This window comes from Sulfitobacter sp. 1A12157, from assembly GCF_043557345.1.
Taxonomy (GTDB): Bacteria; Pseudomonadota; Alphaproteobacteria; order Rhodobacterales; family Rhodobacteraceae; genus Sulfitobacter.
Genome location: NZ_JBIFFV010000001.1, coordinates 163,591 through 218,214 on the forward strand (window position 1 = coordinate 163,591; position 54,624 = coordinate 218,214).

Sequence of the window (54,624 nt, forward strand, 5' to 3'; positions counted from 1 at the left end):
AGATGCTCGATCTGGGGCTTGAGGGGCTGATTGACCATATCAAGACCATCGGCCTCTACCGTCAGAAGGCCAAGAACGTCATCAAGCTGAGCCAAATCCTTGTGGATGACTATGGCGGCGAGGTGCCGAACTCCCGCGCCGCGCTGCAATCGCTTCCGGGCGTGGGGCGCAAAACGGCGAATGTGGTGCTCAATATGTGGTGGGGCCAGCCCGCGCAGGCGGTGGACACGCATATCTTCCGCGTCGGCAACCGCACCGGGATCGCACCGGGCAAGACGGTCGACGCGGTCGAGCGCGCTATCGAAGACAACATCCCCGCAGACTTCCAGCGCCATGCCCATCACTGGCTGATCCTGCATGGCCGCTATCATTGCAAAGCCCGCAAACCGCTGTGCCGCACCTGTATCATCCGTGACCTGTGCCAATACGAGGACAAGACAGAATGACCCAATACGAAGTGGTTGGCATCGGCAACGCCGTCGTCGACGTGATCTCCCATGCTGATGACAATTTCCTTGCCGAGAACGGCATCGAAAAAGGCATCATGCAGTTGATCGAACGTGACCGCGCCGAAGACCTCTATGCCGCGATGCAAGACCGGGTGCAGACGCCGGGCGGCTCGGTCGCCAATACGGTCGCGGGCGCGGGCGCGCTGGGCCTTAAGACCGCCTTTATCGGGCGGGTGCGCGATGATGAGTTGGGCCAGTTCTATGCCAAGGCGATGACCGATATCGGGATCGACTTCGTCAATGCCCCCGTGGCCGAGGGGGAGAACCCAACCTCGCGCTGCATGATCTTCGTCACCCCCGATGGGGAGCGGTCGCTGAACACCTACCTCGGCATCTCGACCGGGCTGACCTCGGCAGACTTGCCGCAGGCAGTGACGGAGAAGGCCAAGCTGATGTTCCTCGAAGGCTACCTCTTCGACCACGCGGCGGGCAAAACCGCCTTTCGCGAGGCTGCCCGGGCCGCGACGGCAGGCGGCGGCATGGCGGGTATCGCCATCTCGGACCCCTTCTGCGTGGAGCGTCACCGCGACGACTTCCTCGCGCTGATCGAAAACGATCTAGGCTATGTCATCGGCAAAGAAGCCGAGATTCGCGCCCTCTGGGAAACCGACGATACCGAAGCGGCACTGGCCAAAACCGCCGAGATTTGCCCGCTGGTGGTCTGCACCCGGTCAGGCGACGGGGTCACATTGGTCCGGGGCGCGGAACGGGTCGACGTGCCGGTCGAAAAGGTCGTGCCGGTGGATGCCACGGGCGCGGGCGATCAATTCGCGGCGGGCTTCCTCTATGGCCTCGCCACGGGCCGCGATCTTGAGACCTGTGGCCGCATGGGCAACATTTGCGCGGGCGAGGTGATCCGCCACATCGGCCCCCGCCCCCAGACTGACATCATGGCCCTGTTCAAGGCCGAAGGGCTGGTCTGACCATGATTGAGACCGGCTTTCACGATGTCCCCCCCGGCAAACTCGCCGTGGTGGTGACCCATCTTGAGATGGACGCCAAACCCAGCCTGCGGGAGGTGCCCCTGCCTGAGGGTGTCGCCTTTCGGAAGGTCACACCGACGCCCGGCTGGTTCCGCGACATTTTCCGGCGCGTCGGGATGGATTGGCTCTGGTACGGGCGGCTCAAGCTGGATGACGCAGCCCTTACCGCGCTGCTGCAAGACCCGGCGCGGGACTTCTATACGCTGACCCGCGATGGCAAGGATGAGGCGCTGCTCGAGTTGAACTTTGCCGAAGACGGCAGCTGCGAGCTGGCCTATTTCGGGCTAACCTCTGCGCTGATCGGCAGCGGCGCGGGGCGGTATCTGATGAACCAAGCGATCACGCTGGCATGGGAAAAACCAATCACCCGGTTGCACCTGCACACTTGCACCAACGACAGCCCGCAGGCGCTTGGCTTTTATGTGCGGTCAGGTTTCACCCCAGTGCGCCGTCAGGTCGAGATTGACGACGATCCGCGCCTAACGGGGTTGTTGCCGCGCGACGCGGCACCGCAAGTGCCGCTTATCGAGGCATAAGACTGCCGCCGGATCACCGAACCGGCGTGCACTCCGCCCCTTGGAAACAGGCGATCACCTTATCCACCACGGCAGGCTTCGGAGAGCCGAAGAGGTCGCCCCCGCAGGGGTTGCTTTCCAGCGCATAGGCCCCATCCGGCTTGCGTTCGAGGAAGGCCAAAACATCCCCCTCTTCGGCAGAGCCGCACCACGGGCCGAAACACTGAACGTTGAGCGTCAAAGGCTGGTCAAAGGGCACGTCAAAGCCCCCTTCCGACAGTGCCTTGCCACTGATCTGTGCCCGGATCGGCGTCTCTTCGGGTGGGTTGATCCCAATGGTGCCACCCTTTGGCAGGGCGCTGGCATCAAAGGTCAGACGCCCCTGCACCACGACATAGCTTTCCTCGGCCTTGGCCGCGCGCTGATAGGTCGCCTCGACCGAATGGGGCAGGCAACTGAGCGCAAGCGCGGGCAGCGGGGCCAATGTGGCGAGGGCGCAGGCGATGATCCGTGTCATAACTTCTCCTCAAACTCTTCAAGAACCGCCGCATAGACCGCGCGTTTGAACGGCACGATATTCGCAACCAGTTGATCTGCGGGCATCCAGCGCCATTCCGAGAATTCAGGTTCGGCCGTCTGGATATTGACCTGATCGTCCTGCCCCAGAAAACGCATGAGGAACCATTTCTGTTCCTGCCCCCGGTAGCGGCCCCTCCAGATGTTGGGCACCAGATCATGGGGCAGATCATAGGGCAGCCAGCTTGTCGTCTCGGCTTCGATCCGCACCAGATCGCGCGGGATGCCGGTTTCCTCCTCCAACTCGCGCAGGGCCGCATCGCGCGCGGCCTCGCCCTTGTCGACCCCGCCTTGGGGCATCTGCCACGCGTCCTGATCCCGGTCGCGCCGCTGGCCGACAAAGACCTCCCCCTCGGCATTCACCAGCATCACGCCGACGCAGGGGCGGTAGGGCAGTTTGGCAATCTCTTCGGGGGTCATGAAGGCTGGTCTCCTAAGTGGTGTTCATGACGGAGTTAGCACGACCACGGGGCGGCTCAAAGCGATCACATTGCGGCTTTGACGTTTCGGCAGCCGCATCCTTGACGCGGCGTTTCGCGTGACTTGCCCTGCCGTTTCCGGTGGTGTCACAGTGACCCAGCCCACCCAGAAAGGTAAAGCCATGTCCGACTATCCCCACCTGCTTGCCCCGCTCGATCTGGGTTTCACCACGCTGAAGAACCGGCTTTTGATGGGCTCGATGCACACCGGGTTGGAGGAGACCGGCGACTGGAACCGCGTGGCCGAGTTCTACGCAGCACGGGCGCGGGGCGATGTGGGGCTGATGGTCACGGGCGGCATCGGGCCGAACCGCGAGGGCGCCGTGGCGCATGGCGCAGCGATGATGGTCAGCCAGAAGGACGTGGACAACCACAGCATCATCACCCAGCGGGTGCATGAGGCGGGCGGCAAGATTGCCATGCAGATCCTGCACGCGGGCCGCTACGCCTTCACCCCCGAATGCGTGGCCCCGAGCGCGGTAAAATCCCCGATCTCCATGTTCGCGCCCAAGGAGCTGGACGAGGAAGGCATCGAGAAACAGATCAGCGACATCGCCGCCTGCGCCCTGCGCGCCCGCGAGGCGGGCTATGACGGGGTCGAGATCATGGGCTCAGAGGGCTATTTCCTGAACCAGTTCCTCGTCACCCATACCAACAAACGCGAGGACCGCTGGGGCGGATCTTACGAGAACCGCATGCGCCTGCCGCTCGAGGTGGTGCGCCGGGTGCGCGAAACGGTGGGCGAGGATTTCATCCTGATCTACCGCCTGTCGATGATCGACCTCGTGCCCAACGGCTCGACCTTCGAAGAGGTCGTGCAACTGGCCCAAGAGGTCGAAAAAGCAGGCGCCAATATCATCAACACCGGCATCGGCTGGCACGAGGCGCGCATCCCCACGATCGCCACCTCGGTCCCGCGAGCGGCCTTTGCTTGGGTCACGAAAAAGCTGATGGGCAAGGTGGGCATCCCGCTCATCACCTCGAACCGGATCAACACGCCGCAAGTGGCCGAAGAAGTGCTTGCGACGGGCTGCGCCGACATGGTGAGCCTCGCCCGCCCGATGCTGGCCGATGCCGATTTCCTCGCCAAGGCGAAGGCGGGCAAAGCCGACCAGATCGCCCCCTGCATCGCCTGCAACCAAGCCTGCCTCGACCACACCTTCGGTGGCAAGATCTCGACCTGCCTTGTCAACCCGCGCGCCTGTTACGAAACGGAGCTGCGGATCGAACCCGCCGCGAGCCCCAAATCCATCGCCGTTGTCGGCGCCGGGCCTGCCGGTCTCTCGGCAGCCATTACGGCGGCGGAGCGCGGCCACAAGGTCACCCTCATGGACCGCGCGAGCGAGATCGGCGGTCAGCTCAACCTCGCCAAACAGGTGGCGGGGAAAGAGGAGTTCTGGGGTCTGGTCGATTGGTACCGCACCATGCTCGACGTGCATGGCGTGACCGTGCAGCTTGAGACCGAAGCAACGGCCGAGGCGCTGTCGGGTTTCGACGAGGTCATCATCGCCACCGGCGTCATGCCGCGCGATCCGCAGATTCCCGGTCAGGACCGCGACAACGTGGTCAGCTACATCGACGTGCTGAACGGCTCGGCGAAGGTCGGCCAGCGGGTCGCGGTGATCGGCGCGGGCGGGATCGGCTTCGACGTCTCCGAACATCTGGTCCACGACGGCGAGAGCAGCACGCTGAACCTGCCCGAGTGGATGCGCGAATGGGGTGTCACGGACCCGGGCGAGCACCGCAGCGGCCTCGCCCCCGAAGGGCCGCAACCCCCGGCGCCCGCGCGGCAGATCACCATGCTGCAACGCAAGACCAGTAAGCCCGGCAAGGGTCTGGGCAAGACCACGGGCTGGATTCACCGCGCCTCGCTCACCATGCGCAACGTCAAGATGATCGCGGGTGTGAACTACGAACAGATCGACGACGCGGGCCTGCATATCTCCTTTGGCGAAGCGCGCGAGAACCCCACGCTGGTCGAGGCCGACACCATCGTGCTTTGCGCCGGGCAATTGTCCGAACGCAGCCTTGCCGATGCGCTGGAAGCGCGGGGGCAGACCTGCCACGTGATCGGCGGCGCGGATGTGGCGGCGGAACTCGACGCGAAACGCGCGATCAATCAGGGCACACGTCTGGCCGCGACCCTCTAACCTTCGCTCTGCGCGCGCCCTTGCACCCGGCCCGCGCAACCCGCAAAATCACCTGACCGCTTTGCCAGCCGATAGGTGACCATGCCCCTCTGCGTCTTTGACATATTCGATGACGGCACAACCACGGTGCCCGAAGATACCCAGCTTACCGGGCCTGCGCGCTACCGTTGGTGGCATTTCGACATGGCCGACCCGGCGCTGGAACCATGGCTTGCCGAACATCTGCCCGAGATCCCGGCGGGCGCATTACTCCAACCCGAAACCCGCCCGCGCTGCGACGAATATGACGACGGGCTGATCCTGAACCTGCGAGGCATCAACCTCAACGAGGGGCAACAGGCCGACCAGATGGTCTCGGTCCGGATGTGGGTGACGGATGCGGTGGTGATCACCGTGCGGATGCGCCGGGTCTTTGCCATAGATGAGCTGCGCGCGCTGGCCGCCGAAAGCAACGCGCCGTCCCGGCCTTCGGCCTTTGTCGAGGCGCTGGTCTCTCGGCTGACCGCGCGGGTGCAGATCGAAGTGGCGCGGCTGGCGGACCGGACGGCCTTTTACGAGGCCGATCTGGAGGACCATAGCACTCCGCCCCCCAAAGACCTGCCCGTCACCCGCCGCAGTGCGATCCGGCTGGAACGCTACCTCGCCCCGCAGCGCCATGCGCTTGAGCGGCTGGCCACGCTGGACCTGCCGCTGGTGCCGGACGTGGACGCGATGAAGCTGCGCGAACTGGCCAACCGCACCGCCATCGTGGTCGAGGAATTGGACGCCCTGCAAGAACGCATCGTCACCGTACAGGACGAACACGACAACCAAGTCGCGCAGCGACAGGCGCGGCATGGCTACGTATTGTCCATCGCTGCCGCCGTGTTCCTGCCGCTCGGGTTCTTAACGGGGCTCTTCGGCGTGAACGTGGGCGGGATGCCGGGGGTGGACGACCCGCGCGCCTTCGCGATCCTGTGCCTTGCCATGGTCGGCCTCGCCGCCATCATGCTGGCCGTGTTGAAATGGCTGCGCTGGCTGTGACGGGCGGGGAAACGGATTGTTCTGCCGTTTCCATGCCATGAACGATCCCCGCAAAGACCACGGGACTGTCTTGCCTCCGCCCCGATCCTGCCCGAATTGCCGCCCATACCTGACCGCAACAAGATCAATGCGAAGGGACAGGCAATGGACCGCCTTACGGAAATGGAAGCGTTTGCCACTGTGGTGGATCAAGGCGGCTTTACCGATGCTGCCAAGAAGATGGGGATCTCGAAATCCGCCGTCTCAAAGCATGTCTCCTCGCTTGAGGCGCGCTTGGGCGCGCGGCTGCTGAACCGCACCACCCGCCGCGTCTCGCCCACCGAGATTGGCCTCGCCTATTACGACCGCGCCCGCCGGGTGCTGAACGACGCAGGCGAAGCGGATGCGCTGGTCACCTCGATGCAATCCGCGCCTTCGGGACTGCTGCGCATTTCGGTGGCGACGGATTTCGGGGTCAATCACCTCTCGCCCGCGCTGTCGGACTTTTTGCAGGACTTCCCGGATATCACCGTGAACATGGTGCTGAACAACCGCTACGTCGAGTTGATCTCCGAAGGCTTCGACATGGCCGTGCGGATCGGGGAGCTGGAAGACAGCACCCTGCGCGCGCGCAAGCTGACCGAGACCACCAAACGTATGATCGCCAGCCCGAAGTATTTCGAGCAATACGGGCGGCCGGAAAAGATCGACGATCTGAACAATCACAAGCTGCTGCATTACTCGAACCAGTCGTCGGGCAACGTGTGGAAACTGACCGCCCCCTCGGGTGAAAAGCGGCAGGTGCGCACGGCGGGCTGGCTGTCGGTCAATGACGGGCAGAGCCTTTTGAACGCCGCGATTTCGGGGCTGGGGATCGCCTATCTGCCAAGCTTCCTCTACGCCGATGCGATGGAGAAAGGGTTGGTCGAGGACGCGATCCCCGATCTGCCGCTGGAAACGCAGGGCATTTACGCCGTCTATCCGCCGGGCCGGTTCACCCAGCCCAAGGTGCGGGCATTTATCGACTTTCTAGTGCATGAGTTCGCCGAGAAGGGGCCTGCAGCCTGGTAAGGGTAGCGCGTGCCACCCGGCCGGAACGAGTAGCAGGCGCCGGGCCATCACATGCCTGCCCCCCGGCCGATATTGCCACCCGGCCCGAAATCAAGCCGCAGGCGCCGGGCCATCGCCTGCCTGCCCGTCACGCCAGAGGCGTGCCAGAATATGCTGGGCGCACCTTTGGTGCGACCGGGTAGGCGTTTGGGTGAGGCCGGGTCTGCCTTCGCGAGCGCAGATCACGGTTGCACCATAAAGTGGCCCCCCGCACCGCCTGATCGCCAACCCGCGGGCAGGCGATGGCCCTCTCACAAGACCACCTTTCCTCTCCCCCACCAGCACGCTATCTCTCCCGCCATGAGCAACATGCGCGAAACCTATGCCCGGCTTGTCGCCGAGGGCAAACTACAGGCCGACCCGGCCCAAGAAACCGTCATGGCCGAGTTCGACCGCATCCGCGATGCGCTGGCCAACCCGCCGAAGAAAAGCTTTTTCCGCAAGGCCCCAGAGCCGCCCAAGGGCCTGTACCTATGGGGCGGTGTCGGGCGCGGCAAATCCATGCTGATGGACATGTTCGTGGCGCATCTGCCCGACGTGCCCGCGCGCCGCGTGCATTTCCACGCCTTCATGCAGGAAATCCACAACGCCATGCATGAAGTCCGCAAGACCGGCGTTGACGATGCCATCGCGCCCGTGGCCCGGGACGTGGCGGAAAGCGTGCGCCTGCTTGCTTTCGACGAAATGCAGATTACCGACATCACCGATGCGATGATCGTGGGCCGCCTGTTCGAAGCGCTCTTCGCCGCGGGCGTCGTGGTGGTCACCACCTCGAACCGCCTGCCCGATGACCTCTATAAAAACGGCATCAACCGCGAGGTTTTTGTGCCCTTCATCGACCTTATCAAAGAGCGGATGGTGGTGCATGAACTGGCCAGCCCGACCGACTACCGCCAGGACCGGCTGGCAGGGTCGCAGGTCTATTTCACCCCCGTCAACGCCGAAAGCCACGCCGCGATGGACGCGGTCTGGGACGATCTTGCAGGCGTCGAGGGCGAACCGCTGACCTTACACGTCAAGGGCCGCGAAGTGACCATTCCGCAGTATCACAACGGCATGGCCCGCGCGGGTTTTCACGCGCTCTGCGGCCAGCCCTTGGGCGCGGCGGACTACCTCGCGCTGGCGCAGGCCGTGCGGGTGCTGCTGCTGGACAACATCCCCACCCTTGGCCGGTCGAACTTTAACGAGGCCAAGCGTTTCGTCACCCTGATCGACGCCCTTTACGAGGCAAAGGTGCGGCTGATCTGTTCCGCCGCCGCCGCGCCGGAAATGCTCTACCTCGAAGGTGAAGGCACCTTTGAATTCGAGCGTACAGCCTCCCGCCTGCGAGAGATGCAGGGGGAAGACTGGGGACGCTGACCGCCCCCTCCTGCCCGATCAGGAATCACTGACCGGCTGCATATGCAGGTCATTGCCCTGCAGGAAAGGGTGGTAGGGCCGTTCGACCTCATAAAGCCACCACAGGCCGCCCGCGATAATGGCGAGACCTACGGCCATGAAGATAAATTGAAATTTCCGTGCATCGTCCTGATCGTGACGCGCGGACCGGCTGAAATTGCGCATGGGGACACCTCGGTCAAATTCGAAAGGGGAGACTTCCGTGGACCAAGATACACCACATCTGCACCTCGCAGCAGCGGCACACCCAAATATGGTTAATTAGACGTTTTCACGCAACACGCTACCGGCAAGGTAGAGCGAGCCACAGATCAGCACACGCGCATGGGGTTCGCGGGCGATGATCGCCTTAAGCGCCGCCGTGACGGTCTCGGCCTCTGCCGTCTCAAACCCCACATCGCGCGCCGCTTTCGCCGTCGCCTCGGCGGGCAGGGTCGCCGCCTCGCCGGGGATCGAAACGGCGGTAAGGCTAGCCGCCTCTGCCGCCAACGGGCGCAGGTATCCGGCGATGTCCTTGATGTTCAACATGCCGCATATCAGATGCGTGGGGCGCTTCGGCAGGGTGGCCAGTGTGGCCGCCAAAGCCGCCCCCGCCGCGGGGTTGTGGCCGCCGTCGAGCCACAATTCACCCTCGGGCGCCATACGGGCAAGCGGGCCGTCTGACAGCAGTTGCATCCGCGCGGGCCACTGCGCCTGCGTCACGGCAGCCTCACAGGCCTCTGCGTCGACGCCAAGCTGGCGCAGCGCGGCCAGGGCGGCTCCGGCGTTCATGATCTGGTGGTCACCGGGCAGATTGGGGCGCGGCAGATCAAGCAGGCCGCGCTCATCCTGATAGACCATGCGCCCGGCTTCGGGTGCGACATGCCACTGCTGACCATAGGCCAAGAGCGGTGCGCCAAGTTTCGCAGCGCGGTCTTCCATCACCTCAAGCGCGGGGTCTTCCTGCGGGCCGACCACACAGGGCACGCGGCGCTTGATAATGCCCGCCTTTTCGCCCGCGATTTCGGCCAGAGTTTCCCCAAGATACTGCTGGTGATCGACCGACACCGGGGTGATCACGGTCAGGGCGGGATCGACCACATTCGTCGCGTCGAGCCGCCCGCCAAGACCCACCTCAAGAAGCGTGTAATCGGCAGGCACCCGCGAAAAGGCAAGGATCGCGGCGCAGGTCGTGATCTCGAAATAGGTGATCTCTTTGCCGCCATTGGCCGCGTGACATTCGTCCAGCACGGCGGCGAGGTCGGGCTCCGAGATCAATGCCCCTGCGACCCGGATACGCTCATGAAACCGCGCGAGGTGCGGCGAGGTATAGGCGTGCACCGTCTTTCCCGCCGCCTCCAGACCTGCGCGGATCATCGCTTGGGTCGAGCCTTTGCCATTGGTGCCCGCGATATGGATCACCGGCGGCAGGTCATTCTGCGGATTGCCCAGAGCATCAAGCAGCCGCCACATCCGGTCAAGCGTCAGGTCGATGATCTTGGGGTGCAGCGCCATCATCCGTTCAAGGATGACATCGGATGAAGGCGTGCTCATTTCTTCTTGGGCGTCTCGGCGGGCAGGTCCGCTGCGGCCTGAACGGCGGCGGCGGCTTCGGCCACCTCAAGCTCTTCGGGGGCGGGCAGGTCGCCGCGCACGACAGGCGGCAGGCCCATCAGCATGCGGATGATGGTGATCAACTCATCGCGCATCTCGGTCCGTTTGGTCACCCGGTCGAGCATCCCGTGGTCGAGTAGATATTCCGCCCGCTGGAACCCCTCGGGCAGTTTCTCACGGATGGTCTGTTCGATCACGCGCGGCCCGGCAAAGCAGATCAGCGCATTCGGCTCGGCGATCTGCACGTCGCCCAGCATCGCATAGGACGCGGTGACGCCCCCGGTGGTGGGATGGGTCAGCACGACGATATAAGGAAGCCCCGCCTCTTTCAGCATCTGCACGGCGACCGTGGTGCGCGGCATCTGCATCAGGCTGAGGATGCCCTCCTGCATCCGCGCGCCACCGGCGGCAGAGAACAGCACCAGCGGGCGTTTCAGCTTCACCGCCTCTTCGGCGGCGGCAATGATCGCATTGCCGACATACATGCCCATCGACCCGCCCATGAAGGAGAAGTCCTGCGCGCAGGCGACGACCGGCGTGCGGCCGATATCGCCGGTGACGACCAGCATCGCCTCATGCTCGCCGGTCTGCTTCTGCGCGGCCTTCATCCTGTCGGGGTAGCGCTTCTGGTCTTTGAAGTGCAGCGGGTCGGGCGTGGGCGCCGGAACCTTTACCTCGGTAAAGATGCCACCGTCGAACAGCGCCTTGAAGCGGGCGCGGGGGCTGATGTGCATGTGGTGGCCGCAGTTGGTGCAGACGTTCAAATTGTCCGCCAACTCGCGGTGAAACAGCATGGTGCCGCATTCGTTACACTTGGTCCACAGATTGTCCGGCGTCTCGCGGCGCGAGAAGATCGAGTTGATTCGCGGGCGGACGTAGTTCGTGATCCAGTTCATTGGCAGGCCTCTGCTGTGGTTCCGTCCCAGATAATCCCCGCATGGGGAAATTGCAATCAGCGGCGTATCGCCAGCCGTGCCGCCAGCCATGAGACCAGCATCAAGGCGAAGTCCACCGGCAACCATGAGCGCAACGCCGCGGCGTCATCCATCGAAAAGGGCGTAAGATAGAGCGCCAGCCCCGAGAGATCATCCGGCAGAGAGACAATGAGAATGGCCGAGACATTGTTCCACAGATGCACCGCGATGGCCGGCCCAAGCGAGCCGGAGCGCGCGGTAAGGTCCGCCATCAGGATGCCGAAGACCCCGGCCCAAAGCGCCACCATCAGCGCATTCTCTCCCGCCTCGGCGGGCAGGTAATGGCCCGCCGCGAACAGCGCCGACGGCAGCACCATCCAGACCAGCGGCGAGTTGAACCGCGCCGCCAGTTGCTGCTGCACATAGCCGCGAAAGACGATCTCTTCGGCGCTGACCTGCACCAGCACGGCCAGCAGCGACAGCGGCAAAAGCAGCAACCAGCGGCTTAGGGGCAGGTTCGGCGCCAACTCGCCCCCCATGTCCCAGGGCGGCAGGACCGCCAGCGCGACGCCCAGCAGCAACATGGCCCCGGAGACCGCGCGAAAGCTGGGCCAGAGCCGCCCCGGGAGACCAAAAAGGCTCCCTGCGCTGCGCCGGTGCACGATCCGCAGGGTCACGGCAACGGCCATCGCCATGGTGCCAAAGCTGAACAACAGCAGATACATGGCCTGCGGCGTAGCGCCTTTCAGCAGGTTGCCATGCAGCGAGGGGGCCGCCGCCCCCGCCAGCGCATAGACCGTCTGAAAGTAAAGCTCGTTCAGCGCGACATAGGCCACCACCGCCACGAAAAGCCCCAGCAAAAAACGCCACAGTGCCGAGGCGCTCCGCGCAGGCGCGACAAAGGCTGCGTGAGCGCTGTAATCGGGCCGCCAGTTCATCAGCGACGCCGTTCAGATCGGGGGTGGTGCTTGCAGAGCATATGCTGGGCCTTCACGCTTGCCAGAAGGTCAGAACCTATGCCCTAACACGCTGCAATACAACAGTTCCCCCGCCTCATACGCGCCAAAGCCTTGCAGCATAGCCGCCGCCCCTCTATTCCATTCGAGACGTTTCAAGGAGCCCACCGATGTCCACCACGCCCCGCTTCGACAAATCCCGGCTGCCCAGCCGCCATGTGACCGAAGGCCCGGCCCGCGCGCCGCACCGGTCCTACTACTATGCCATGGGCATGACCGAGGAAGAGATTCACCAGCCGCTGGTGGGCGTCGCCACCTGCTGGAACGAAGCTGCCCCCTGCAACATCGCGCTGAACCGTCAGGCGCAGGCGGTGAAGGTCGGTGTACATTCCGAACAGGGCACCCCGCGCGAGTTCACCACCATCACCGTCACCGACGGCATCGCGATGGGGCACGAGGGCATGCGCTCTTCGCTGGCCTCGCGTGAGGCGATTGCCGACACGGTGGAACTGACCATGCGCGGCCATTGCTATGACGCCATCGTCGGGCTGGCGGGCTGCGACAAGTCGCTGCCGGGGATGATGATGGCGATGCTGCGGCTGAACGTGCCGTCGGTCTTCCTCTATGGCGGCTCGATCCTGCCGGGCAAGGCGCCCGCCGGTGCCGACGTGCCGGAAGATTTCGCCTCTCGCGATCTTACGGTGCAGGACATGTTCGAAGCCGTGGGCCGCTTCCAGAACGGCTCCATGTCGCAGGCAGCACTCGATGTGCTGGAACGCGTCGCCTGCCCCTCCGCCGGGGCCTGCGGTGGCCAGTTCACCGCCAACACCATGGCCTGCGTGTCCGAGGCGATCGGCCTCGCGCTGCCGAACTCCTCCGGCATGCCCGCGCCCTACGAGAGCCGCGACGCCTATGCCGAGGCTTCGGGTGCCGCGGTGATGAACCTGATCGAGAAGAACATCCGCGCCCGCGACATCTGCACCCGCGAAGCCTTTGAAAACGCGGCGCGCATCGTCGCCTGCACCGGTGGCTCGACCAACGCGGGCCTGCACCTGCCGGCGATGGCCCATGAGGCCGGGATCGACTTCTTCCTCGAAGACGTTTGCGAGATCTTCCGCGACACGCCTTACTTCGTCGACATGAAGCCGGGCGGCCAATACGTGGCCAAGGATCTTTACGACGCCGGCGGCGTGCCGGTGGTGATGAAGGAACTGCGCAAGGCGGGGCTTTTGCACACCGACTGTCTGACCGCCACCGGTCGCTCCATCGGCGAAGAACTGGACCGCATCGACCGCGAGGCCGACGGCAAGGTGATCCACTCGGTCGCCGCCCCGATCAGCAAGACCGGCGGCGTCGTGGGCCTGAAGGGCAACCTCGCCCCCGAAGGCGCCATCGTGAAGATCGCGGGCATGGCCGAGGAAGACATCGTCTTCACCGGCCCCGCGCTGGTCTTCGAGTGCGAGCAGGACGCCTTCGAGGCGGTGCAGAACCGCGCCTATTCCGAAGGCGATGTCTTCGTGATCCGCAACGAAGGCCCGGCAGGCGGCCCCGGCATGCGCGAGATGCTGGCGACCACCGCAGCCCTTTCGGGTCAGGGCATGGGCAAGAAGGTGGCGCTGATCACCGACGGGCGCTTCTCGGGCGCGACGCGTGGCTTCTGTGTCGGCCATGTCGGCCCCGAGGCGGCCCATGGCGGCCCCATCGCGCTGCTGAAGAACGGCGACATGATCACCCTCGACGCGGTCAAGGGCAGCATCACCGTGAGCCTCACGGACGAGGAACTGGCCGAGCGCCGCAAGGCGTGGACCGGGCCGCGCGCGACCAATTACGAAAGCGGCGCGCTGTGGAAATACGCGAAACTCGTCGGCCCCACCTACCTTGGCGCGGTAACACATCCCGGCGCCAAGGCGGAGACCCATGATTACATGGACCTCTAAAGGCCCGCTTGCGGCGCTTGCCATGCTCACCCTGTCCGCCTGCGAAGGCGGTCAGGGTTTTTCCTTTGGCGGCAGAGCCGCCACCCCCGAGAAACCGCTGCTGCAAACAGCTTTGGCCGGGGGCGCGGTGCAGGTGGTGCCGCCGCAGGGCTATTGCATCGACCCCAAAAGCCTCAAACGCCGCTTTGCGCTGATGGCGCGCTGCGATGCGCTTGGCCTGCCCGATGTGGTCAGCGCCGCGCCGCGCGGCATTCTCACCCTCGCGCTGATCGAAGCCGAGGCCGAGGCGCCCCTGCCCACACCGCAACAGGTGGCCGAGGCGGCGGGGCTCAGCCAGTTGCAAGAGGCCGGTAGCATCGAGGGGGCGTCGATCTTTGTGGCCCTAGGGCCGGTGCCCGCCGAGGGCATGTCCCCCCGCCATTGGCGCGGCATGGCGCGGATCGGCGGCCATGTCGCCAGCGTCACCCTCTACGGCGCGCCGCAAAGCCGGGCCATTTCCGAAGAGGGCCGCGCGCTGGTGGCAGAGCTGATCCAGCAAAGCCGCAACAAAAGCGCGGCCCCCGCAGACGCGGGCAGCTAACCCGCTCGCTGTTTCCATATCGGCAACACTGCCCGGGGCCGTAAACAATCACGGGGGCTATTCATTTGAACGAACTCCCCGCCTTGCATAGACTGCCGGCAAACGAGAGGCGCAGCTCCATGGTCAACTTCCGCCGCGGATATCTTGACGGCAAGCTCTTTGCCCGCGCGCTGCAACGCTGGGCGGTTGCGGCCCGCACAGCGGCCACGGCTGACCTCGCCACCCTACGCCGCCAACGCAGCCGCGCCCGACTGCTGCGCGCTGAACTGAACCGGCTGATCCACCGCGCCGAAGACCGCCTTGCCCTGCCCGCCATCGGGGCCAGCGGGTTCCCGAAACCACATAACGCCGATTGGGCATGGCGGCCCGAGTTGTGGCGTGGCCCGCTTGCCACGCCGGGGCTGTCCTCGGTCGCGACCAAATCCAAACTGGGCGAAGAGGTGACCCTGTTCCACGATTGCGCGCAGTCGGAACTGACCCTGCGCCAGTTGCGTAACCTGCGCGAGGCCGATCTGGCCCCCTTTGGCCTGCAACTCGACGTGTTCAAATTCGACGGGTCATTCCTGTCGCTGGTGGTCGATCTGCCGCTTGAGGCCATCACCGGATTGAAACGCCGTCACCTGATCCGCATGGATACGATCGTGCAATTCGAGCACCCGCTGGAGATCTTTGCCCGGCTCAACATCCGCCACGGGCCGAACACCGAACAGATCGTCCGCGAACTGCCCGTCGGTCAGGAACAGATCAGCGTCGAATTCGATCTGGCCTATAGCAAGCTCAACGAAAAGCGGATCGAGGCGGCATGGATCGACCTGATCTTTGAAGGGCCGGAGATGAACCAAATCGTTCTGCGCGACCTCACTTTTTCCCGCTCCCCCCGCGCCCAGTTCTAGGATCCCCGTGATGAGCCGATATGACCTGACCAAAACCGTGCTGCGCCAAGGCGTCTGGCAGGGCGTGCTGACCGCCGAAGAGGGCGCAGAGACGCCGCAGATCAGCGTGTCCCACGAGGGCAAGGAGGTGACGGATATCACGTTAGAGGCCGAAGGGTCCGAAGGGCGCTGGCATCTTTCCTTCCCCGTCCCGGCAGAGGCGATTGCCGATGGGGTGCAGACCCTCGTCATCACCGAAACGGCCAGCGGGGCGCATTTGGGTCATGTGACCCTGATCGCGGATGAAGCGCTCGGCGATGATATACGGGCCGAGGTGAACCTGCTGCGCGCCGAACTCGATATGCTGAAACGCGCCTTTCGGCGGCATTGCCGCGAGACGGAATAAGCGAAACGCCGCCCCGCAGGCACCGCGCCCAACAAAAAGCCCCGCTGTCTCCAGCGGGGCTTTGTACATTTATGTGAAAGACATCACTCGTTCGGACCCAGAGCCGACAGACCTTTGAGGATGTCGATGGCATAGGCCAGTTGGTAATCCTCTTCGCGCAGCTCTGCCGCCTTGCGGGCCTTTTCGCGGTCGTCTTCGATCTGTTTGATCTGATCGTCGGTCAGGCTGTCATTGTTCAGCCGGCCCCGCAGATCGGCTTCGGAGCGGAGGGGGCGTGCCGACAATGCGTCATCGTCTTCCTCGGTCTCGGGTGTCGCCGGGGGCTGGGCCACGACGATATCGGGCGATACGCCAAGCGCTTGGATCGACCGGCCCGAGGGCGTGTAGTAACGTGCTGTGGTCAGGCGCATGGCCCCTTCCCCGCGCAGCGGCATGACGGTCTGAACCGAGCCTTTGCCGAAGCTCTTGGTGCCGATGACGATGGCCCGGCGGTGGTCCTGCAAAGCGCCCGCGACAATCTCGGAAGCCGAGGCAGAGCCGCCGTTGATCAGCACGACGATCGGCTTGCCCATCGCCAGATCCCCCGGCGTGGCGTTCACCCGGTCACCGTCTTCGATGTCACGGCCCCGGGTGCTGACGATCTCGCCCTCCTCAAGAAAGGCATCCGACACGGCAATCGCTTGGTTGAGCAAACCACCGGGGTTGTTGCGCATGTCGATGACGATGCCGTTAAGGTTCTCGATGCCGCCCGCCTCTTCGATCTGCTGCTCGAGCCCTTCCTTCATCTTCGGATAGGTCTGCTCATTGAAGGTGGTCAGGCGCAGCACGGCGGTATCGCCCACGGTGCGGGCCCGCACGGCGGTCAATTGGATCGTGTCGCGCACGATGGAGACGTCAAAGGGCTCAGGCTCCCCTTCCCGCACCACGGTGATCAGGATCTCGGACCCCACCGGCCCGCGCATCATCTCGACCGCGTCGTCGAGGCCAAGCCCCAGCAGGCTTTCACCATCGACATGGGTGATGAAATCCCCCGCTTCGATCCCCGCTTCGGCGGCAGGCGTGCCGTCGATGGGCGAGACGACTTTGACAAAACCCTCCTCTTGGGTGACTTCGATGCCAAGACCGCCAAACTCACCGCGCGTCTGTTCGCGCATCTTCTCGGCGTCTTTCGGCGACAGGTAGGACGAATGCGGATCAAGCGAGGTGAGCATGCCGTTGATCGCGGCTTCGATCAGGTCGCCGGGATCGACATCTTCGACATATTGGGCGCGGATGCGTTCGAAAATATCACCGAAAAGATCAAGCTGTTCGTAAACATTGGTCGTCTTCTCGGCCTCTTGCGCCAGCAGCGGCCCGGCGATCTGAGTGGTGGCGACCACTCCCGCCACCGTGCCTGCAACGGCTGCCATCACGAATTTCTTCATCTGCTATCCATCCTTGTCGGTGCGGAACCAGTCTGCCGGATCCTGAGGTGTGTTGTCTTGCCTGACTTCTATATAGAGCGTTTCCGTCCGGTCAGTGCCAGTGGCTTCACCATTTGGTGACATCTGAGATGTTGTGCCGCTTTCCGGCCCGCCCATCAACCCGATGGGCGTGCCACCGGCAATCACCTGCCCGGCCTGACCGTAAACCACATCGAGCCCCGCCAGTACGAAAAGCGTGTCGACCTGCGGCTCAAGGATCACGACATTGCCCAGATCGAGCAGCGGCCCGACATAGCGGATCGTCGCTGCCGAGGGGCTGGTCACGATGGCGCGCGGGCGGGTGGCAAGGATCATCCCGGGCCGTGTCACACCCGCCGAATCCGTCTCTCCGGCCTTGCGGATCACCAGCCCCTGCGCGGGCAAGGGCAGCTCACCCACCTGCCCTTCGAGGTTCACCGGCGCAGGCTCAACCGCGCCGGTGGTGATCTCGGACAGGCCGCTGGCAAAACCATCCAACGTCTCGGTCGAGGCGATGAGGATCGCAGTGCGCACAGGGTCTTCGGTAAAGCGCATCGGCAGATCGGTGCGGTTGGCCATCGCCTGATTGAGCGCGGCGCGTGCGGCCTGAAGCTCGGTCAGCCCGTCTTGCAGGCGCTGCGCCGCATCGGTTTGGAGCGCGCGCAGGGTCTTGATGTCCTCATAGTCCTGCCGCAGCGCATCGGCGCGGGCGTTGAGCGCAGGCGTCAATTCAGCCAGCAACATGCCCGCACGGGCGGTGCCCATCGGGCCGTCGGGGTGCAGCAGCACCACGGGCGACGGGTCACCGCCGATGCTTTGCAAGACGCCCAAGAATTGCGCCACCTCGCCCTCGCGCGCCTGTAGCTTGCGGCTGAGCTGCGCCTCGTTGATCGCGGCCTGCCGCAGCCCGGCCCGCATCGCCGCGAGCCCCGCCTCGAAGGCCTGAATCGTCTCGGTCAGCGCCTTGACCCGGTCGCGCGCACCATCGGCTTGGTCCAGCCGCGCCGATGCGGCCTCCAGGGCGGTCGCCGCCGCGCGTGCCTCCGCGGCGGCCTCATCGGCCTGCGCCTGAGCCATCAGGGGCAGACAGGCAAAAAGGACAGCCGCGGCAAGATGTTTCATGAAAGCAGGCTTTTCCCGGTCATTTCTTCGGGCTGCGGCAGGCCCATCAGATCGAGCACCGTGGGCGCCAGATCGGCCAGCCGCCCATCGCGCAGCGCCGCCCCTTCGGGCGCGCCCACCGCCACCACCGGCACGGGGTTGAGCGTATGGGCCGTATGTGCGCCGCCGGTCTCGGGGTCGATCATCATCTCGCAATTGCCGTGATCCGCCGTGACGATCATCGCGCCGCCTGCGGCCTCCAGCGCCTTGAGCACCCGGCCCAGCCCCGCATCCACCGCCTCACAGGCCGCAATCGCCGCCTCCAGATCGCCGGTATGGCCGACCATATCGGGATTGGCGTAGTTCACCACGATCAGGTCATAGCCCGCCTCGATCGCCTGCACGAACTGGTCCGTCACCTCGGCAGAGGACATCTCGGGCTGCAGATCATAGGTTGCCACGTTCGGCGATTTGGGCATGTTGCGGTCCTCCCCCGTGGCCGGGGTCTCAACCCCGCCATTGAGGAAGAAGGTCACATGGGGATATTTCTCGGTCTCGGCCAGCCGGAACTGCCGCAGCCCCTGCTGCGCCACCCATTCGCCAAGCGTGTTCTTGATGTCCGGCTTGGGGTACATCGTGGTCATATAGGCGGCGTGGTCTTTGGAATATTCCGCCATGCCCATCAGCGCTGCCCAATCGGGGCGCGGGCCGGTGTCATAGGCGTCAAAGCCCGGATCGCCCAAGGCCGCCATGATCTCCCGCGCGCGGTCGGCGCGGAAGTTGAGGCAGAAGAGCCCGTCGCCGGATGCCGCCCCCGCGTAGCCCTCGATCACGCAGGCGGTGATGAATTCATCGGTCTCGCCACGCCCATAGGCCGCCTCAACCGCCGCGCGGGGATCGGGAAACCCCTGCCCTTCGCCATGCAGGATCGCCGCCGAAGCCTTGCCGACCCTGTCCCAACGGGTGTCGCGGTCCATCGCGAAATAGCGCCCCGTCACGGTGACGATCTTCACGGCCTCGGGCAGCGCCGCCTCCAGCGTCTCGAAATAGCCAAGGGCAGAGGAGGGCGCCACGTCGCGCCCATCGGTCACCGCATGGATCACCACCGGCAGCCCCGCCGCATCCAGCGCGCGGGCGGCGGCGATCATATGGCTAAGATGCCCATGCACCCCCCCGTCCGAGACGACGCCCATCAGATGCGCCGTGCCGCCGGTTTCCTTGAGCTTGGCGATGAAATCTTGCAGGCGCCCATTCTCGGCAAAGCTGCCTTCTTCGATGGCCAGATCAATCTGCCCCAGATCCATCGCCACCACCCGGCCCGCGCCGATATTGGTGTGGCCGACCTCGGAATTGCCCATCTGCCCGCGCGGCAGCCCCACATCGGGGCCATGGGTGATCAACTGCGCCTGCGGCCCCGCCTGCATGATCCGGTCGAAATTCGGCGTCTTTGCCAGCAAGGGCGCGTTGCCCTCGGGCACCTCGCTCAGGCCCCAACCGTCAAGGATGCACAATACGACAGGTTTGGGGGCGCTCATCAGACTGCTGCTCCGGCTTGGTGGCTGTTCAGCGCCTTTTACCCCTTGTGGGCTGGCACTTGAACCACTTTGTGCACAAGCCTTCCATTCCCGCGCTGAGCCCTTGCCCCGCGCGCCCGCTTTGGTCATAACGAGTGGCAACTTTCGCCTGAGCCGAGGACCAACTCCATGACCCTGCAAGCGCCCGAAACCCGCATCGTGAACACTTGGCGCGTGGCCTGCGACGGCAGCGAAGGCGCGCTTGGCCACCCGCGCGTCTGGCTGCAAATCCCCCAAGAGCGCGGCTGGGTCGAATGCGGCTATTGCGACTGCAAATTCGTCCATGCGGATTTCGAAGGCAAAGTCTGAACCTTTCCGGCCCCCATCTGAACATCTGAACCGACGGCACGAACCTGCCCGCGCGGCGCAATGGCGTCTGGCCGTGGGCCATGCTTCGTGGCAAAAGGGTCGCCAATCCAGCGGAGCATTCCTATGACATTCGGCAAAGGCCACCACCTGCATCTGATCGACGGCTCTGCCTTCATTTTTCGCGCCTATCACGCCCTGCCGCCGCTGACGCGCAAATCCGATGGTCTGCCCATCGGCGCGGTCGCCGGGTTCTGCAACATGCTGCACCGCTATGTCGAGGGCAACACCGGCCCCAACGCGCCCACCCATGTCGCCGTGATCTTCGACAAGGGCAGCCACACCTTCCGCAACGACATGTATGACCAGTACAAGGCCAACCGCGATGCGATGCCCGAAGACCTGCGCCCGCAGATCACGCTGACCCGCACCGCGACCGAAGCCTTCAACATCGCCTGCAAAGAGCTTGAGGGCTATGAGGCCGATGACATTATCGCCACCCTCGCCGTGCAGGCCCGCGCCGCCGGGGGGCGTTGCACCATTATCAGCTCCGACAAGGATCTGATGCAGCTTGTGGGCGACGGGGTCGAAATGCTCGACGCAATGAAAAACAAGACCATCGACCGCGATGGGGTGTTCGAGAAGTTCGGCGTCTATCCCGAACGCGTGGTCGACGTGCAAGCGCTGGCGGGCGATTCGGTCGACAACGTGCCCGGCGCGCCCGGCATCGGGATCAAGACAGCCGCGCTTTTGATCAACGAATACGGTGATCTGGATGCGCTCCTGGAACGCGCGGGTGAGATCAAACAGCCCAAGCGCCGGCAGACCCTGATCGACCACGCCGAACAAATCCGCCTGAGCCGCAATCTTGTCCTGCTGGATGAAAACACGCCGCTCGACTTCACCATCGACGATCTCGAAGTGCGCGATCCCGATGCGGACCGCCTTCTGGGCTTCTTGTCCGAGATGGAGTTCCGCACCCTGTCGAAACGCGTGGCCGAGGTGCTGGGCCGCGAGGCCCCGGCCATCCCCGACGCGCCCGCCCCCGCCGTGGCCGATGCGCCACAGGTGGCCGAGGTGGCCTTTGACCACAGCCAGTACGAACAGGTCAGCGACGCCGAAGCGCTGCGCGTCTGGCTCAACCGAATTTACGAGCGGGGCTATGTCGCGGTAGACACCGAGACCACCGGCCTCAATGAGATGACCGCGGAACTGGTCGGCGTTTCGCTGGCCGTGGAGCCCGGGCAGGCCTGCTACATTCCGCTGACCCATAAAGCCAGCCGCGACGATGACCTCTTTGGCGGAGAGGGGCTGGCCCCCGGTCAGATGCCGATCGAAGAGGCGCTGCAACTGCTGACCCCGATGCTGGAGGATCCCGCGATCCTCAAGATCGGGCAGAACATGAAATACGACAGCAAGATTTTCGCCCAACTGGGCATCGCGGTTGCACCCATCGACGACACCATGCTGATGTCCTACGCGATGCACGCGGGCCTGCACGGGCATGGGATGGACACGCTTTCCGAGCGCTATCTCGGTCACACACCGATGCCGATCAAGCCGCTTTTGGGCAGCGGCAAATCCGCCGTGACCTTCGACAAGGTGCCGCTGGCCGATGCCGTCGCCTATGCCGCCGAGGATGCCGATGTCACCCTGCGCCTTTGGCAGCTTTTCAAACCGCAGCTGCACCGCGCCGAGGTCACCAAGGTCTACGAAACGCTGGAGCGCCCGCTGGTGCCCGTGCTGGCGCAGATGGAGCGGGCGGGCATCGAGGTCGACCGCGATACGCTCAGCCGCATGTCCAACGCCTTTGCGCAGAAGATGGCCGGGCTGGAGGCGGATATTCACGAGTTGGCGGGCGAGAGCTTCAATGTCGGCTCCCCCGCCCAGCTTGGCGAAATCCTCTTTGGCAAGATGGGGCTGCCGGGCGGCAAGAAGGGCAAGACCGGCAAATATTCCACCGGCGCCGACGTGCTGGAGGATCTGGCGACCGAACATGACCTCGCCCGTCGGGTGCTGGACTGGCGGCAGTTGTCGAAGCTGAAATCGACCTATACCGACGCGCTGCAAGACCATGTGAACGCCGAGACGGGCCGGGTGCACACCTGCTATTCCATCGCCGGGGCGGCGACCGGGCGGCTTGCCTCGACCGATCCGAACTTGCAAAACATCCCGATCCGCTCTGAGGAGGGCCGCCGCATCCGCGAGGCTTTCGTCGCCCCCGAGGGCAAGGTGCTGGTGGCGCTGGACTACAGCCAGATCGAGCTGCGCATCCTTGCGCATATCGCCCAGATCGACGCGCTGAAGGAGGCGTTTCACCGCGGCGACGACATCCACGCCATGACCGCGTCGGAGATGTTCGACGTGCCGATGGACCAGATGACCCCTGAGATTCGCCGCAACGCCAAGGCGATCAACTTTGGCGTGATCTACGGCATCTCGGGCTTCGGCCTGGCCCGCAATCTGCGCATCCCGCGGGCCGAGGCACAGGGTTTCATCGACCGCTATTTCGAGCGGTTCCCCGGCATCCGGACCTATATGGACGACACCAAGGCTTTTGCGAAAGAGCATGGCTATGTGCAGACGCTCTTTGGCCGCAAGATCAACACGCCCAACATCGGTGCCAAGGGTCCGCAGGCCGGGTTCGCCGCCCGCGCCGCGATCAACGCGCCGATCCAAGGCACCGCCGCAGATGTGATCCGCCGCGCCATGGTGCGGATGCCCGAGGTCATCGCCGACCTGCCCGCGACCATGCTGTTGCAGGTGCACGATGAACTGCTTTTCGAGGTCGAAAAGGGCGCCGAAGACGCGCTGATCGCCGCCGCGCGCGAGGTGATGGAGAATGCCAATGATCCGGTGGTGAAGCTCGACGTGAAGCTGATCGTCGATGCCGGTGTGGGTGCCAATTGGGCCGAGGCGCATTGATGAGCAGCGAATTGCACCTGCCCGACGATCTCGCACAGGCGCTGGAAGAGACCGGGGCACAGGCGGGCTGGGCCGCCTATAGCCCAACCCTCAAGGCCGACGCGCTGGCGTGGATCGACGCGGCGCGGACCACGGCGGCGCGGTCAAAGCGGGTGGATGACGTGGCGCGCTTTGCTGGGAAGGGACTGCCGCCGACGCCGTTTCAGTGATGGGCTGAGGGCCAGCGCCTGTTTTTGAGACAGTGATGCTCAGCAGGGCTGCCGCTTATTTGGAGGCCGGGTAGCGAATATAAGCGGAGGGTCATCGCCTGTCCGCGGGTCGGCGATGCGACGGGGCCGAATGCCACTTTATGGCTCAGCTTTGATATGCCTTCGCGAGGTCACCCCCAGCCTCACCATATCGCCTACCCGGGGGGCGGGCAGGCGATGGCCCGGCGCCTGCGGCTTGATTCCGGGCCGAGTGGCAATGCTCGGGCGCCGACCCTTTGCTCTCCTTGGCCAATGCCCTAAATCCACCGCATGACCCCGATCCTCTACTCCTTCCGCCGCTGCCCCTACGCCATGCGCGCCCGCCTCGCCATTGCTGCCGCGCAAACCCCCGTCCGCCTGCGCGAAGTCGTCCTGCGGGACAAACCGCAAGCCTTCCTCGATGCCTCGCCCAGTGCCACCGTGCCCTGCCTTGTCACCGAAACCGGCCCCATCGACGAAAGCCTCGACATCATGAAATGGGCGCTGGCGCTGAACGATCCCGAAGGTTGGCGCGACATGCCGCCCGAGGGGCACGACTGGATCGCCCGCGCCGACGGCCCGTTCAAAGACGCGCTGGACCGCACCAAATACGCCACCCGCTACCCCGAGGTGGACCCCGAAGAGCAACGCGCCAAGGCGGCAACCTTCCTCCGCGCTCTCGACGCGCAACTGGACGATTGGATTTTCGACCGCCCCACGCTGGCGGATTACGCGATCCTGCCCTTCGTCCGGCAGTTCGCCTTTATCGACCGCGCTTGGTTCGACGCGCAGAACTGGCCCGCCCTGCGCGGCTGGCTCGACAGGTTTCTGGCCTCGCCCCGCTTCGAAAGCGTGATGGATAAATACCCCCAGTGGCAGCCCGGCGATGCGCCGGTGTCATTCCCCTAAAGCAGTCACCCACCCCAAGGTCTGCTCTGTCGGGCCGCCCGGACTATACTCCCCGCTGACGAAACCGTCATAGCCCGCCCGCAGCGCGGCAAAGAGCCCGTCGAAATCGACATCACCGCTGCCGGGCGCGCCGCGCTCTGGCGCATCACCTAACTGCACATGGCGGATCAGGGGGCGATACCCCTCGAAAACCGCCACGGCGTCGCCGTGGATCATCTGAGCGTGGAAACTGTCGAACTGCAGCGCCACATTGGGCGCATCCACCACCGCCAGCAGATCCGCCGCCTGCGCGTAGTCATTCAAGAAATATCCCGGTTTGGCTTGCGGGCAGAGCGGCTCGATCATCAGGGTAACCCCCGGCGGCGCCTCTGCCGCGGCATGGCGCAGGTTTGCCACGAAAGCCTTTGCCGCCGCTGGCCCTTCGGCCTCCCCTGCCATGACATGCACCATCCGGGGCCGCAGCGCGTCGACATAGCGCCAGACCCGGCGCATATCATGGGCGAAACGCGCCTCCCCTCCCGGCAGAGCGGCGAAACCGGGCAGACCGCCCGTGTAATTCGGCGGCGGCGCGTTGATCAGGGCGAGCGTGAGCCCATTGCGCAGCAAGGCGCGCTGCGTCTCTTTCGCGGGCATGTCATAGGGAAACAAGACCTCGACTGCGCCAAACCCCGCCTCTGCCGCCGCGTCGAACCGGTCCAGATAGGGCAGTTCGGACCAAAGCAGCGACAGATTGGCGGCGGGGGTGATCGGCATTCGGGTCTTTCGGTGAACTTACGGCAGGTCTTCCGAAGGGATGATGCCAAAGAATTCCCCACCCGACCAGACACCAAACCAGCCGTCGCGGTGCTGGCCCAGATCGACCAAGCGGTAAAAGCTTTTGCGGTCGATCAGCGCCTCCAGATTGCGGCGCACCAGCACATAGGGCGCAGGTTCGCCCGTCTCTTCATCGCGGACCACGCGGATCGGATGGGCTGGCCCCGCCTCGGCCACGTCGCCCAGATTGGTCAAAAACCGCAACTGTTGCGCCGCGCCCGCGCCCTCGGCCTCGAAATCCACGGCGACGAAGGGGGCGTCTTCGACGGTGATGCCCACCTTCTCCACCGGGGTTTTCAGGAAATAGTCATCCCCCTCGCGCCAGAGAATCGATGCGAACAACTTAACCATTTCGATCCGGCCAATGGGCGTGCCTTGGTAGAACCACGTCCCGTCGCGTCTGATCTGCATGTCCAGATCGCCGCAAAATTCCGGGTTCCACTTCTCAAGCGGCGGGGTTCCGCGCGCTTTTGCGGCCTTGGCGGCTTCGATCAAACTGTCTGCCGTGGGTGTCACGGTATTTTGTCCGCTCATTTCTTTTGCCATTCCCTTTGGTCGCGATACACTTACACCTGAAAGATATAACTCCGGGGAAAGAAATGTCATGGCCGAAGCGGATGATCTGATCGCGCAAATCGAAGCGCTGAGCGAAAGGCTGGCCGCGGCGAAACAGTCGATCACCGGGCGTTTCGTCGGGCAGGAGCAGGTTGTCGACCTTGCCCTGACGGCGCTGCTCTGCGGCGGGCACGGCCTGCTGATCGGCCTGCCCGGCTTGGGCAAGACGCGGCTGGTTGAGACGTTGAGCACGGTCATGGGCCTGCACGGCAACCGGGTGCAATTCACCCCCGATCTGATGCCCGCTGACATCTTGGGCTCCGAAGTGCTTGACACCGCGCCAGATGGCAGCCGCGCCTTTCGTTTTGTCGAAGGGCCGATCTTTTGCCAACTTTTGATGGCCGATGAGATCAACCGCGCCAGTCCGCGCACCCAATCCGCCCTGCTGCAGGCGATGCAGGAAAAGACCGTGACCGTCGCAGGGCAGGACCGCGCGCTTGGGCAGCCTTTCCATGTGCTCGCCACGCAAAACCCGATCGAGCAGGAAGGCACCTACCCCCTGCCCGAAGCGCAGCTTGACCGCTTCCTCGTGCAGATCGACGTGGCCTACCCCGACCGCGCGACCGAGCGGGACATTCTGCTTGCCACCACCGGCGTCGAAGAGGGCAGAGTGCGCCCGGTCTTCACCACCGAAGACCTGATCACTGCCCAGACCCTGCTGCGGCGGATGCCCGTGGGCGACAGCGTGGTGGAACTGATCCTCGACCTTGTCCGCGCCTTCCGCCCCGATGAGCCTGAGGCCACCCATGCCGTGCGCGAGAGCGTCGCTTGGGGCCCCGGCCCCCGTGCCGCGCAGGCGCTGATGCTGACCGTGCGCGCCCGGGCGCTGCTGGAGGGGCGGCTGGCTCCTTCGGCCGAGGATGTGCTGGCCATGGCCCGCCCGGTGCTGAGCCACCGGATGGCGCTGAACTTTGCCGCCCGCGCGCGGGGCGAAAGCCTGCAAAGCCTGATCGACGCCACCGCCGGTCAATTGATCGGGAAAAAGGCCGCCGCGTGACCCATAGCCCCCTGTCCCTCAGAGCCAGCGCCGAGGGCGAAGCGGCCCGGCTGCCCGCCCTGCTGGCGCGGGCCGAGCATTTGGCCAGTGCGGTGCTGCCCGGCGCCCATGGCCGCCGCCGCGCGGGAACGGGGGATGATTTCTGGCAATACCGTCCGGCGCAGATCGGTGACAGCCGCCGCATGGTCGACCACCGCCGTTCGGCCCGTGGCGATCAGGAGTTCGTGCGCGAGCGCGAGTGGCAGATCGCGCAGTCCGTCATGCTCTGGGTCGATCAGGGGGCGTCGATGCGCTTTGCCTCGGACAAGGCGCTGCCCGACAAGGCCGATCGCGCCCGCCTTTTGGGCCTTGCGCTGGCGATCTTGCTGCTGCGCGGGGGGGAGCGGGTGGGCCTGACCGGCACCGCCCTGCCCCCACGGCGCGGCAATCCGCAGGTGCTGCGGCTGGCCGAATGGCTCTGCCAAGAGGATGGCCAAGACTACGCCCCGCCCGAACATCGCGGCATGATACCCCATGCGCGGGCGGTCTTCATCTCGGATTTCATGGGCGATCTCGACCCGGTGCAGACCGCGCTGACCAAGGCCGCCGACCGCGGCGTGCGCGGCGTGCTCTATCACCTGCTGGACCCGGCAGAGGAGGCTTTTCCCTTCGCGGGCCGCACCATTTTCGAAAGCGTCGGGGGCAGTCTGCGACATGAGACGCTCAAGGCAAACGACCTGCGCGACCGCTACCTCGACCGGCTGGCGGCGCGCAAAGACGCCTTGCAGCAACTCTGCGCCCGCACCGGCTGGCGCTACGGGCTGCACCACACCGATGCCACGGCGCAGTCGGCGCTGCTCTGGCTCTATGGCGCGCTGGACGCGCGACAGGGGAGCGTGGCATGAGCGTTTTCGGCGGCATCGGTTTCACCGCGCCTTGGCTGTTGCTGCCCCTGCTGGCGCTGCCGATCCTATGGCTGATCCTGCGGGCGGTGCCGCCCGCCCCGGTCCGCCGCCGTTTTCCCGGTGTGGCGCTGCTCTTGGGGTTGGCGGATGACGACAGCACCAGCGACCGCACCCCGTGGTGGCTGCTTTTGCTGCGAATGCTGGCCGTGGCCGCGATCATCATCGGCCTTGCCGGGCCGGTGCTGAACCCCCAGGCAAAGACGGAAGAGGGCAGCGGCCCCTTGCTGATCCTGCTCGATGGCTCATGGGCCGGGGCCAGCGGCTGGGACCGGCAGATGGCCGCCGTTGACGCCCAACTCACCCGCGCCGGACGGGCCGAGCGGACGGTGGGTATCCTCAGCCTCACCGACCCGCAGGTGCCGACCTTCCAATCCGCCGATGCGGGGCGCAGCCGTCTGGCCGGGTTCACCCCCGCGCCATGGCAACCGGCCCCGGCAGAACTGACCCGCGCGACCGAGATCATGGCGACCCTGCCTGCCTTCGATACCCTGTGGTTCAGCGAAGGGTTGGACTATCCGGGCCGCGATGACCTGCTTGCCGCGCTGCAATCCAAAGGCGCGGTGGAGGTGCATCAACCCGCGGGCAATGTCATCGGCATCGCCCCCGCAGTCTACCAAGACGGCACGATCGACCTGACCCTGCGCCGCGCCGCGCCCGGACCGGAACGCGCAGCGGTGGTGCAGGCCCATGGCCGCGATCCGGCAGGCAACGCCCGGGTGCTCGCCACCGCCAGCGCGACATTCGCGGCGGGCGCGACCGAGGCCAGCACCTCCCTCTCGCTGCCTGCCGAGATGCGCGCGCGGCTCACCTCTTTCGACATCGCGGGGCAACGCTCCGCCGGGGCGCGCACCTTGGTCGATGACGGGCTGCGCCGCCGCGAAGTCGCGCTGATCCGAGGGCGCGGGGCGCAGGAGGGGCTGCAACTGCTCTCACCGCTGCATTACATCGAACAGGCGCTGGCCCCGAGCGCCGATCTGATCGACGGCACCCTGACCGAGGTGCTGCCCGCCAACCCTGATGTGATCGTGCTGGCGGATGTGGCCACCCTCGCCCCCGCCGAGGCCGAGCCGCTGCAAGAGTGGATCGACGCGGGCGGCATGCTCATCCGTTTCGCCGGACCGCGCGTGGCGGCAAGCGATGTCAGCCGCATCGACGAAGACCCTCTGATGCCCGTGCGCCTGCGCGCCGGGGGTCGCAGCGTCGGCGGCGCGATGTCTTGGGGGGAACCCAAGGCGCTGGCCCCCTTCCGCAACGGGTCGCCTTTCTTTGGGCTGACGGTGCCCGATGACGTGACCGTTTCGGCCCAGGTCGTGGCGCAACCCGACCCCACTTTGGCCGACCGGGTGATCGCCGCGCTTAGCGATGGCACCCCGCTGGTCACGCGCAAAGCCGTGGGTCAGGGGCAGATCGTGCTGTTCCACGTCACCGCCACGGCGGAATGGTCGACCCTGCCTCTGTCGGGTCTTTTCGTGCAGATGATGGAACGGCTGGCCGTGTCATCGGGTGCCAGCGCCCCCGAGGCCCAGAGCCTTGAGGGCACCACATGGACCCCGCTGCGGGTGATGGACGGTTTCGGCAGCCTGTCCGACGCGGGCACCCTGCCCGGCGTTGCGGGGCCGGACCTGATCTCGGCCCCTGCAGGGCCCGCCCTGCCGCCCGGCATTTACGGCACCGAAGACCGGCGGCTTGCGCGCAATGTGCTAACTGCCGAGACCGCCCTCACCCCCGCCACATGGCCCGCCGATGTGCCGCTGCGCGGCCTTGCTCTGCCACCGGAACAACCGCTCGCCGGGGCGCTTCTGAGCCTCGCTATCCTGCTGCTCGTGGCCGATGTGCTGGCCTCCCTCGCCCTCTCAGGGCTGCTGCTGCGCCGCTCCACCGGCAGCTTGGCGCTGGCCTTGGGGCTGATCATCGCCCCCCAGATGGGCGACGCGCAGGAGACCGACCCCGAGAGCTTTGCCATACGCTCGGCCTCGGAGGTGACGCTGGCCCATGTGCTCACCGGCATCAGCGACGTTGACGAGATCGCCCGCGCCGGGCTGATCGGCCTGTCGGACACGCTTTATTTCCGCACCACGGTCGAGCCCGACCTGCCCACCGGCGTTGACCTTGAGCAGGACGAACTGGCCTTCTTTCCGATCCTCTATTGGCCGGTGACACCAGACCAATCGCAGCCCTCGTCCGAGGCCTATGGCAAGCTGAACGACTACCTCCGCTCGGGCGGGCTGATCCTGTTCGATACGCGCGACGCGGATATCGCGAGCTACGGTGCCGCCAGTCCGAATGGGCGCAAACTGCAAGAACTGGCCGCACCGCTCGACATTCCGCCGCTGGAGCCGCTGCCCGGCGATCACGTCCTGACGCGCACCTTCTACCTGCTGCAAGACTACCCCGGCCGCTACAGCAGCCGCGATGTCTGGGTGGAGGCCGCGCCGCCCGATGCGGAACGCATCGAGGGAATGCCCTTTCGCAACCTCAACGACGGGGTGACGCCGGTGGTGATCGGCGGCAATGACTGGGCCGCCGCTTGGGCCGTGCGCCGCGATGGCGCGCCGCTTTTGCCCATCGGGCGCGGCTTTGCCGGAGAGCGGCAGCGCGAACTGGCCTACCGCTTTGGCGTGAATCTTGTCATGCATGTGCTGACCGGCAACTACAAATCCGATCAGGTCCATGTGCCTGCACTGCTGGATAGGTTGGGCCAATGACCGGAACCGTGCTTTTCGACCCGCTGATCCCCCTGCCGCTGCTGATCGGCCTTGCGGTGCTGGCCGGGCTTGGCCTGCTGCTGGCGCTGTGGCGCGGCCTGTCGGGCTGGGCCCTGCGAGGCTTGGCGGCGGCGGTGGTCCTGGCCGCGCTCGCCGGGCCATCCTACCAGACCGAAGACCGCGCGCCGCTGTCGGACATCGTGCTGCTTTTGGAAGACGAAAGCGCCAGCCAGCGGCTTTCGGACCGTGCCGCCCAGACCGACGCGGCGGCAGAGGCGCTCTCTGCCCGCATCGCCGCGCGACCCAATACCGAGCTGCGCCGGATCACCGTGCCCGATGGGGCCGAAGATGCCGGCACCCGGCTGATGACCACGCTGGCAGACGCGCTGGCCGAAGAGCCGCGCGCGCGGATCGCGGGCATTCTGGCGCTCAGCGATGGCCGGGTGCATGACGCCGATCTGCCGCTCGACCTGCCCGCGCCGCTGCATCTGCTGCAAACCGGCCGGGCCGAGGACTGGGACCGCCGCCTGACCGTACGCAACGCCCCGGCCTTTGCCATCATCGGAGAGCCGGTGACCCTGACCCTGCGCATCGACGATCTGGGGGCCGCGCCCGAGGGCGGCGGGCTGACCCAGCTTGATATCTCTGTCGACGGGGAAGAACCGCAGAGTTTCAACGTGCCGATTGGCCAAGACCTCGAACTGCCCGTGGCTCTGCCCCACGGCGGGCGCAACGTGATCCGCTTCTCCCTGCCCGAAGCCGAGGGGGAGTTGACCGACCGCAACAATGCCGCGCTGATCCAGATGAACGGCGTGCGCGACCGGCTCAGCGTGCTCTTGGTTTCAGGCGAGCCGCATCCCGGCGGGCGCACGTGGCGCAACCTGCTGAAGTCCGACAGCGCGGTCGATCTGGTGCATTTCACCATTCTGCGCCCGCCCGACAAACAGGACGGGGTGCCGGTGAACGAGCTGTCGCTCATCGCCTTTCCGACGCGCGAATTGTTCATGGAAAAGATCGGCGACTTCGATCTCATCATCTTTGACCGCTACCAACGGCGCGGCATCTTGCCGGCGCTCTACCTCGATAATGTGGCGCAATATGTGCGCAAGGGGGGTGCGGTGCTGGTCGCCGCCGGGCCGGATTTCGCCAGTGCCGACAGCCTCTACCGGTCGCCGCTCGGCACGGTGCTGCCCGCCACCCCCACCGCGCGGGTCTTGGAGGAAGCCTTCCCCCCGGTCGTCACCGACATTGGCCAGCGCCATCCCGTCACCTCAGACCTGCCCGGCAGGGGCGATTGGGGCCGCTGGCTGCGCCAGATCGACGTGAACGCTGACAGCGGCGACGTGGTGATGACCGGCGCGGACGACCGCCCGCTTCTGGTACTGGACCGGGTGGATGAGGGGCGCGTTGCCCTGCTCGCCTCCGACCATGCGTGGCTGTGGAACCGTGGCTATGAAGGCGGCGGCCCGCAGTTGGAATTGCTGCGCCGTCTGGCCCATTGGATGATGAAGGAACCCGAGCTTGAGGAGGAGGCGCTGATGGCCACCGCCCAAGGCCGGACCATGCGCATCACCCGACGCACCTTGGATGAAACCGTGCCCTCCGTCACGATCACCGCCCCCGATGGCAGCGCCGTCGAATTGCCCCTCACCCCCGCCGGGCCGGGCCGGTTCGAGGCGGAGTATACCGGCGAAGAGATTGGCCTCTACCGGCTGGAGAACGGCGATGAGGTCACCGTCATCGGCCTCGGCCCTGCCGCCCCGCGCGAGTTTGTCGAGACCATCGCCAGCGATGCGGCCCTGCGTCCGGCGATCGACAGCCTGCGCGGTGGGGTGGCACGGGTGGAGGATGGGCTGCCGCGCCTGCGCGATGTGCGCCTTGGCCGCCCCGCCGCCGGGCGCGGCTGGCTGGGTCTGACCCCGCGCGGCGCTTACGAAACGCGCGATGTGCGGCAAACGCCGCTGCTACCGGGGTGGCTGGTGCTCGTGCTCTCGGCGCTCTTCATCACTGCCGCATGGCTCCGCGAGGGCCGCCGCTAAAGCGCGCGCAGCAGCAAACCGCCCGCCAGTGTCACCACGACCAAGCCCGCCGTCAGCTCGGCCACCGCTGCGGCTTGGGCCAGCCTCGGCGATCCGGCCAGCCCGCCCAAGACCCCGGCGCGCAGCCCCGTCGCGGCCAAGCCGGTGGCGATGGTGATCAAGCCGGTGCCGAGCGCCATGGCAAAGGCCCCCAAGATGCCGACCCCGCCGATCCCCATATGCCAAGTGATCACCAGCACGAACAGCGCTCCGGTGCAGGGCCGTATGGCAATCCCCCCGATCAAGAGCAGCGCGTCGCGCAGCCTGCCCGCGCGCTGAACCTGCGCCAGACTGGGCCCATGGGCATGGCCGCAATGGCTGCATACGTCACCGGAATGCGCCGATCTGTCCTGCCGCGCATGGCGCAGCCCGCGCCAGATCAGCCAAAGCCCGATGAGGGCGATCGCGCCATAGCTTGCCGGGGCCATGATGTCTTCGGTCACGCCGACGAGCGCTTCACGGCCAAGACCCAAGAGGAGGATCCCCGCATAGACCAGACCCACGGCGGTCACCGCTTGGCCCAGGGAGGCCGCCAGCGCAATCAGCGAGAGCCGGAGCACCGGTACCGCCCGCGCCAGCCCGTAGCCGCCGATCACGATCTTGCCATGCCCCGGCCCCGCCGCATGGACGACGCCGTAGGCAAAAGACGCTAAAAGCACCGTCCAGAACGCCGCCGTATCGCCGCCCCGCGTGGCGCGCAGCCCACTGGCAATGCTGTTTTGAAACCCGCGCTGCTGCCCTGCGGCCCAATGGGCAAGGGCGTTGAACCCGCCCGACCACCACAGCGCCGCCAGCGCCAGAAGGGTCGCCAATGCTGCCAGCGCTATGATGCGTCGCATGTGATCACCACTTCATTGGCCAAGGCTTCGCCGATCTCCGGCAGGCCCACATCGCTTGGGTCGGTATTGGCATCCAGCGCGCTCAAGTCCTGCTGAAGGGCGCGCAGGTCGGCGCTCATATCCGGCATCTTGACCCGCGCGCGGCAGGCATCACTGCCTTGGATGGTCACTTTCTGGTTCACCTCATAGGCGGTGTAATAGGTCGGGTCATAGGGTTTGATGACCAGCCCATTCGCCGCCGGTGCCGGGCCTTCGACCGCGCGCAGATGGCTGGTGATGATCCGCCCTTCGGCAAAGCGGGTTTCCACGTCCTGCGGCCCCGAGAGCGCGATCTCTTCGCCCCCCTCCAGCAAGACCGTATCGCCGTTGAACCCTTCGATCCACTGCATGTCGAACCCGTTGAGAGAGGCGACTTCCGCCTGCGTCAGCACGCCATCGTAATCGGGATCGAGGCCGCGATCCTCGGTTACCAAGAGAGAGTAGAATTCGTCATAGGCCCATGTGATCCGCAAATGGGTCAACCGCCCCTCGGCATCGACGATAACTTCGAACCCGGTATCGACGAAGATATGCGGATGCGCGCCAAGCGGCGTGGCGCAGGCGAGGAGAATGGCGGTGACGAGCGGGTATTTCATGGCGCTAGGTCTACGCCCCTTCGCCAAGCGCGGCAATCGCCCGGCGGGCGGCGCAAGGCGGGAAGGCGCGCATCGCCGCCCCGCCCGCGGATCAGGTCGACGGGTAGGGCCGGACAAAGACCGGACGCTCGGGCGTCGAGGCATCGGGCTGATAGGCATAGCCGCCGCTGTCGAAATCCTGCAAGCCTTCCGGGTCGTTCACCCGGTGCTGCACGATGTGGCGGGCCATGGCACCGCGGGCTTTCTTGGCAAAGAAGCTGACGATCTTCGGCCCTTTGCCGTCGCCCTTATCTTCCATGAACTGCGGGGTGATCACCCGCAGTTTCAGCGCCTTGAGGTCCACCGCGCCAAAGTATTCCTGACTGGCGCAATTCACCAGAACATCGCTGCCGGTCGCCTCGGCCTGTGCGTTCAACGCCTTTGACAGGCTGTCGCGCCAATAGTCATAGAGGGTGCCGCCGCGGCGGGTTTTCAACTTGCTGCCCATCTCCAGCCGGTAGGCTTGGATCGCGTCCAGCGGGCGCAGCACGCCGTAAAGACCCGACAGGATGCGCAGGTGATCTTGGGCATAGGTCATCTCATCGGCATCAAGGCTCGTGGCCTCCAGCCCCTGATAGGTGTCGCCGGCGAAGGCCAGCGCGGCGGGGCGGGTGACTTCGGCTGTGGGCTCAGCCTCGAACGCCTGAAAGCGGTCGCGGTTGAGGCGGGCCAGATCGTCGCTCAGCCCCATCAGGTCTTTGAGGTTGCCCAGGGTGAGATTGCGCGCCCGTGTCGCCAGCCGCACGGCGTCTTCCTGAAAATCAGGCTGCGTCACGGTGACATCGCGCTCGGCCCAATCAAGGCGTTTGGCGGGGGAAATAACGACGAGCATGGCAGTCTCCTTGGGGGCGTTTCGGGGTGATCTAGCCCGCGTCGCGCAGAACGTCCAGAAAAGCGGGGCCAAAGCGTTCGGCGCGTTTGTCGCCGAGCAATCGTTCGATGGCCGAAGGGTCCGCGCTGCGCAGTTGCGCCACTTTCGCCAGCATCGCAGCAGAGCAACTCAGCGGCTTTTCGGTGCCCTGCGCGCCGCGCGCCAGATCGGCCTGCACCTGCAAGAGTTGGTCATAGACATTGCCCGCCTCACGCCCCGCCAACTTGCGCCGCGCCTTGTGCATCGGCTGGGCCTCCCCATTGATGACCTCAAGGAAAGCCGTGCCGTAATTTTCCAGCTTCTTGGCACCGACCCCGCCGATCCGCGCCATGGCGTCGAGATTGGCGGGCCGCGCCTCGGCCATCTCGATCAAGGTGCGGTCGGTGAAGATGATATAGGCGGGCACGCGCGCCGCCTCGGCCAAGGCGCGGCGCTTGGCCTTGAGCGCCGACAGGAGCGGCGCGTCCTCGTCGCTGACCATGGCCTTGACCGCAGGCCGCCGGTTCGCGCCCGCCGCCTTGATCGTATCACGGCGCAGGTTGATGCTGGCCTCGCCGCGCAGGATCGGCAGGGCCGCGTCGGTCATGCGCAGCGCGCCGTGGCGCTCGGCATCCGGGCGCACGAGGTCATGGCCCATCATCTGCCGGAACACCGCCTGCCATTCGTTGCGGCTGTATTCGCCGCCGACCCCGTAGGTCGGCAGCGATTGGTGTCCGCGCTGGCGGATCTTGTCGGTCTCGTTGCCCAGAAGGATGTCAATCAGATGGCCCGCGCCGAACCATTCGTCGGTGCGCAGCATGGCCGAGAGCGCCTTGCGCACCGCCGTGGTGCCGTCGAAAACCTCCGCCGGGGTATCGCAGAGATCGCAACGCCCGCAGGTGACCTCGGTCTCGTCGAAATAGCCCAGCAAGGTCTTGCGGCGGCATTCCAGCGCCTCGGCCAGCCCCAGAAGTGCGTTCAGCCGCCCGTGGTCCGCGGCGCGGCGTTCGGGCGGGGCGAGACCTTCGTCGATCTGGGCGCGGCGCAGGCGGATATCGTCGGGGCCGAAGAGCGTCAGCGTCTCGGCCGGGGCACCGTCGCGCCCGGCGCGGCCGATCTCTTGATAATAGGCCTCGATCGACTTGGGCAGATCGGCATGGGCGACCCAGCGGATGTCAGGCTTATCGACCCCCATGCCAAAGGCCACGGTGGCGCAGACGATCAGCCCGTCCTCCTGCTGGAAACGACGCTCGGCGATGCGGCGGTCCTCGGCCTCCATCCCACCGTGGTAATGCAGCGCCTCCTGCCCCTGATCGCGCAGGGCCTTGGCCAGCCCCTCGGTCTTGGCCCGCGTGCCGCAATAAACGATGCCGGACTGCCCGCGCCGCGCTCCGGCGAAAGCGAGGATCTGGTCGCGCGGTTTGTTCTTGGCGGCAAAGGCGAGGTGGATATTGGGCCGGTCGAAACCGCGCAGGAAGGCGCGCGGCGGGGTGCCATCGAAGAGCTTTTCGACAATCTCGGCCTGCGTTTCTGCATCCGCGGTGGCGGTGAAGGCCGCGAGCGGTACGTCGAGCGTGCGGCGCAGCTCACCAATGCGCAGGTAGTCCGGGCGGAAGTCATGGCCCCATTGGCTGACGCAATGCGCCTCGTCCACGGCAATGAGGGTGACGCCAACGCGCCGAAGCATCCCCATGGCAGAGCCTGCCGCGAGCCGTTCCGGCGCCATGTAGAGCAGTTTGAGCGTGCCTGCCTCCAGCGCCTCCCAGACCGCATCGGTCTCTTCGGGCGTGTTGCCGGAGGTCAGCGCCCCTGCCGCGACGCCTGCTTCCTGCAGGCTGCGGACCTGATCGCGCATCAGGGCAATCAGCGGCGAGATGACCACCGTCACCCCGTCGCGCATCAAGGCAGGCAATTGGAAACACAGGGATTTGCCGCCGCCCGTGGGCATGATGGCCAGCACGTTCTCGCCCTCGGTCACGGCTTCAACAATCTCTTGTTGGCCGGGGCGGAACCCGTCGAAACCGAAAACATCACGAAGAAGCGTGGCAGCGCCTGTCATGGAGAACCTGTAAGATTGTCTGCTCTTTTTATGCAGACTCCCACACTAACAAAGCGTGAACAAGGCCAGATAGGCGCGACATCGGCGCGCGGGCGGGCCGGGGGGGACAGGTCAGTAGAAGGCCGCTGCGTTATTGGTCAGCACGATCCGCGCCATGGCGACGGCGATCAACACGATCAGGGGGGCGAGGTCCAGACCGCCCATCGGAGGGATCACATTGCGCACGCGGCTATAGACCGGCTCGAGAATGCGGTTCAGCCCGTCCCAGATCTGCGCCACCAGCGGTTGGCGTAGGTTCAGCACCTGAAAGTTGATCAACCAAGACATGATGACATGGGCGATGACGATGAACCAAACGATGTTCAAAAGCAGCATCAGGATCTGGAACAGCGACGTCATGGAATATCCCCTTCGTTTGACGCAAGACAGTTAAGCGCCCCGCCCTCAAAGGGCAAGAGTGCCGCGACGTATATGCTTGACCGCGCAGCGCTTCCGCCGCAGATCCGCGGCGTCACGACAAAGGAAAGCCTCATGTTCCCGATCATCCGCATGGCCAAAGACGTCATCGTCGCCGCGCGGCAGGCGCCGCTGGACAATCTGACCGACACCCATGTCAGCCACCACATCTGCTGGCCGCATGACCTCGATATCTGGATGGAGTTGAACAACGGGCGGGCGCTGTCGCTTTATGATCTGGGTCGCACCGCCATGGCGCAGCGGGCCGGGCTGATCACGCTGCTGCGGCAAAACAAATGGGCGATCACCATCGCAGGCTCCAGCACGCGGTTCCGTCGCCGCATCCGCATGTTCGAGAAGTTCGAGATGCGCAGCCGGACCCTGTGTTGGGACGACAAATTCATCTATCTAGAGCAATCCATGTGGAAGAAGAACGGCGACTGCGCGAGCCATGTGCTCTACCGTTCCGCCGTGACAGATCGCAATGGGCTGATCCCGCCGGAAAAGGTCTTGCAAGCGATGGGGCGGCGGCAAGCTTCGCCTCAGGTGCCGGGCTGGGTGGCCGAATGGATCCGCGCCGATGCGCACCGCCCCTGGCCGCCGATGCAGGACGCGGCAGCGGCCCCCGGAGCGGCAGGGCCGCTTTCGGCCTGAGCCGACCGCCCTCCCCTGCCTCACCCCCGCCCTTACTGACGCTTGCGCCTTGCGCCCCGCCCTGCTCTAACTTGGAAAAAGCAGGCCGCGAGGGGGCGCAACATGGCACAGACAGGCGGGCGCAAGCGCATCTGGGGATGGTATTTCTTTGACTGGGCCAGCCAGCCCTACAATACCCTGCTTCTGACCTTTATCTTCGGCCCCTATTTTGCCCAGACCGCGACCAATGCGCTGGTCGAAGGCGGGATGGAGCTTGGCGCCGCCAAAGCCCAAGCGCAGGCATACTGGGGCTATGGTCTGGCGCTGGCGGGCGTCGCGATTGCGGTGCTGGCCCCGATCTTGGGCGCGGTGGCGGATTCCTCGGGGCGGCGGATGCCTTGGATCTGGCTCTTCTCGGCTATGTATGTGGTCGGCGCGGGCGCGCTGTGGTGGACGGCTCCGGCAAATTTCTCTCTGCTTTGGGCGCTGTTCTTCTTCGGCATCGGCCTGATCGGGATGGAGTTCGCGACGATCTTTACCAATGCCTATCTGCCCGAACTGCACCCCGACCCGGGTGAACGCGGGCGCATTTCCGGCGATGGCTGGGCCTTTGGCTATGCGGGCGGGGTGCTGGCGTTGATCGCAATGATCGCCCTGTTTCAAAGTGGCGCGAATGGGCGGACCATGGCGGGGCTGACGCCGCTTTTCGGGCTGGACCCGGCGACAAAGGCCGACACCCGGATCGTCGGGCCGCTTGCGGCGATCTGGTACGCGGTCTTTATGATCCCCTTCTTTCTTTATGTGCGCGACAGGCCAAGACCCGGTGCCGTGCGGTATCGCGTGGGCGCGGGCCTTGCGGATCTGGCGCGCACCCTGCGGGGCTTGCCGAAGCATCCGTCGCTCCTGGCCTATCTCGGCTCGTCGATGTTCTACCGCGACGCGCTGAACGGGATGTATACCTTTGGCGGGGTCTATGCGCTTGGCGTGCTGGACTGGTCGATCCAAGAGATTGGCATCTTTGGCATCCTCGCCGCCATCTCAGGCGCGGTGTTCTGCGTGTTGGGCGGGCGGATCGACCGGCGGATCGGGCCGATGCCGGTGATCGTGGCCTGCTGCGTCATCCTCATCGCCACCGCCTGCCTAATCATCTCTCTGGGGCCGAATTCGGTCATGGGCGTTTCTTTGCCTGAGGGGTCTGCCCTGCCCGATATCCTCTTCTACGTCGCCGGTGCCTCCATCGGGGCGGCGGGCGGGGCGCTTCAGGCGTCATCGCGTAACATGCTGACACGGCAAGGAAACCCTGAGCGTATGACCGAGGCTTTTGGCCTTTACGCGCTGTCGGGCAAGGCCACCTCGTTCCTCGCGCCGGCGCTGATTGCCCTGACCAGCGACCTCACCGGCAGCCAACGGCTGGGGATCACCCCCGTCGTGGGGCTTTTCATCGTCGGTTTGATCCTGTTAGCCTGGGTCAAACCCAAGGGAGATTTCGCCACATGACGCTGCTTCGCACCCTGACCTCCGTGGCGCTGGCCTTTGCGCTTGCCTCTTGCGGGGGCGGCCGGACCGAGACCGACATCAGCGGTGAGAAGGTCGCCCTGCCGACCATCGGCTCTTCGGGCGGCGCATTGAGCACGGTCGCCGCCAAGCGGCTTTTCGGGGCCAAGAGCTTTGCCTCAACGCAGTCTCCCGCAGCTTTCGGCAGCTACTCCAAAGGCTGCCTTGCCGGGGCCGAGCAATTGCCCGAGACGGGGCCGACATGGCAGGCCATGCGCCTGTCGCGCAACCGCAACTGGGCCCATCCCGAGATGGTCGACATGGTCAAGAAACTCAGCCGCAAGGCGGCGCAGCAGCCGGGTTGGGAAGGCATCTATGTCGGCGATATGAGCCAGCCGCGCGGCGGGCCGATGCTGACCGGTCACGCCAGCCACCAGATCGGGCTGGATGCCGACATCTGGATGCTGCCGCCCAAATCCCTGAACCTTAGCCGGGCGCAGCGCGAGAACATCTCGTCGATCTCCATGCGCCGGGCCAGCGGAGCCTATGTCAATTCCTCTTGGACCCCTGCGCATCACGAGGTGATCAAGGCCGCGGCCCAAGACCCCCGCACCGCGCGTATCTTCGTCTTCCCCGGCGCCAAGGTGCAGATGTGCGCCGATGAGAAAGGCGACCGCAGCTATCTGCGCAAAATCCGGCCTTGGTACGGGCACCACTACCATTTCCACATCCGTATTGCCTGCCCCAAGGGCGCGCGCGGCTGTGTGGATCAAGCCCCGCCCCCGCCCGGTGACGGCTGCGCCGATGCGCGCCAGTGGCAGGCCAATATCCTGAACCCGCCAAAGCCCGATCCGAATGCGCCCAAAGTGAAACCGAAGCCCAAGCGCGACATTCTGCTTGCGGACCTGCCTGCCCAATGCAACGCCGTTTTGAACGCAAACTGATCCGCGCCTGCCTCCCGTTCTTCCTGCTCATCGCCTGCGTGGCCCCCGCCGCGCAGACAGGGCCGGTGGTGCAGGTGGACAGCGTGCTGACATGGCGCCATCCGGCGCCGTGGTTCGGCGGCTTTTCGGGCGTCGAGGTGAATGCCGATGGCACCCGCCTCACGGCGGTGTCGGACCGGGGCCGCGTTGTGCAAGCGCGCATGCTGCGCGAGGCGGGCCGTTTGGTCGCGCTTGAGATTGTGGAGGATGCTCCGCTGAAAGGGGCCGACGGCAAGCCCCTGCGCGATAAGATGCGCGATGCCGAAGCATTGGCGCGTGACGGCAGCGGGCAACTCTACGTCTCGTTCGAGCACGACCACCATGTCGCGCGGCTGTCGCCCGAGAGCGGCGTCACCACCCCGCTGCCCAGACATGACGACTTTGCCAAGTTCGAGCCGAACGCGGGGATGGAGACTTTGGCCGCCCACCCCGATGGGCGGCTCTTTGCAACTCCCGAAGGCGGCGGCCCGGGCTCGGGTGATTTCCCGCTCTATGCCTTTGACGGCAACAGTTGGACGATCACCGCAGAGATCCCGCGCCGGGGGCCGTTCCTGCCGGTGGATGCCGATTTTGCCGAGGACGGCACGCTTTACCTGCTGGAGCGGACGATCACCCCACTGGGCTTTCGCAGCCGCATCCGCCGCTTCGACCTCACCGCGCCCGGTCTTGACGAAGAGACACTGCTGACCTCCGGCCCCGGTCAATATGACAACCTCGAAGCGCTCAGCACGTGGCAGGATGCGGCGGGGCAAACCCGGCTGACTCTGCTGTCGGACGACAATTTCTTTGTCATGCAGCGCAATGAGGTGGTCGAGCTGATCCTTGCCAAACCGGGTTCCGAGGGCTAAAGCCGTCCGGTCTGCGATCCCCGCAGGCCAAGTCGCCGCACCCTTGCACAAAACGGTTCACATATGACACGCACCTATCTTCCCGGCATTCTTGCCATGGCCGCCATCGTCGTGGCCTCGAATATCCTTGTTCAGTTCCTCTTTGGCCAATGGCTGACCTGGGGGGCTTTCACCTATCCGCTGGCCTTCCTCGTCACCGATGTGATGAACCGTCTCTACGGCGCCTCTGCCGCGCGCCGGGTCGTTTTGGTGGGCTTCGTCGTGGGCCTGATCTGCTCGCTCATTGGCACGCAGATCATGGGCGAATTCGGCCCGCTTGTGACGATCCGCATCGCCGTGGCTTCGGGCACCGCCTTCCTCGTCGCGCAGCTGTTGGATGTGACGATCTTCAACCGGTTCCGCGAGGGCGCATGGTGGCGCGCGCCTCTGATCAGCACGCTGATCAGCAGCGCGATCGACACGGCGCTGTTTTTCTCCATCGCCTTTTCGGCCAGCCTGTCGTTCATTCACCCCGCCACCGATGTGGCTTGGGCGGGCGAGACGCTGCCGCTTTTGGGTGCCGGTCCGCTCGCGCCGCTTTGGGTCTCGCTCGCCGTGGCGGATTGGTCGGTCAAACTGGCCATCGCGCTGATCGCGCTGATCCCCTTCCGGCTGCTGACCGCACGGCTGACCGCCCGCGCATGATACCGGCGCAGGGGGCCACCCCCTGCCGCCGCACCCCTCCTAAAAAAACGCTTTGCGAATTTCAAAACCTGTGCAACGCTCAGGGTGAGTTCAACAAATGTAAAGGAGGTGATCCAGTGTCAAGAAAGGTATTGGAGCGAGGTGTCGGAACAGCCAGCGGGGTTTCCTGCTAGGGCAGCCCCTGGCAATGCAACCACCTGGTGGACGTCGGTCTAACCGACCCCCCTCCTGAAACCATTCGATTGGGCCGCTCCGCAAGGGGCGGCCCATTTCGCATTCCCCCTTCACCCTCACCGCGCGGGCTGGCATGTTGCGGGGCAAGGAGAGCCCATGCTGCACATCAACGATGACATCGCCATTCAGGATTGGGAGCTGACGGAAAGCTTCATGCGCGCCTCCGGCCCCGGCGGGCAGAATGTGAACAAGGTCTCCTCGGCGGTGGAATTGCGGTTCGAAGCTGCCACCTCGCCCTCCCTGCCGCAACCGGTGAAAAACCGCCTGCGCCGTCTGGCCGGCCGGCGCTGGACGACCGAAGGCGCATTGGTGCTGCAATGTGACGAGACCCGCAGTCAGGCCCGCAACCGCGAGTTGGTGCGCGAGCGTCTGGCCGAGTTGGTCCGCCGCGCCCTCACCCCGCCGAAACGCCGCATCGCCACCCGCCCGACGCTGGGGTCGAAAAAGCGCCGCCTCAAGGCCAAGAAGGTGCGCGGCGAAGTCAAGGCGATGCGCGGTAAGGTCGATCCCGACGGTTAAGGATCAGCCGCGCCGCAGCAGGTAGATATCCATGATCCAGCCATGCGCCGCGCGGGCGGCGGCACGGGTGGCGATGATGTCTTCGGCGACCTCGGCCAGCGGGCCATGGCGGATGATCTCTTCGGCCATGCCGACATAGGCGCCCCACCAGATCGTCACCCCCGCAGGCGGCAAGGTCTGAAAGGCGCAATCACCATCGAGCATGATCACCAGCGTATCGACCCCTTCGGGCCAACCGTGATCGCGCAATTGCCGCCCGGTGGTCACCATGAAGGGCGCGCCGATTTCATTCAGCGGGATCGCATGAGCCGCCGTCAGACCTTGTAATGAGGTGATGCCGGGGATCACGGCGATGCGCGGCGCAGGTTCCAGCCGCGCGGCGATGCGCAGGGTGCTATCATAAAGCGACGGGTCGCCCCAGACCAGCAGCGCCACCCGCCGGGCGGTCGGGTGCTGGGCCATCGCCCCGCGCCACGCCTCGGCAATCGCATCATGCCAGTGGTCGACGCGCGCCCGGTAATCTTCGATCGCCGGGTCACGCACGGGCAGATCGAAGCCGACGATCTGCACCGCCTCATTGCTCAACACCTCGTCGCAGATGCTCCGCCGCAGCCCCGCCAGATCATCCTTGCCCGCGCCCTTTTGCGGGATCAGGATCAGGTCTTGCGCATTCATCGCCCGGATCGCTTGCAGCGTCAGATGCTCAGGGTTGCCGGTGCCGATGCCGATCAAAGTAAGTTCAAGCGCGCTCATCCCGGTATCCTCGCAATCGCTTTCAGCCGCAGCCCGCCGAGCACCCGTGCATCGGGGAATGTGCCATCCGGCGACGCGCGGTAGAGCACCACGAAACGGCGCAGGTCATCCATATCCGCCTCGGTGATCTCTCCAAACAGATAGGCCACCTTGCCTGGCGCGCGAAACGCCACCGTCTGCGCCCGCGTGCAGCCTGACATACAGTCGATGCCTTCGACCTCCACCTTGGACAGACCCGCGCGGACCACGTCCAGAAAGCCGCCATCGGCGGTGCAGGAGGTGCAGACGAACGCCTTCACGTCTCGAACTCGGCCAATGGTCCGTAAAAGATCAGCGCGGGCGTGGTGCTGCTGATGCTCTCCAGATGGCGCGCCAGCGTTTCGATCGTGAAGCGCTGCACTTTTTCCGCCGGGGTCGAAACCGCCTCGGCCAGCAGCGCGGGCGTGGTGCCGGGCAGCCCGTGTTCGATCAAGCGCGCGGCGAGGCCTGCAAAGGTGCGTTTGCCCATATAGACCACGGTGGTCGCCATCGGATCGGCCAAGGCGGCCATGTTCACGTCGCGCGGCAGTTCGCCGGTCACATCCGCGCCGGTGATGAACTGCACGCGCCGCGCCGTCATGCGGCGGGTCAGCGGGATACCCGCGGTAGCGGCGGCGGCAGAGGCAGCAGTCACGCCCGGCACGATCTCGAAAGGGATATCCGCCGCGCGCAGGGCGATGATCTCTTCCTCCAGCCGTCCGAACATGCCGCTGTCGCCGGATTTCAACCGCACGACCTTTAGCCCGGCCTGCGCATGATCGACCAGCACGCGGCTTACATGGTCTTGCTTGGGCGAGGCGCGCCCGGCCCGTTTGCCGACCCCGATCAGGTCCGCATCGAGCCGCGCCTGCTCCAAAATCGGGCCCGCGCTGAGGTCATCGAAGAGCACCACATCCGCCGCTTGCAACCGCGCCACGGCTTTAACGGTCAAAAGCTCCGGGTCGCCGGGGCCGGAGGAGACGAAGGAAACAAAGCCCGCCATCACAGCGCCGCGATCATGTGAAAGAACGTGCCCGTGGCACGCCCGCCCCCGGCGAAATCGCGGACCGAGCCGGTCTCGGGCACCTCAAGCTCATTGGCGTCTGTGATCCGCGCCAGCGGGGCATCCGGCTCGGCAAGGATCGTGGCATAGTGGAACTCATGGCCCCGCAGTTCGGCCCGCGCCGAATGGCCGGGGATCGGCGCGTTGAGATCGGCCTGACGGTAGCCCAGATGCATCTTGCGTTTGGCGAAAGAGGTCTCCAGCCCCAGAAGTCCCGCCATCTCATGCCGGGTGCCCTCCTTGTCGATGAGCCCCGCGCCCATCGCCATATAGCCCCCGCATTCGCCGTGCACGGGGCGGGTCTCGGCAAAGGCGCGCAGCCCGTCGCGGAACTGCGCGGCGGCGGCGAGCCTGCCGGCGTGAAGTTCAGGGTAGCCGCCCGGCAACCAGCAGCAATCGGCGCTGGCGTCCGGCGCTTCATCGGCAAGCGGGGAGAAGGGCAGAACCTCTGCCCCCGCCGCGCGCCATCCGGCCAAAAGATGCGGATAGACAAAAGCGAAAGCGTTGTCCTGCGCCAGCGCGATGCGCTGTCCGGGCGGGGTGATCTGCGCCGGAGCGGGCGGGTTCTGCAACGTGCCCCGCGCGGCGTCCCGCAGGGCGGGAACATCGACATGGGCCGCGACGAAGGCCGCCGCCTGCCCCAACAGATCGGGCAGGTTTTCCTGCTCCCCGGCCTGCACCAGCCCGAGGTGACGCTCGGGCATTTCGATCTCGACCCGGCGCGGCAGTGCGCCGAAAACCTTGATCCCGACAGCCTCCATCCCCGCGCGCACCAGCGCCTCATGCCGGGGGGAGGCGACGCGGTTCAACACCACGCCCGCCAATTCCACATCGGGCCGCATCTCGCGAAAGCCGAGCGCCGTGGCCGCCACCGATTGCGCCGCTCCCGACACGTCGAGCACCAGCACCACCGGCCAGCCCAGCAGCGCCGCGATATCAGCGCTGGCGCCATTGCCACAGGCCCCAGGTTTGGCCACCCCGTCAAACAGCCCCATCGACCCTTCGCCGAGGATCAATTCAGCCCCATCGGCATTGCCGACCAGCCCTTCGATCCGCGCGCGGTCCATCGACCAACTGTCGAGGTTGAAAGACGCCCGCCCCGAGGCCGCCGTGTGAAAGGCCGGGTCGATGTAATCGGGGCCGCTTTTGAACGGCTGCACCGCGACACCTTCGGCGCGCAGCGCGGCCAGCAGGCCGAGCATCAGGGTTGTCTTGCCGGTGCCAGAGGCCGGGGCGGAGATCAGCAGGCCGGGGGGAATCATGAGGAAGTCTCCGGAAAGCGCGGCGCGGCCCCGACGGGGCGGAAGCGGCGGTCGTAATCGGCGGCGTAAAGGCGGCTCTCGCCGAAATCCTCGGCCCCGATGGCATGGCCCACGAGGATCAGTGCGGTGCGGGCCATTTCCTCGCCCACTTCGGTGCGCAGGGTCGCGAGCGTCGCCTTGACGATGCGCTGATCGGGCCAGCTCGCACGCCAGACCACGGCGACGGGGCAATCGGCGCCGTAATGCGGGGTCAGTTCTTCGACGACCTTATCGAGCACATGCACCGACAGATGGATGGCCAGCGTCGCCCCCGTGCGGGCGAAATTGGCCAGCGTCTCGCCTTCGGGCATCGCCGTGGCGCGGCCCGAGGTCCGGGTCAGGATCACCGATTGCGCCACGCCCGGCAGGGTCAGCTCGGCCCCCAGTTCCGCGGCGGCGGCGGCAAAGGACGGCACCCCCGGCGTCACGTCATAGGCGATGCCCATCTCGCGCAGGCGGCGCAGCTGTTCGCCCATCGCCGACCAGACCGACAGGTCGCCCGAATGCAGCCGCGCCACGTCATGGCCCGCGGCATCGGCGGCGGCGATTTCCTCCATGATGTCATCCAGCGACAGCCGCGCGGTGTTGACGATCCGCGCCCCCTCGGGGCAGTGGCTCAGCAAGGCCTCGGGCACCAGCGATCCGGCATAGAGACAGACCGGGCAGGCCGCGATCAGGTCGCGCCCGCGCAGGGTGATGAGATCCGCCGCCCCCGGCCCGGCCCCGATGAAATGTACAGTCACGGTATCTATCCTTTCCTCTCGGCAATTGCCGCGGTGGCCATGGCATCGCCCGAAACGACGCGTTCGGCAACCAATACCGCCCCCGGCCCGGCGGCGGCCAATGCCGCAGCCTCGGACAGGGAGCCGGTGCCGAAACGGTCTTCGATCCGGGCCGATTGCGTGGGGGTTATCATGCGGGCCAAGTCTTCGGTGGTGATGCCCAGCCCCGGCACGCCCAACTCCTGCGCAAAGTCGCGAAACACGGTGGCGCGGGCCTTGGCGGCTTCGGTCACCAGCGCGTCGATCTTGGTGCCATCGGGATTGGCCCGCGCCAGCGCATCGCGCAGCGACGCGACGCTCGCCGCGCCCCGAAATCCGATCCCGGCCATCCTCATATTGTCACGCTCCATTGTACCACGGGCCGCAGCGGCTGCCAGCCGCGCATCCGGCCCAAGGGCGCCGCCTGTGCCAGTTCGATCCGCAGCAGGGTGCCGCCATGCGCCGCCTGCAACTGCGCCAAAAGCGCTTCGGTTTCCAGCGTCACACCGTTGGCGACCAGCCGCGTCCCCGCTGGTAGCGCAGGCAAGAGGGCGTCGTAAAGCGCCGCGTTGCCACCGCCGCCAACAAAGACCACATCCGGCAGAGGCTGCCCCGCCCAGACTTCTGGCGCCCGGCCATGGGCGACCTGCATACGCGCGTTCAGGCCAAAGTCCGCGATGTTGCGGGCGATATTCTCGACCCGCGCGGCGTGCTGCTCAAAGGCGATGGCGTGCCCACCGGCGAGGCAGAACTCGACCGAGACCGAGCCGCTCCCCGCGCCGATGTCCCACAGCAAATCGCCGGGCCGGGGGGCGAGGGCCGATAGCGTCAGCGCCCGCACCGGCGCCTTGGTGATTTGGCCGTCGCTGGCAAAATGGTCATCCGGCAGGCCGGGGGTGCGCGGCAGGCCGATGCCCTTGGGCAATTCCACCCCAACCGCCACCGGCGCCTGCACATCTGTCAGATCGAAGCCATCCGCGCGCACCGCGCGGACCCGGGCATCGGGGCCGCCAAGCCGTTCGGCCACATGCATTTGCGCCGCACCTGCGCCCTGCGCGCAGAGGAACTCTGCCAGTGCCGCAGGGGCCTCCCCATCGCGCAGCAGGCAGATCATCCGCCCCTTAGGGCGCAGCGCCCCGCGCAGCTGCGCCAGCGGTGCGGCGTGTAGCCCGTGGCAGGTGACTGCCTCCAGCCGCCAGCCAAGCGCATTGGCGACCAACGAAAAGGTCGAAGGCGCGGGCAGGCTGTGCCATTCGTCGGGCCGCAATGCGCCGATGATGCTGCCCCCCGCGCCGAACCAGAAAGGATCGCCCGACACCAGCATCGCCACGCGCTTGCTGCGCTCGGCCAGCACCGGCGTGACCGAGAAAGGCACCGGCCAAGCCCGACCGCGCGAACCTGCGCCTGCCCGCTCCAGATGCCGCGGCCCTCCAAAAATCACCTCGGCCTCTGCCAGCGCCGCGCGGCTTGCCGGGGGCAAGGCATCCGCGCTATCGTCGGGCATTCCGATGATGCTGAGCCAAGGATCACCCATCATGCGCGTCCTTCTTTTGGGTGGCACCACCGAAGCCAGCGCCTTGGCCCGCGCCTTGGCCAAAGCCGGGATCGACGCGGTGTTTTCCTATGCCGGGCGCACCGACAGCCCCGTGGCCCAGCCCCTGCCCACCCGCGTCGGCGGCTTCGGGGGCGTGGCGGGGCTGGTGGCCTATCTCGAAGCCGAAGCGATCACCCATGTCGTCGACGCCACCCATCCTTTCGCCGCGGGGATGAGCAATAATGCTTTCGTCGCCTGCGCCCGGCAAGACCTGCCGCTTGTGCGGTTCGAGCGCCCCGCGTGGGAGCCGCAGGAAGGCGATGACTGGACCTTCGTGCCCGACCTCACCGCGCTGCCCGCCGCCCTGCCAGACAGCCCGGCGCGGGTGTTTCTGGCCATCGGCAAGCAGCAACTGGCGCTCTTCTCCACAAAGCCGCAGCACCGCTACCTCTTGCGCCTCGTCGACCCTCCGCAGGGTCCGCTGCCGCTGCCAAGGGCGACGGTCGTGCTGGCGCGCGGGCCTTTCGACGTGGCGGGGGATACCGCGCTGATGCAGACCCATGCGATCACCCATGTCGTCGCCAAAAACGCCGGCGGCGCGGGCGCACGGGCCAAGCTGGATGCCGCCCGCAGCCTTGGCCTGCCGGTGATCTTGGCCGAGCGGCCGAAACTGCCGGGCGAAGTGGCCGCCAATGATGTGACCGAGGTGATGCATTGGTTACATCATACCGCGCTGCGCGGCGTATAGACATAGCGCCCGACCCGCCGCGTCGCGGAATTGCCGACGATCACCACGGTACGCATATCTGCCATTTCGGGCGTCGCCTCGCCCAAGGTGACGGTGTTGAACGCCTCTTCCGGCGTGGTCACGGCGCGGGCGAAGGTGATCAGCCGGTCCGGCCCGCATTCGGCGCGCAGGATGTCCAACGCCTCGGCGAATTGATGTGGGCGGGATTTGCTGCGCGGGTTGTAAAAGGCCATGGCGAAATCCGCCCGCGCGGCCATCCGCAAACGGTGCTCCACCATCGCCCAGGGCTTGAGGTTGTCGCTGAGGTTGATCGCGCAGAAATCATGGCCCAAGGGCGCCCCGAGCCGCGCCGCCGCCGCCAGCATCGCCGTGATACCGGGCAGCACGCGGATGTCGACGCTTTCAAACGCCCCATCCCGCTCCACCGCTTCGAACACGGCCGAGGCCATGGCAAAGACGCCCGGATCACCCGAAGAGACCACCACCACCCGCGCGCCCGCCTGCGCCAGTTGCAGCGCATGGGTCGCGCGGTCCAACTCCACCCGGTTGTCGCTGGGGTGCAGGGTCAGCCCGTCGCGCGGGGCGACGCGGGCGACGTAAGGGATATAGCCGATCACGTCGGTGGCCTGCGCCAACGCCTCAGACACCTCGGGCGTGACCAACGCATCGTCACCGGGGCCAAGCCCCGCGATATGGAGAATACCGCTCATCCCTCCGCCTCCGGCCTGCGGCCTTGGCCATGGACCAAGACAATCGCGAAATAGGGGCAGTCGTCATCCGCCACGTCAGAAAGCCGCGCCACCCGCTGGTCGGGCATGGTGCCGCGTTCGACGAGCCAAGCGTCCTCCAACTTGCCCGCCGCCGCCAGCGCGCGGCGCACGGTGGGCAGGTTGCGGCCCGTCTTCATCACCACCAGCGCATCGGCGCGCCTCATGTGGTCGGTCAACTCGGCCTCTGGCAGTGTGCCCATCAAGACCGTTACCACATCATCGCCCCAAGTGAAGGGCGTATCCAGTGCGTTCCAACAGCCCACCATGCCGGGGATCGCAGGCAGCACCTCAACCTCGGCGCGGCCCTGAAGCCGGGTGTGCAGATGCATGAAGGAGCCGTAGAAGAAGGGATCGCCCTCGCAGAGCACAACCACCTCGTGATCGCGCGCCAGTGCTTCTAGCCGGTCGGCCCATTCCTCGTAAAAGGCGACCATCTGGGCGCGATACTCGGGCGAATCAAAGCGCAACTCAGTGGTGACGGGATATTCCATCGCATATTCCACCACGTCGTCGCGCAGCATCCCCTCGACGATCCGGCGCGCTTGGCCCGCGCGACCTTTCTTGCGGAAATAGGCCAGATGCCGCGCGCCGCGAATGGCACGGTCGGATTTCACGCTCATCAAGTCCGGGTCGCCGGGGCCAAGGCCCGCGCAGATAACCTTGCCCATCGTCATTCCACCCTGCTGGCCAAGGCGTTCACCGCCGCCACGGTGATCGCCGAGCCGCCCAAACGCCCCTGCACAATCATTGAGGGCACCGGCAGATCCTGCATCAAAGCCTCTTTCGATTCCGCCGCGCCGATGAAGCCCACCGGGCAGCCGATGATTGCCGCCGGGCGCGGGCAATCGGGGTCTTCGAGCATGTTGAGCAGGTGAAACAGCGCCGTGGGCGCATTGCCGATGGCCACCACGGCACCTTGCAGATGGGGCCGCCACAGTTCCAACGCCGCAGCAGAGCGGGTGTTGCTCATTTTCGCGGCCAGTGCTGGCACCGAAGGGTCGCGCAGTGTGCAGATCACCTCATTCTCGCGCGGCAGGCGTTTGCGGGTGATGCCTTCGCTGACCATATAGGCGTCGCAGAGGATCGGCGCGCCGTCCTCAAGCGCCGCCCGCGCGGCCACGGCCATGCCTTCAGAAAAGCGGATGTGCTCCTCCAGCCCGACCATGCCCGCGGCGTGGATCAAGCGCACGGCGACGATCTCTTCCTCCGGGGTGAAACGCGCCAGCGCCGCTTCGGCGCGGATGGTGGCAAAGGACTGGCGGTAAATCTCGGCACCGTCGGTGATATAGCTATGGGGCATCGGCGGACTTTCTAAGGTGAGAGGCGATGGCGGCGGGGGTCAGCCCGCGCAGATCAGGCGGGGCATCGGCGCGGCCCTCTTGGATGAGGTCATAGCGCGCTGGCGCGGTGGCGGTCAGGGTAAGGTCGGTCGCGCGCGGCGCGGCGCAGCCCTTGGCGCAGCCCGAGACATGCAGACGTTGCCCCTTTGGCACCATGGCGGCAAGGTGGCGCGCCAGCCCGCGCGTCTCACCCCGGCCCTGTGCACAACCCGGCGCGCCAATACAGGCAACCACGCGCAACAGCGGGTCATCGGCGGCGGTGATGAGACCGGGCAGTTCGGGCAGGCGCGGGGCACCTTCGATCAGCACCCGTCGCCACGGGGTCAGGCGCAGCGGGCCAAGCGCGGCAAGTGCGGCCAGCGTTTCGGCCTCCATCTGCCCGAAAGCGCAGGCGACAAGCACCCCGGAGGGGTAGAGGCCGGGGGCAGGTCTGCCCCGCCCTGTCTGACGCGGGCAGTCAAAACCGGCGGGAAGCGGCGCCCCCGTGGCCGTGGCGCGCGCAGCGCGGGTCACCCCCTGCGCGCGCACCCATTCGGCCAGCGCGATGGCCTCGGCCACCGCAGACGCGCGGGTCACAGGCTTGCCCCGCATTGCCCCTTCGACGCAGAGCAGCAGTTGCCCCTCTGCCGACCGCTCGAACCGGATGTCGGCGGGATCGGCCTGCAACACCGGCTGCGGCCCCGCATCGACCGCATAGCCGAATTTGGCGGAGACATCCGGCAGCGCATGGGCCCGCGCGGCGGCAGAGAGGGCTTGGCAAAGGAAATCCGTATCATCGCCCGCCTGCCAGAAGGGCGTGACCATGATGTTGCGCCGCCGCTCCGTCCGCTCATCCACGTCGATCAGCGCCAGCGCGCGCAGCGCGTCGATCAGCCCTTCATGCCGCGCGGGATCGACACCGCGCAGTTGCAGATTGCCCCGGTTCGACAGGTCGAGCATACCGTTGCCATAGCGCGTGGCCAACCCTGCCACGCCGCGCGCTTGGGCCGGGGTCAAACGCCCCTGCGGCACCCGCAGACGCACCACCAACCCATCGCCCGACAGCATCGGGCGCAGCGCGCCGGGGCACCAGCCCTTGATCGCCGGGGCCGCGCTCACGTCACCCCGTCCAATGTGGCCGAGATCGAGTTGCGGCGGGTCAGCCAGAGGCCGGACTCGCGCAGCGCCGCGAAACGGTCGCGCATGGCCTGCAGGGCGGCGGGGTTCTCAGCCTCCATAAAGGCCACCAGATCGTCGCGCCCAAGCGTGGCTTCGAAGTAGAGGTCGAAGAGATGCGCAGGCACCTCGCGCGTCAGATGCGCAAAGGCAGCAAGGTTGTCGAGCGTCGCCGCCACCTCTGCCGCGCCGCGGAAACCGTGGCGCATCATGCCGCTGGCCCAATTGGGATTGGCCGCACGGGCACGGACGACGCGGGCGATCTCTTCGGGCATTGAGCGCGCGCGCGGGCTGCCTGCGCGGGTGTGGTCAAGGTGGTACATCGCCGGTTTCTGCGCGCCCAGATGCGCCATCGCGGCGGCAAAGCCGCCTTCGTGGCTGGCATAGTCCGAGGCGAGCAGGATATCGCTTTCGGCCAAGTCCTGCACATGAGCAAAGCCATCGGCGCGCTGCAACTGTGCCTCCAGCGCGGCACGGTCCTGATGCGCCTCGCCTTGGGCGTTGATCGCCCATTCCGACCCCGCCAGCCACGCCTCTCCCGCCGCGGCGCGACCGGCATCGGAATAGTCTTGCAAGGCCGCTTCCATATTCACGCCGTAAAGGCCCGGCTTGGGGCCAAAGACACGGGGGGTGCGGGTGAGGTAGGGGTTCATATCCGGCGCTTCTTCGCGCTCGGCCAGCGCCGCCGCCCCGGCTTCGAAGAGCTGTGCGAGACCGGGAAAGACATCGCGGAACAGGCCCGAGATGCGCAGGGTCACGTCGATGCGCGGGCGGTCCAGCAGGGTCAGCGGGATCAACTCGAAGCCCGACACCCGCTCACTGCCTTCATCCCATTTCGGCGCGAGTCCGGCGAGATGCATCGCCATGGCGACCTCTTCGCCCGCCGTGCGCATGGTGGCCGAGCCCCAAAGGTCGATCACCAGCCCGCGCGGCCAGTCGCCATTGTCTTGCAGATGCCGCCTGAGCAATTCCTCGGCCAGTTTCACCCCCTGCGCATGGGCGGCCCGGCTGGGCACCCCACGCGGATCGACGGCATAGAGGTTGCGCCCCGTCGGCAGCACGTCGGACCGCCCGCGATAGGGTGAGCCGGAAGGCCCGGAGGTGACGCGCCGCCCCGCCAGCGCGGTCAGCAGCCCGTCCCATTCGCCCGCCCCCACGCCGAAGACGTGCAGACCATCGCCGTATTGGCTTTCCTTGATGTCGCAAACGAAGGCGTCGATCCGGGTCAGCGCCTCGGCCGAGGAACTGGCGGCGTCGAGGCCAAGGTCATCTTCCACCCCCGCCGCCTGCGCCTCGGCCCTGATCGTATCGACCAGCCGGTCACGGCGCGCGGGGTCGAGCCCGTCGGCGGTGGAATATTCATCCAGCAGCCGCTCCAGCCGCAACAGCCCATCGGGTGTTTCACTGTCTTTCAGCGGGGGCGGCAGATGGCCCAGCGTCACCGCCCCGATGCGCCGCTTGGCCTGTGCCGCCTCCCCCGGATCGTTGACGATGAAGGGGTAGATCACCGGCAGATCGCCGGTCAGCGCCTCGGGCCAGCACTCATCCGACAGGGCCACCGCCTTGCCCGGCAGCCACTCCAGCGTGCCATGCGCGCCGATATGCACCAGCGCGTGATGCCCCTGCGCCCGGAGCCAGAGGTAGAAGGCCACATAGGAATGCCGCGGCGTGCGGGCGAGGTCATGATAGCTGTCTTCGCGGTCTTGCAGATCGCCCCGCTCGGGTTGCAGCGCGACCAGCGCGTTGCCGCAGGTTTGGGCCGCGAAGTGAAAAGCGCCATCCTGCACCAGCGGATCATCCGCCGCCGCGCCCCACGCGTCGCGAAGATCATCGCGCAGCGCCTGCGGCAGAGCGGGCAGCGCCGCCTCATAGTCGGCAAGGGGCCAAGGGATGCGCTGTTCGGTCAGGCTGCGGCCAAAGCCAATCTGCGGGGTCACGCCATAGCCCTCGCCCGCCAGCCGCATCAGCATGTCTTCGACGCTGGCCAGCGCATCAAGGCCGACCGCATGGGCCAGTTGATCGTCTCGGCCCGGATAGGTCGAGAGCACCAGCGCCAGCTTGCGCGTGGCCGCCGGGGTCTGCGCCAGCCGATGCCAGCCCAGCACACGGGCGACGACAGCCTCGATCCGCGCCTCTTCGGCGCGGTGGGCAAAGCGGGAATATTGCAGATCGGGGTCGCGCTTTCCGGGGCTCTTAAAGCTGACGACGCCGCCAAAGATGCGGCCATCGACCTCGGGCAGGACCACATGCATCGCCAAATCGGCAGGGGAAAGGCCGCGCTCGCTTTCGTCC

General features: G+C 66.1%; 54 protein-coding genes (2 of these 54 cut by a window edge). 26 read left to right on the top strand and 28 right to left on the bottom strand.

Annotated elements, in window-relative coordinates; all coding sequences use genetic code 11:
- The 3 genes in view from nth to ACGYLC_RS00915 are tightly spaced (at most 2 nt apart) and all read left to right on the top strand, a layout consistent with a single transcriptional unit that may run on beyond the window.
- A protein-coding gene (gene nth / locus ACGYLC_RS00905) for an endonuclease III (RefSeq protein WP_394421101.1) crosses the window boundary here: on the top strand, positions 1 to 446 show its 3' portion. The gene continues 199 nt to the left of window position 1, outside the view; only the last 446 of its 645 coding nucleotides appear in the window; its start codon lies off the left edge, out of view; it ends in the stop codon at positions 444 to 446.
- Positions 443 to 1,432 (top strand): adenosine kinase, encoded by a 990-nt coding sequence (locus ACGYLC_RS00910; protein WP_394421104.1) that lies wholly within the window; start codon positions 443 to 445, stop codon positions 1,430 to 1,432. The genes nth and ACGYLC_RS00910 overlap by 4 nt, the downstream gene beginning before the upstream one ends.
- A gap of 2 nt (positions 1,433 to 1,434) precedes the next feature.
- Complete coding sequence (locus ACGYLC_RS00915; protein WP_394421105.1) at positions 1,435 to 2,028, top strand: GNAT family N-acetyltransferase; 594 nt, start codon at positions 1,435 to 1,437, stop codon at positions 2,026 to 2,028.
- Between the two features lie 13 nt (positions 2,029 to 2,041).
- Here the strand turns inward: ACGYLC_RS00915 and ACGYLC_RS00920 are convergent, their stop codons facing one another.
- Together ACGYLC_RS00920 and ACGYLC_RS00925 are read right to left on the bottom strand one after the other, a co-directional pair.
- Positions 2,042 to 2,524 carry a hypothetical protein gene (locus tag ACGYLC_RS00920; RefSeq protein ID WP_394421107.1) on the bottom strand — a complete coding sequence of 161 codons (483 nt, stop codon included), beginning with the start codon at positions 2,522 to 2,524 and terminating at the stop codon, positions 2,042 to 2,044.
- Positions 2,521 to 3,003 carry an RNA pyrophosphohydrolase gene (locus ACGYLC_RS00925; RefSeq protein ID WP_394397871.1) on the bottom strand — a complete coding sequence of 161 codons (483 nt, stop codon included), beginning with the start codon at positions 3,001 to 3,003 and terminating at the stop codon, positions 2,521 to 2,523. The genes ACGYLC_RS00920 and ACGYLC_RS00925 overlap by 4 nt, the downstream gene beginning before the upstream one ends.
- 181 nt (positions 3,004 to 3,184) lie before the next feature.
- Between ACGYLC_RS00925 and ACGYLC_RS00930 the strand changes: the two genes are divergently transcribed.
- The 4 genes from ACGYLC_RS00930 (at position 3,185) to zapE (ending at position 8,683) form a co-directional block, all read left to right on the top strand.
- Positions 3,185 to 5,212: an FAD-dependent oxidoreductase gene (locus ACGYLC_RS00930; protein ID WP_394421110.1), complete on the top strand. Its 2,028-nt coding sequence runs from the start codon at positions 3,185 to 3,187 to the stop codon at positions 5,210 to 5,212.
- 81 nt (positions 5,213 to 5,293) lie between these two features.
- Positions 5,294 to 6,235 (top strand): zinc transporter ZntB, encoded by a 942-nt coding sequence (locus ACGYLC_RS00935; RefSeq protein ID WP_394398899.1) that lies wholly within the window; start codon positions 5,294 to 5,296, stop codon positions 6,233 to 6,235.
- 144 nt (positions 6,236 to 6,379) lie between these two features.
- Complete coding sequence (locus ACGYLC_RS00940) at positions 6,380 to 7,285, top strand: LysR family transcriptional regulator (RefSeq protein ID WP_394397875.1); 906 nt, start codon at positions 6,380 to 6,382, stop codon at positions 7,283 to 7,285.
- A gap of 339 nt (positions 7,286 to 7,624) precedes the next feature.
- The gene (gene zapE, locus ACGYLC_RS00945) at positions 7,625 to 8,683 is read left to right on the top strand and encodes a cell division protein ZapE (RefSeq protein WP_394421113.1); all 1,059 of its coding nucleotides are present in this window, start codon (positions 7,625 to 7,627) and stop codon (positions 8,681 to 8,683) included.
- 18 nt (positions 8,684 to 8,701) lie between these two features.
- Here the strand turns inward: zapE and ACGYLC_RS00950 are convergent, their stop codons facing one another.
- The 4 genes from ACGYLC_RS00950 to ACGYLC_RS00965 all read right to left on the bottom strand — a co-directional run bounded on the left by ACGYLC_RS00950 (position 8,702) and on the right by ACGYLC_RS00965 (position 12,167).
- The gene (locus ACGYLC_RS00950; RefSeq protein ID WP_271688452.1) at positions 8,702 to 8,887 is read right to left on the bottom strand and encodes a hypothetical protein; all 186 of its coding nucleotides are present in this window, start codon (positions 8,885 to 8,887) and stop codon (positions 8,702 to 8,704) included.
- Positions 8,888 to 8,983: 96 nt separating this feature from the next.
- A complete protein-coding gene (locus ACGYLC_RS00955) occupies positions 8,984 to 10,255 on the bottom strand; it encodes a bifunctional folylpolyglutamate synthase/dihydrofolate synthase (RefSeq protein ID WP_394421116.1) in 1,272 nt (423 codons plus the stop codon).
- Positions 10,252 to 11,211 carry an acetyl-CoA carboxylase, carboxyltransferase subunit beta gene (gene accD / locus ACGYLC_RS00960; protein WP_394397881.1) on the bottom strand — a complete coding sequence of 320 codons (960 nt, stop codon included), beginning with the start codon at positions 11,209 to 11,211 and terminating at the stop codon, positions 10,252 to 10,254. Before accD ends, ACGYLC_RS00955 begins: the two co-directional genes overlap by 4 nt.
- Positions 11,212 to 11,267: 56 nt before the next feature.
- Positions 11,268 to 12,167, bottom strand: coding sequence for a CPBP family intramembrane glutamic endopeptidase (locus ACGYLC_RS00965; RefSeq protein ID WP_394421117.1), 900 nt, complete (start codon positions 12,165 to 12,167; stop codon positions 11,268 to 11,270).
- Between the two features lie 188 nt (positions 12,168 to 12,355).
- Between ACGYLC_RS00965 and ilvD the strand changes: the two genes are divergently transcribed.
- The 4 genes from ilvD (at position 12,356) to ACGYLC_RS00985 (ending at position 15,980) form a co-directional block, all read left to right on the top strand.
- Complete coding sequence (gene ilvD, locus ACGYLC_RS00970) at positions 12,356 to 14,122, top strand: dihydroxy-acid dehydratase (protein ID WP_394421118.1); 1,767 nt, start codon at positions 12,356 to 12,358, stop codon at positions 14,120 to 14,122.
- Complete coding sequence (locus ACGYLC_RS00975) at positions 14,103 to 14,702, top strand: hypothetical protein (RefSeq protein ID WP_394421119.1); 600 nt, start codon at positions 14,103 to 14,105, stop codon at positions 14,700 to 14,702. The genes ilvD and ACGYLC_RS00975 overlap by 20 nt, the downstream gene beginning before the upstream one ends.
- A 119-nt stretch (positions 14,703 to 14,821) precedes the next feature.
- Positions 14,822 to 15,595 (top strand): DUF6478 family protein, encoded by a 774-nt coding sequence (locus ACGYLC_RS00980; RefSeq protein WP_394421120.1) that lies wholly within the window; start codon positions 14,822 to 14,824, stop codon positions 15,593 to 15,595.
- Between the two features lie 10 nt (positions 15,596 to 15,605).
- The gene (locus ACGYLC_RS00985; RefSeq protein WP_394421122.1) at positions 15,606 to 15,980 is read left to right on the top strand and encodes a hypothetical protein; all 375 of its coding nucleotides are present in this window, start codon (positions 15,606 to 15,608) and stop codon (positions 15,978 to 15,980) included.
- 83 nt (positions 15,981 to 16,063) lie between these two features.
- On the opposite strand, the gene ACGYLC_RS00990 is transcribed toward ACGYLC_RS00985, so the two are convergent.
- Genes ACGYLC_RS00990 through gpmI form a run of 3 tightly spaced genes read right to left on the bottom strand, consistent with a single transcriptional unit; the run spans position 16,064 to position 20,058 of the window.
- Positions 16,064 to 17,404 (bottom strand): S41 family peptidase, encoded by a 1,341-nt coding sequence (locus ACGYLC_RS00990; RefSeq protein ID WP_394397893.1) that lies wholly within the window; start codon positions 17,402 to 17,404, stop codon positions 16,064 to 16,066.
- A gap of 3 nt (positions 17,405 to 17,407) precedes the next feature.
- Complete coding sequence (locus ACGYLC_RS00995) at positions 17,408 to 18,544, bottom strand: murein hydrolase activator EnvC family protein (RefSeq protein WP_394421124.1); 1,137 nt, start codon at positions 18,542 to 18,544, stop codon at positions 17,408 to 17,410.
- On the bottom strand, positions 18,541 to 20,058 hold the full coding sequence (gpmI, locus tag ACGYLC_RS01000; RefSeq protein ID WP_394421126.1) for a 2,3-bisphosphoglycerate-independent phosphoglycerate mutase: 1,518 nt from the start codon (positions 20,056 to 20,058) through the stop codon (positions 18,541 to 18,543). Before gpmI ends, ACGYLC_RS00995 begins: the two co-directional genes overlap by 4 nt.
- A gap of 168 nt (positions 20,059 to 20,226) precedes the next feature.
- Between gpmI and ACGYLC_RS01005 the strand changes: the two genes are divergently transcribed.
- The 4 genes from ACGYLC_RS01005 to ACGYLC_RS01020 all read left to right on the top strand — a co-directional run bounded on the left by ACGYLC_RS01005 (position 20,227) and on the right by ACGYLC_RS01020 (position 24,464).
- Positions 20,227 to 20,406, top strand: coding sequence for a zinc-finger domain-containing protein (locus ACGYLC_RS01005; RefSeq protein ID WP_394397899.1), 180 nt, complete (start codon positions 20,227 to 20,229; stop codon positions 20,404 to 20,406).
- A gap of 123 nt (positions 20,407 to 20,529) precedes the next feature.
- Entirely contained in the window at positions 20,530 to 23,328 is a 2,799-nt protein-coding gene (gene polA, locus ACGYLC_RS01010; protein WP_394421128.1) for a DNA polymerase I, read from the top strand.
- Complete coding sequence (locus ACGYLC_RS01015; RefSeq protein WP_394397903.1) at positions 23,328 to 23,537, top strand: YdeI/OmpD-associated family protein; 210 nt, start codon at positions 23,328 to 23,330, stop codon at positions 23,535 to 23,537. Before polA ends, ACGYLC_RS01015 begins: the two co-directional genes overlap by 1 nt.
- Positions 23,538 to 23,846: 309 nt before the next feature.
- Positions 23,847 to 24,464 (top strand): glutathione S-transferase, encoded by a 618-nt coding sequence (locus tag ACGYLC_RS01020; RefSeq protein WP_394421129.1) that lies wholly within the window; start codon positions 23,847 to 23,849, stop codon positions 24,462 to 24,464.
- On the opposite strand, the gene ACGYLC_RS01025 is transcribed toward ACGYLC_RS01020, so the two are convergent.
- Complete coding sequence (locus ACGYLC_RS01025) at positions 24,453 to 25,217, bottom strand: hydroxypyruvate isomerase family protein (protein ID WP_394421131.1); 765 nt, start codon at positions 25,215 to 25,217, stop codon at positions 24,453 to 24,455. The genes ACGYLC_RS01020 and ACGYLC_RS01025 overlap by 12 nt on opposite strands.
- A gap of 18 nt (positions 25,218 to 25,235) precedes the next feature.
- Positions 25,236 to 25,811, bottom strand: coding sequence for a DUF1285 domain-containing protein (locus ACGYLC_RS01030; RefSeq protein ID WP_394421133.1), 576 nt, complete (start codon positions 25,809 to 25,811; stop codon positions 25,236 to 25,238).
- Between the two features lie 70 nt (positions 25,812 to 25,881).
- On the opposite strand from ACGYLC_RS01030, the gene ACGYLC_RS01035 reads away from it, so the two are divergent.
- Genes ACGYLC_RS01035 through ACGYLC_RS01050 form a run of 4 tightly spaced genes read left to right on the top strand, consistent with a single transcriptional unit; the run spans position 25,882 to position 32,577 of the window.
- Entirely contained in the window at positions 25,882 to 26,889 is a 1,008-nt protein-coding gene (locus ACGYLC_RS01035) for an AAA family ATPase (protein WP_394421136.1), read from the top strand.
- Positions 26,886 to 27,773 carry a DUF58 domain-containing protein gene (locus ACGYLC_RS01040; protein WP_394421137.1) on the top strand — a complete coding sequence of 296 codons (888 nt, stop codon included), beginning with the start codon at positions 26,886 to 26,888 and terminating at the stop codon, positions 27,771 to 27,773. The genes ACGYLC_RS01035 and ACGYLC_RS01040 overlap by 4 nt, the downstream gene beginning before the upstream one ends.
- Positions 27,770 to 30,538 carry a DUF4159 domain-containing protein gene (locus ACGYLC_RS01045; RefSeq protein ID WP_394421139.1) on the top strand — a complete coding sequence of 923 codons (2,769 nt, stop codon included), beginning with the start codon at positions 27,770 to 27,772 and terminating at the stop codon, positions 30,536 to 30,538. Before ACGYLC_RS01040 ends, ACGYLC_RS01045 begins: the two co-directional genes overlap by 4 nt.
- Positions 30,535 to 32,577, top strand: coding sequence for a hypothetical protein (locus ACGYLC_RS01050; protein WP_394421140.1), 2,043 nt, complete (start codon positions 30,535 to 30,537; stop codon positions 32,575 to 32,577). The genes ACGYLC_RS01045 and ACGYLC_RS01050 overlap by 4 nt, the downstream gene beginning before the upstream one ends.
- Here the strand turns inward: ACGYLC_RS01050 and ACGYLC_RS01055 are convergent.
- From ACGYLC_RS01055 to ACGYLC_RS01075, 5 genes are all read right to left on the bottom strand, one after another.
- Positions 32,574 to 33,455, bottom strand: a complete 882-nt coding sequence (locus tag ACGYLC_RS01055; RefSeq protein WP_394421141.1) for a nickel/cobalt transporter — start codon at positions 33,453 to 33,455, stop codon at positions 32,574 to 32,576. The two genes, ACGYLC_RS01050 and ACGYLC_RS01055, sit on opposite strands and share 4 nt — an antisense overlap.
- Positions 33,440 to 34,090, bottom strand: a complete 651-nt coding sequence (locus ACGYLC_RS01060) for a DUF1007 family protein (RefSeq protein WP_394421143.1) — start codon at positions 34,088 to 34,090, stop codon at positions 33,440 to 33,442. Before ACGYLC_RS01060 ends, ACGYLC_RS01055 begins: the two co-directional genes overlap by 16 nt.
- Positions 34,091 to 34,181: 91 nt before the next feature.
- The gene (gene yaaA, locus ACGYLC_RS01065; RefSeq protein WP_394421145.1) at positions 34,182 to 34,961 is read right to left on the bottom strand and encodes a peroxide stress protein YaaA; all 780 of its coding nucleotides are present in this window, start codon (positions 34,959 to 34,961) and stop codon (positions 34,182 to 34,184) included.
- A gap of 31 nt (positions 34,962 to 34,992) precedes the next feature.
- Positions 34,993 to 37,038, bottom strand: coding sequence for a DNA helicase RecQ (gene recQ, locus ACGYLC_RS01070; protein ID WP_394421146.1), 2,046 nt, complete (start codon positions 37,036 to 37,038; stop codon positions 34,993 to 34,995).
- A gap of 111 nt (positions 37,039 to 37,149) precedes the next feature.
- Positions 37,150 to 37,437 (bottom strand): YggT family protein, encoded by a 288-nt coding sequence (locus ACGYLC_RS01075; protein WP_067267829.1) that lies wholly within the window; start codon positions 37,435 to 37,437, stop codon positions 37,150 to 37,152.
- Positions 37,438 to 37,569: 132 nt separating this feature from the next.
- Here ACGYLC_RS01075 and ACGYLC_RS01080 point away from each other — a divergent pair, with 132 nt between their 5' ends.
- From ACGYLC_RS01080 to arfB, 6 genes are all read left to right on the top strand, one after another.
- A complete protein-coding gene (locus tag ACGYLC_RS01080) occupies positions 37,570 to 38,148 on the top strand; it encodes an acyl-CoA thioesterase (protein ID WP_394421148.1) in 579 nt (192 codons plus the stop codon).
- A gap of 102 nt (positions 38,149 to 38,250) precedes the next feature.
- Entirely contained in the window at positions 38,251 to 39,624 is a 1,374-nt protein-coding gene (locus ACGYLC_RS01085; RefSeq protein WP_394421149.1) for an MFS transporter, read from the top strand.
- Complete coding sequence (gene mepA / locus ACGYLC_RS01090) at positions 39,621 to 40,565, top strand: penicillin-insensitive murein endopeptidase (RefSeq protein ID WP_394421151.1); 945 nt, start codon at positions 39,621 to 39,623, stop codon at positions 40,563 to 40,565. Before ACGYLC_RS01085 ends, mepA begins: the two co-directional genes overlap by 4 nt.
- The gene (locus ACGYLC_RS01095) at positions 40,538 to 41,452 is read left to right on the top strand and encodes an esterase-like activity of phytase family protein (protein WP_394421152.1); all 915 of its coding nucleotides are present in this window, start codon (positions 40,538 to 40,540) and stop codon (positions 41,450 to 41,452) included. The genes mepA and ACGYLC_RS01095 overlap by 28 nt, the downstream gene beginning before the upstream one ends.
- 63 nt (positions 41,453 to 41,515) lie before the next feature.
- Positions 41,516 to 42,136, top strand: coding sequence for a queuosine precursor transporter (locus tag ACGYLC_RS01100; protein WP_394397935.1), 621 nt, complete (start codon positions 41,516 to 41,518; stop codon positions 42,134 to 42,136).
- A gap of 330 nt (positions 42,137 to 42,466) precedes the next feature.
- Positions 42,467 to 42,889, top strand: coding sequence for an alternative ribosome rescue aminoacyl-tRNA hydrolase ArfB (gene arfB / locus ACGYLC_RS01105; RefSeq protein ID WP_394397937.1), 423 nt, complete (start codon positions 42,467 to 42,469; stop codon positions 42,887 to 42,889).
- Positions 42,890 to 42,892: 3 nt separating this feature from the next.
- Here arfB and cobF read toward each other — a convergent pair whose 3' ends face one another.
- From cobF to cbiT, 7 genes are read right to left on the bottom strand one after another with little or no spacing between them, the layout of a single operon-like run.
- On the bottom strand, positions 42,893 to 43,642 hold the full coding sequence (cobF, locus tag ACGYLC_RS01110) for a precorrin-6A synthase (deacetylating) (RefSeq protein ID WP_394421154.1): 750 nt from the start codon (positions 43,640 to 43,642) through the stop codon (positions 42,893 to 42,895).
- Complete coding sequence (locus ACGYLC_RS01115) at positions 43,639 to 43,941, bottom strand: DUF1636 family protein (protein WP_394421155.1); 303 nt, start codon at positions 43,939 to 43,941, stop codon at positions 43,639 to 43,641. The genes cobF and ACGYLC_RS01115 overlap by 4 nt, the downstream gene beginning before the upstream one ends.
- Positions 43,938 to 44,663 (bottom strand): uroporphyrinogen-III C-methyltransferase, encoded by a 726-nt coding sequence (gene cobA / locus ACGYLC_RS01120; RefSeq protein ID WP_394421156.1) that lies wholly within the window; start codon positions 44,661 to 44,663, stop codon positions 43,938 to 43,940. Before cobA ends, ACGYLC_RS01115 begins: the two co-directional genes overlap by 4 nt.
- On the bottom strand, positions 44,663 to 45,985 hold the full coding sequence (locus ACGYLC_RS01125) for a cobyrinate a,c-diamide synthase (protein WP_394421158.1): 1,323 nt from the start codon (positions 45,983 to 45,985) through the stop codon (positions 44,663 to 44,665). Before ACGYLC_RS01125 ends, cobA begins: the two co-directional genes overlap by 1 nt.
- Positions 45,982 to 46,767, bottom strand: coding sequence for a precorrin-4 C(11)-methyltransferase (cobM, locus tag ACGYLC_RS01130; RefSeq protein WP_394421160.1), 786 nt, complete (start codon positions 46,765 to 46,767; stop codon positions 45,982 to 45,984). The genes ACGYLC_RS01125 and cobM overlap by 4 nt, the downstream gene beginning before the upstream one ends.
- Positions 46,768 to 46,772: 5 nt before the next feature.
- Positions 46,773 to 47,141, bottom strand: a complete 369-nt coding sequence (locus ACGYLC_RS01135) for a cobalamin biosynthesis protein (protein ID WP_394421161.1) — start codon at positions 47,139 to 47,141, stop codon at positions 46,773 to 46,775.
- Positions 47,138 to 48,319 (bottom strand): precorrin-6Y C5,15-methyltransferase (decarboxylating) subunit CbiT, encoded by a 1,182-nt coding sequence (cbiT, locus tag ACGYLC_RS01140; protein WP_394421803.1) that lies wholly within the window; start codon positions 48,317 to 48,319, stop codon positions 47,138 to 47,140. Before cbiT ends, ACGYLC_RS01135 begins: the two co-directional genes overlap by 4 nt.
- Here cbiT and ACGYLC_RS01145 point away from each other — a divergent pair.
- The gene (locus ACGYLC_RS01145) at positions 48,318 to 49,067 is read left to right on the top strand and encodes a cobalt-precorrin-6A reductase (RefSeq protein ID WP_394421805.1); all 750 of its coding nucleotides are present in this window, start codon (positions 48,318 to 48,320) and stop codon (positions 49,065 to 49,067) included. The genes cbiT and ACGYLC_RS01145 overlap by 2 nt on opposite strands.
- On the opposite strand, the gene cobJ is transcribed toward ACGYLC_RS01145, so the two are convergent.
- The 5 genes in view from cobJ to cobN are tightly spaced (at most 2 nt apart) and all read right to left on the bottom strand, a layout consistent with a single transcriptional unit that may run on beyond the window.
- Positions 49,043 to 49,777: a precorrin-3B C(17)-methyltransferase gene (gene cobJ / locus ACGYLC_RS01150; RefSeq protein ID WP_394421163.1), complete on the bottom strand. Its 735-nt coding sequence runs from the start codon at positions 49,775 to 49,777 to the stop codon at positions 49,043 to 49,045. The two genes, ACGYLC_RS01145 and cobJ, sit on opposite strands and share 25 nt — an antisense overlap.
- The gene (cobI, locus tag ACGYLC_RS01155) at positions 49,774 to 50,505 is read right to left on the bottom strand and encodes a precorrin-2 C(20)-methyltransferase (RefSeq protein WP_394421164.1); all 732 of its coding nucleotides are present in this window, start codon (positions 50,503 to 50,505) and stop codon (positions 49,774 to 49,776) included. The genes cobJ and cobI overlap by 4 nt, the downstream gene beginning before the upstream one ends.
- Positions 50,506 to 50,507: 2 nt before the next feature.
- The gene (locus tag ACGYLC_RS01160) at positions 50,508 to 51,137 is read right to left on the bottom strand and encodes a precorrin-8X methylmutase (RefSeq protein WP_394421166.1); all 630 of its coding nucleotides are present in this window, start codon (positions 51,135 to 51,137) and stop codon (positions 50,508 to 50,510) included.
- Entirely contained in the window at positions 51,127 to 52,275 is a 1,149-nt protein-coding gene (gene cobG / locus ACGYLC_RS01165) for a precorrin-3B synthase (protein ID WP_394421167.1), read from the bottom strand. Before cobG ends, ACGYLC_RS01160 begins: the two co-directional genes overlap by 11 nt.
- Positions 52,272 to 54,624: the 3' portion of a cobaltochelatase subunit CobN gene (gene cobN, locus ACGYLC_RS01170; RefSeq protein WP_394421168.1), read on the bottom strand. The gene runs 890 nt beyond the window's last position; only the last 2,353 of its 3,243 coding nucleotides appear in the window; its start codon lies off the right edge, out of view — the gene reads right to left on this strand; it ends in the stop codon at positions 52,272 to 52,274. The genes cobG and cobN overlap by 4 nt, the downstream gene beginning before the upstream one ends.

What these genes read in the sequence shown, in the direction of transcription:
- ACGYLC_RS00910 (WP_394421104.1), top strand. Translation starts at nt 443, where the DNA reads ATGACCCAATACGAAGTGGTTGGCATCGGCAACGCCGTCGTCGACGTG.
- ACGYLC_RS00915 (WP_394421105.1), top strand. Translation starts at nt 1,435, where the DNA reads ATGATTGAGACCGGCTTTCACGATGTCCCCCCCGGCAAACTCGCCGTG.
- ACGYLC_RS00920 (WP_394421107.1), bottom strand. Translation starts at nt 2,524, where the DNA reads ATGACACGGATCATCGCCTGCGCCCTCGCCACATTGGCCCCGCTGCCC.
- ACGYLC_RS00925 (WP_394397871.1), bottom strand. Translation starts at nt 3,003, where the DNA reads ATGACCCCCGAAGAGATTGCCAAACTGCCCTACCGCCCCTGCGTCGGC.
- ACGYLC_RS00930 (WP_394421110.1), top strand. Translation starts at nt 3,185, where the DNA reads ATGTCCGACTATCCCCACCTGCTTGCCCCGCTCGATCTGGGTTTCACC.
- ACGYLC_RS00935 (WP_394398899.1), top strand. Translation starts at nt 5,294, where the DNA reads ATGCCCCTCTGCGTCTTTGACATATTCGATGACGGCACAACCACGGTG.
- ACGYLC_RS00940 (WP_394397875.1), top strand. Translation starts at nt 6,380, where the DNA reads ATGGACCGCCTTACGGAAATGGAAGCGTTTGCCACTGTGGTGGATCAA.
- zapE (WP_394421113.1), top strand. Translation starts at nt 7,625, where the DNA reads ATGAGCAACATGCGCGAAACCTATGCCCGGCTTGTCGCCGAGGGCAAA.
- ACGYLC_RS00950 (WP_271688452.1), bottom strand. Translation starts at nt 8,887, where the DNA reads ATGCGCAATTTCAGCCGGTCCGCGCGTCACGATCAGGACGATGCACGG.
- ACGYLC_RS00955 (WP_394421116.1), bottom strand. Translation starts at nt 10,255, where the DNA reads ATGAGCACGCCTTCATCCGATGTCATCCTTGAACGGATGATGGCGCTG.
- accD (WP_394397881.1), bottom strand. Translation starts at nt 11,211, where the DNA reads ATGAACTGGATCACGAACTACGTCCGCCCGCGAATCAACTCGATCTTC.
- ACGYLC_RS00965 (WP_394421117.1), bottom strand. Translation starts at nt 12,167, where the DNA reads ATGAACTGGCGGCCCGATTACAGCGCTCACGCAGCCTTTGTCGCGCCT.
- ilvD (WP_394421118.1), top strand. Translation starts at nt 12,356, where the DNA reads ATGTCCACCACGCCCCGCTTCGACAAATCCCGGCTGCCCAGCCGCCAT.
- ACGYLC_RS00975 (WP_394421119.1), top strand. Translation starts at nt 14,103, where the DNA reads ATGATTACATGGACCTCTAAAGGCCCGCTTGCGGCGCTTGCCATGCTC.
- ACGYLC_RS00980 (WP_394421120.1), top strand. Translation starts at nt 14,822, where the DNA reads ATGGTCAACTTCCGCCGCGGATATCTTGACGGCAAGCTCTTTGCCCGC.
- ACGYLC_RS00985 (WP_394421122.1), top strand. Translation starts at nt 15,606, where the DNA reads ATGAGCCGATATGACCTGACCAAAACCGTGCTGCGCCAAGGCGTCTGG.
- ACGYLC_RS00990 (WP_394397893.1), bottom strand. Translation starts at nt 17,404, where the DNA reads ATGAAGAAATTCGTGATGGCAGCCGTTGCAGGCACGGTGGCGGGAGTG.
- ACGYLC_RS00995 (WP_394421124.1), bottom strand. Translation starts at nt 18,544, where the DNA reads ATGAAACATCTTGCCGCGGCTGTCCTTTTTGCCTGTCTGCCCCTGATG.
- gpmI (WP_394421126.1), bottom strand. Translation starts at nt 20,058, where the DNA reads ATGAGCGCCCCCAAACCTGTCGTATTGTGCATCCTTGACGGTTGGGGC.
- ACGYLC_RS01005 (WP_394397899.1), top strand. Translation starts at nt 20,227, where the DNA reads ATGACCCTGCAAGCGCCCGAAACCCGCATCGTGAACACTTGGCGCGTG.
- polA (WP_394421128.1), top strand. Translation starts at nt 20,530, where the DNA reads ATGACATTCGGCAAAGGCCACCACCTGCATCTGATCGACGGCTCTGCC.
- ACGYLC_RS01015 (WP_394397903.1), top strand. Translation starts at nt 23,328, where the DNA reads ATGAGCAGCGAATTGCACCTGCCCGACGATCTCGCACAGGCGCTGGAA.
- ACGYLC_RS01020 (WP_394421129.1), top strand. Translation starts at nt 23,847, where the DNA reads ATGACCCCGATCCTCTACTCCTTCCGCCGCTGCCCCTACGCCATGCGC.
- ACGYLC_RS01025 (WP_394421131.1), bottom strand. Translation starts at nt 25,217, where the DNA reads ATGCCGATCACCCCCGCCGCCAATCTGTCGCTGCTTTGGTCCGAACTG.
- ACGYLC_RS01030 (WP_394421133.1), bottom strand. Translation starts at nt 25,811, where the DNA reads ATGAGCGGACAAAATACCGTGACACCCACGGCAGACAGTTTGATCGAA.
- ACGYLC_RS01035 (WP_394421136.1), top strand. Translation starts at nt 25,882, where the DNA reads ATGGCCGAAGCGGATGATCTGATCGCGCAAATCGAAGCGCTGAGCGAA.
- ACGYLC_RS01045 (WP_394421139.1), top strand. Translation starts at nt 27,770, where the DNA reads ATGAGCGTTTTCGGCGGCATCGGTTTCACCGCGCCTTGGCTGTTGCTG.
- ACGYLC_RS01050 (WP_394421140.1), top strand. Translation starts at nt 30,535, where the DNA reads ATGACCGGAACCGTGCTTTTCGACCCGCTGATCCCCCTGCCGCTGCTG.
- ACGYLC_RS01055 (WP_394421141.1), bottom strand. Translation starts at nt 33,455, where the DNA reads ATGCGACGCATCATAGCGCTGGCAGCATTGGCGACCCTTCTGGCGCTG.
- ACGYLC_RS01060 (WP_394421143.1), bottom strand. Translation starts at nt 34,090, where the DNA reads ATGAAATACCCGCTCGTCACCGCCATTCTCCTCGCCTGCGCCACGCCG.
- yaaA (WP_394421145.1), bottom strand. Translation starts at nt 34,961, where the DNA reads ATGCTCGTCGTTATTTCCCCCGCCAAACGCCTTGATTGGGCCGAGCGC.
- recQ (WP_394421146.1), bottom strand. Translation starts at nt 37,038, where the DNA reads ATGACAGGCGCTGCCACGCTTCTTCGTGATGTTTTCGGTTTCGACGGG.
- ACGYLC_RS01075 (WP_067267829.1), bottom strand. Translation starts at nt 37,437, where the DNA reads ATGACGTCGCTGTTCCAGATCCTGATGCTGCTTTTGAACATCGTTTGG.
- ACGYLC_RS01080 (WP_394421148.1), top strand. Translation starts at nt 37,570, where the DNA reads ATGTTCCCGATCATCCGCATGGCCAAAGACGTCATCGTCGCCGCGCGG.
- ACGYLC_RS01085 (WP_394421149.1), top strand. Translation starts at nt 38,251, where the DNA reads ATGGCACAGACAGGCGGGCGCAAGCGCATCTGGGGATGGTATTTCTTT.
- mepA (WP_394421151.1), top strand. Translation starts at nt 39,621, where the DNA reads ATGACGCTGCTTCGCACCCTGACCTCCGTGGCGCTGGCCTTTGCGCTT.
- ACGYLC_RS01095 (WP_394421152.1), top strand. Translation starts at nt 40,538, where the DNA reads ATGCAACGCCGTTTTGAACGCAAACTGATCCGCGCCTGCCTCCCGTTC.
- ACGYLC_RS01100 (WP_394397935.1), top strand. Translation starts at nt 41,516, where the DNA reads ATGACACGCACCTATCTTCCCGGCATTCTTGCCATGGCCGCCATCGTC.
- arfB (WP_394397937.1), top strand. Translation starts at nt 42,467, where the DNA reads ATGCTGCACATCAACGATGACATCGCCATTCAGGATTGGGAGCTGACG.
- cobF (WP_394421154.1), bottom strand. Translation starts at nt 43,642, where the DNA reads ATGAGCGCGCTTGAACTTACTTTGATCGGCATCGGCACCGGCAACCCT.
- cobA (WP_394421156.1), bottom strand. Translation starts at nt 44,663, where the DNA reads ATGGCGGGCTTTGTTTCCTTCGTCTCCTCCGGCCCCGGCGACCCGGAG.
- ACGYLC_RS01125 (WP_394421158.1), bottom strand. Translation starts at nt 45,985, where the DNA reads ATGATTCCCCCCGGCCTGCTGATCTCCGCCCCGGCCTCTGGCACCGGC.
- ACGYLC_RS01135 (WP_394421161.1), bottom strand. Translation starts at nt 47,141, where the DNA reads ATGAGGATGGCCGGGATCGGATTTCGGGGCGCGGCGAGCGTCGCGTCG.
- cbiT (WP_394421803.1), bottom strand. Translation starts at nt 48,319, where the DNA reads ATGGGTGATCCTTGGCTCAGCATCATCGGAATGCCCGACGATAGCGCG.
- cobJ (WP_394421163.1), bottom strand. Translation starts at nt 49,777, where the DNA reads ATGAGCGGTATTCTCCATATCGCGGGGCTTGGCCCCGGTGACGATGCG.
- cobI (WP_394421164.1), bottom strand. Translation starts at nt 50,505, where the DNA reads ATGGGCAAGGTTATCTGCGCGGGCCTTGGCCCCGGCGACCCGGACTTG.
- ACGYLC_RS01160 (WP_394421166.1), bottom strand. Translation starts at nt 51,137, where the DNA reads ATGCCCCATAGCTATATCACCGACGGTGCCGAGATTTACCGCCAGTCC.